This window comes from Bradyrhizobium sp. LjRoot220, from assembly GCF_964252915.1.
Classification (GTDB): domain Bacteria; phylum Pseudomonadota; class Alphaproteobacteria; order Rhizobiales; family Xanthobacteraceae; genus Bradyrhizobium.
This window is the reverse complement of sequence record NZ_CAXUPS020000001.1, coordinates 1,149,267-1,206,937: the sequence shown is the minus strand read 5'-3', so window position 1 is coordinate 1,206,937 and position 57,671 is coordinate 1,149,267. Positions and strand designations below refer to the sequence as shown.

General features: G+C 62.8%; 50 protein-coding genes (2 of these 50 cut by a window edge). 19 read left to right on the top strand and 31 right to left on the bottom strand.

Translation table 11 applies throughout. From position 1 onward, the window contains the following. The 8 genes from ACSQ84_RS05065 to ACSQ84_RS05030 all read right to left on the bottom strand — a co-directional run. Positions 1–375, bottom strand: the 5' end (the start) of a protein-coding gene (locus tag ACSQ84_RS05065; protein WP_436210519.1) for an NAD(P)/FAD-dependent oxidoreductase. Its footprint begins 858 nt before the window's first position; only the first 375 of its 1,233 coding nucleotides appear in the window; the start codon lies at positions 373–375; its stop codon lies off the left edge, out of view. A 151-nt stretch (positions 376–526) separates the two neighbouring features. Continuing rightward, complete coding sequence (locus tag ACSQ84_RS05060; protein WP_436210518.1) at positions 527–1,444, bottom strand: SDR family NAD(P)-dependent oxidoreductase; 918 nt, start codon at positions 1,442–1,444, stop codon at positions 527–529. A 126-nt stretch (positions 1,445–1,570) separates the two neighbouring features. Beyond that, on the bottom strand, positions 1,571–2,050 hold the full coding sequence (locus tag ACSQ84_RS05055; protein ID WP_436210517.1) for a MaoC family dehydratase: 480 nt from the start codon (positions 2,048–2,050) through the stop codon (positions 1,571–1,573). Between the two features lie 3 nt (positions 2,051–2,053). After that, complete coding sequence (locus tag ACSQ84_RS05050; RefSeq protein ID WP_436210516.1) at positions 2,054–3,787, bottom strand: AMP-binding protein; 1,734 nt, start codon at positions 3,785–3,787, stop codon at positions 2,054–2,056. A 135-nt stretch (positions 3,788–3,922) separates the two neighbouring features. After that, positions 3,923–4,813 carry a 3-hydroxyisobutyrate dehydrogenase gene (mmsB, locus tag ACSQ84_RS05045; RefSeq protein ID WP_436210515.1) on the bottom strand — a complete coding sequence of 297 codons (891 nt, stop codon included), beginning with the start codon at positions 4,811–4,813 and terminating at the stop codon, positions 3,923–3,925. Positions 4,814–4,846: 33 nt separating this feature from the next. Next, entirely contained in the window at positions 4,847–5,917 is a 1,071-nt protein-coding gene (locus ACSQ84_RS05040; RefSeq protein WP_436210514.1) for an enoyl-CoA hydratase/isomerase family protein, read from the bottom strand. Next, positions 5,917–7,059 (bottom strand): isobutyryl-CoA dehydrogenase, encoded by a 1,143-nt coding sequence (locus ACSQ84_RS05035; RefSeq protein ID WP_436210513.1) that lies wholly within the window; start codon positions 7,057–7,059, stop codon positions 5,917–5,919. Before ACSQ84_RS05035 ends, ACSQ84_RS05040 begins: the two co-directional genes overlap by 1 nt. Positions 7,060–7,276: 217 nt before the next feature. After that, complete coding sequence (locus ACSQ84_RS05030) at positions 7,277–8,773, bottom strand: CoA-acylating methylmalonate-semialdehyde dehydrogenase (RefSeq protein ID WP_436210512.1); 1,497 nt, start codon at positions 8,771–8,773, stop codon at positions 7,277–7,279. Between the two features lie 100 nt (positions 8,774–8,873). Here ACSQ84_RS05030 and ACSQ84_RS05025 point away from each other — a divergent pair, with 100 nt between their 5' ends. Next, positions 8,874–9,788 carry a LysR family transcriptional regulator gene (locus ACSQ84_RS05025; RefSeq protein ID WP_436210511.1) on the top strand — a complete coding sequence of 305 codons (915 nt, stop codon included), beginning with the start codon at positions 8,874–8,876 and terminating at the stop codon, positions 9,786–9,788. A gap of 144 nt (positions 9,789–9,932) precedes the next feature. Here ACSQ84_RS05025 and ACSQ84_RS05020 read toward each other — a convergent pair whose 3' ends face one another. Beyond that, positions 9,933–10,547: a TetR/AcrR family transcriptional regulator gene (locus tag ACSQ84_RS05020; RefSeq protein WP_436210510.1), complete on the bottom strand. Its 615-nt coding sequence runs from the start codon at positions 10,545–10,547 to the stop codon at positions 9,933–9,935. A 235-nt stretch (positions 10,548–10,782) separates the two neighbouring features. Between ACSQ84_RS05020 and ACSQ84_RS05015 the strand changes: the two genes are divergently transcribed. The 5 genes from ACSQ84_RS05015 to ACSQ84_RS04995 all read left to right on the top strand — a co-directional run bounded on the left by ACSQ84_RS05015 (position 10,783) and on the right by ACSQ84_RS04995 (position 16,417). Then, positions 10,783–11,553 carry an enoyl-CoA hydratase gene (locus ACSQ84_RS05015; protein ID WP_436210509.1) on the top strand — a complete coding sequence of 257 codons (771 nt, stop codon included), beginning with the start codon at positions 10,783–10,785 and terminating at the stop codon, positions 11,551–11,553. A 14-nt stretch (positions 11,554–11,567) separates the two neighbouring features. Next, positions 11,568–12,734 carry an N-methyl-L-tryptophan oxidase gene (gene solA, locus ACSQ84_RS05010; protein ID WP_436210508.1) on the top strand — a complete coding sequence of 389 codons (1,167 nt, stop codon included), beginning with the start codon at positions 11,568–11,570 and terminating at the stop codon, positions 12,732–12,734. Between the two features lie 219 nt (positions 12,735–12,953). Beyond that, positions 12,954–14,624: an FAD-dependent monooxygenase gene (locus ACSQ84_RS05005; protein WP_436210507.1), complete on the top strand. Its 1,671-nt coding sequence runs from the start codon at positions 12,954–12,956 to the stop codon at positions 14,622–14,624. Continuing rightward, on the top strand, positions 14,621–14,806 hold the full coding sequence (locus ACSQ84_RS05000; RefSeq protein ID WP_436210506.1) for a hypothetical protein: 186 nt from the start codon (positions 14,621–14,623) through the stop codon (positions 14,804–14,806). The genes ACSQ84_RS05005 and ACSQ84_RS05000 overlap by 4 nt, the downstream gene beginning before the upstream one ends. A gap of 318 nt (positions 14,807–15,124) precedes the next feature. Further along, positions 15,125–16,417, top strand: a complete 1,293-nt coding sequence (locus ACSQ84_RS04995) for an MFS transporter (protein WP_436210505.1) — start codon at positions 15,125–15,127, stop codon at positions 16,415–16,417. A 200-nt stretch (positions 16,418–16,617) separates the two neighbouring features. Here ACSQ84_RS04995 and ACSQ84_RS04990 read toward each other — a convergent pair whose 3' ends face one another. Beyond that, the gene (locus ACSQ84_RS04990; protein ID WP_436210504.1) at positions 16,618–18,177 is read right to left on the bottom strand and encodes an acyl-CoA carboxylase subunit beta; all 1,560 of its coding nucleotides are present in this window, start codon (positions 18,175–18,177) and stop codon (positions 16,618–16,620) included. Beyond that, positions 18,107–19,084 carry an IclR family transcriptional regulator gene (locus tag ACSQ84_RS04985; RefSeq protein WP_436210503.1) on the bottom strand — a complete coding sequence of 326 codons (978 nt, stop codon included), beginning with the start codon at positions 19,082–19,084 and terminating at the stop codon, positions 18,107–18,109. Before ACSQ84_RS04985 ends, ACSQ84_RS04990 begins: the two co-directional genes overlap by 71 nt. A gap of 130 nt (positions 19,085–19,214) precedes the next feature. On the opposite strand from ACSQ84_RS04985, the gene ACSQ84_RS04980 reads away from it, so the two are divergent. The 4 genes from ACSQ84_RS04980 (at position 19,215) to glsA (ending at position 24,750) form a co-directional block, all read left to right on the top strand. Next, positions 19,215–19,436 carry an acetyl-CoA carboxylase biotin carboxyl carrier protein subunit gene (locus tag ACSQ84_RS04980; protein ID WP_211994455.1) on the top strand — a complete coding sequence of 74 codons (222 nt, stop codon included), beginning with the start codon at positions 19,215–19,217 and terminating at the stop codon, positions 19,434–19,436. A gap of 158 nt (positions 19,437–19,594) precedes the next feature. Next, entirely contained in the window at positions 19,595–20,758 is a 1,164-nt protein-coding gene (locus ACSQ84_RS04975; protein ID WP_436210502.1) for a TAXI family TRAP transporter solute-binding subunit, read from the top strand. A gap of 46 nt (positions 20,759–20,804) precedes the next feature. After that, the gene (locus ACSQ84_RS04970) at positions 20,805–22,880 is read left to right on the top strand and encodes a TRAP transporter permease (protein ID WP_436210501.1); all 2,076 of its coding nucleotides are present in this window, start codon (positions 20,805–20,807) and stop codon (positions 22,878–22,880) included. Between the two features lie 22 nt (positions 22,881–22,902). After that, on the top strand, positions 22,903–24,750 hold the full coding sequence (glsA, locus tag ACSQ84_RS04965) for a glutaminase A (RefSeq protein ID WP_436210500.1): 1,848 nt from the start codon (positions 22,903–22,905) through the stop codon (positions 24,748–24,750). Here the strand turns inward: glsA and ACSQ84_RS04960 are convergent, their stop codons facing one another. Continuing rightward, complete coding sequence (locus ACSQ84_RS04960) at positions 24,751–27,084, bottom strand: Tex family protein (protein ID WP_436210499.1); 2,334 nt, start codon at positions 27,082–27,084, stop codon at positions 24,751–24,753. A 239-nt stretch (positions 27,085–27,323) separates the two neighbouring features. On the opposite strand from ACSQ84_RS04960, the gene ACSQ84_RS04955 reads away from it, so the two are divergent. Beyond that, entirely contained in the window at positions 27,324–28,580 is a 1,257-nt protein-coding gene (locus tag ACSQ84_RS04955; protein WP_436210498.1) for an Hsp70 family protein, read from the top strand. A gap of 2 nt (positions 28,581–28,582) precedes the next feature. Here the strand turns inward: ACSQ84_RS04955 and ACSQ84_RS04950 are convergent, their stop codons facing one another. The 16 genes from ACSQ84_RS04950 to ACSQ84_RS04875 form a co-directional block, all read right to left on the bottom strand. Beyond that, the gene (locus ACSQ84_RS04950) at positions 28,583–29,302 is read right to left on the bottom strand and encodes a class I SAM-dependent methyltransferase (RefSeq protein ID WP_436210497.1); all 720 of its coding nucleotides are present in this window, start codon (positions 29,300–29,302) and stop codon (positions 28,583–28,585) included. 61 nt (positions 29,303–29,363) lie between these two features. Beyond that, positions 29,364–29,891, bottom strand: a complete 528-nt coding sequence (locus ACSQ84_RS04945) for a carboxymuconolactone decarboxylase family protein (protein WP_436210496.1) — start codon at positions 29,889–29,891, stop codon at positions 29,364–29,366. 60 nt (positions 29,892–29,951) lie between these two features. After that, positions 29,952–30,125 (bottom strand): hypothetical protein, encoded by a 174-nt coding sequence (locus ACSQ84_RS04940; RefSeq protein WP_436210495.1) that lies wholly within the window; start codon positions 30,123–30,125, stop codon positions 29,952–29,954. 298 nt (positions 30,126–30,423) lie between these two features. Next, positions 30,424–30,774: a Zn-ribbon domain-containing OB-fold protein gene (locus ACSQ84_RS04935; protein ID WP_436210494.1), complete on the bottom strand. Its 351-nt coding sequence runs from the start codon at positions 30,772–30,774 to the stop codon at positions 30,424–30,426. Then, positions 30,771–31,907 carry a thiolase family protein gene (locus ACSQ84_RS04930; protein WP_436210493.1) on the bottom strand — a complete coding sequence of 379 codons (1,137 nt, stop codon included), beginning with the start codon at positions 31,905–31,907 and terminating at the stop codon, positions 30,771–30,773. The genes ACSQ84_RS04935 and ACSQ84_RS04930 overlap by 4 nt, the downstream gene beginning before the upstream one ends. Before the next feature lie 17 nt (positions 31,908–31,924). After that, the gene (locus tag ACSQ84_RS04925) at positions 31,925–33,091 is read right to left on the bottom strand and encodes an acyl-CoA dehydrogenase family protein (RefSeq protein ID WP_436210492.1); all 1,167 of its coding nucleotides are present in this window, start codon (positions 33,089–33,091) and stop codon (positions 31,925–31,927) included. Positions 33,092–33,101: 10 nt separating this feature from the next. Further along, positions 33,102–34,304 (bottom strand): CaiB/BaiF CoA transferase family protein, encoded by a 1,203-nt coding sequence (locus tag ACSQ84_RS04920; protein ID WP_436210491.1) that lies wholly within the window; start codon positions 34,302–34,304, stop codon positions 33,102–33,104. 125 nt (positions 34,305–34,429) lie between these two features. Continuing rightward, entirely contained in the window at positions 34,430–34,630 is a 201-nt protein-coding gene (locus ACSQ84_RS04915; RefSeq protein ID WP_436211184.1) for a hypothetical protein, read from the bottom strand. Between the two features lie 88 nt (positions 34,631–34,718). Then, positions 34,719–35,888 carry an acetyl-CoA acetyltransferase gene (locus tag ACSQ84_RS04910; protein ID WP_436210490.1) on the bottom strand — a complete coding sequence of 390 codons (1,170 nt, stop codon included), beginning with the start codon at positions 35,886–35,888 and terminating at the stop codon, positions 34,719–34,721. A gap of 55 nt (positions 35,889–35,943) precedes the next feature. Next, a complete protein-coding gene (eda, locus tag ACSQ84_RS04905) occupies positions 35,944–36,594 on the bottom strand; it encodes a bifunctional 4-hydroxy-2-oxoglutarate aldolase/2-dehydro-3-deoxy-phosphogluconate aldolase (protein ID WP_436211183.1) in 651 nt (216 codons plus the stop codon). A gap of 2 nt (positions 36,595–36,596) precedes the next feature. Next, positions 36,597–37,541, bottom strand: a complete 945-nt coding sequence (locus tag ACSQ84_RS04900) for a sugar kinase (RefSeq protein WP_436210489.1) — start codon at positions 37,539–37,541, stop codon at positions 36,597–36,599. A gap of 33 nt (positions 37,542–37,574) precedes the next feature. Then, positions 37,575–38,558 (bottom strand): D-erythronate dehydrogenase, encoded by a 984-nt coding sequence (gene denD / locus ACSQ84_RS04895; protein ID WP_436210488.1) that lies wholly within the window; start codon positions 38,556–38,558, stop codon positions 37,575–37,577. Between the two features lie 48 nt (positions 38,559–38,606). Beyond that, positions 38,607–39,542, bottom strand: coding sequence for a carbohydrate ABC transporter permease (locus tag ACSQ84_RS04890; protein WP_436210487.1), 936 nt, complete (start codon positions 39,540–39,542; stop codon positions 38,607–38,609). 84 nt (positions 39,543–39,626) lie between these two features. After that, a complete protein-coding gene (locus tag ACSQ84_RS04885) occupies positions 39,627–40,586 on the bottom strand; it encodes a carbohydrate ABC transporter permease (protein WP_436210486.1) in 960 nt (319 codons plus the stop codon). A gap of 105 nt (positions 40,587–40,691) precedes the next feature. Continuing rightward, a complete protein-coding gene (locus ACSQ84_RS04880; protein WP_436210485.1) occupies positions 40,692–42,011 on the bottom strand; it encodes an ABC transporter substrate-binding protein in 1,320 nt (439 codons plus the stop codon). Positions 42,012–42,052: 41 nt separating this feature from the next. Then, positions 42,053–43,120, bottom strand: coding sequence for an ABC transporter ATP-binding protein (locus tag ACSQ84_RS04875; protein WP_436210484.1), 1,068 nt, complete (start codon positions 43,118–43,120; stop codon positions 42,053–42,055). A gap of 198 nt (positions 43,121–43,318) precedes the next feature. Between ACSQ84_RS04875 and ACSQ84_RS04870 the strand changes: the two genes are divergently transcribed. From ACSQ84_RS04870 to ACSQ84_RS04845, 6 genes are all read left to right on the top strand, one after another. Then, positions 43,319–44,350 (top strand): LacI family DNA-binding transcriptional regulator, encoded by a 1,032-nt coding sequence (locus ACSQ84_RS04870; RefSeq protein WP_436210483.1) that lies wholly within the window; start codon positions 43,319–43,321, stop codon positions 44,348–44,350. A 184-nt stretch (positions 44,351–44,534) separates the two neighbouring features. Further along, positions 44,535–46,361 (top strand): IlvD/Edd family dehydratase, encoded by a 1,827-nt coding sequence (locus tag ACSQ84_RS04865; RefSeq protein WP_436210482.1) that lies wholly within the window; start codon positions 44,535–44,537, stop codon positions 46,359–46,361. 110 nt (positions 46,362–46,471) lie between these two features. Next, a complete protein-coding gene (locus ACSQ84_RS04860; RefSeq protein WP_436210481.1) occupies positions 46,472–47,203 on the top strand; it encodes an SDR family oxidoreductase in 732 nt (243 codons plus the stop codon). 27 nt (positions 47,204–47,230) lie between these two features. Continuing rightward, positions 47,231–47,977 carry an SDR family NAD(P)-dependent oxidoreductase gene (locus tag ACSQ84_RS04855; RefSeq protein WP_436210480.1) on the top strand — a complete coding sequence of 249 codons (747 nt, stop codon included), beginning with the start codon at positions 47,231–47,233 and terminating at the stop codon, positions 47,975–47,977. Positions 47,978–48,165: 188 nt separating this feature from the next. Further along, positions 48,166–48,846: a site-2 protease family protein gene (locus tag ACSQ84_RS04850; RefSeq protein WP_436210479.1), complete on the top strand. Its 681-nt coding sequence runs from the start codon at positions 48,166–48,168 to the stop codon at positions 48,844–48,846. 45 nt (positions 48,847–48,891) lie between these two features. Further along, positions 48,892–49,323 carry a hypothetical protein gene (locus tag ACSQ84_RS04845; RefSeq protein ID WP_436210478.1) on the top strand — a complete coding sequence of 144 codons (432 nt, stop codon included), beginning with the start codon at positions 48,892–48,894 and terminating at the stop codon, positions 49,321–49,323. A 1,810-nt stretch (positions 49,324–51,133) separates the two neighbouring features. On the opposite strand, the gene ACSQ84_RS04840 is transcribed toward ACSQ84_RS04845, so the two are convergent. Genes ACSQ84_RS04840 through exbB form a run of 3 tightly spaced genes read right to left on the bottom strand, consistent with a single transcriptional unit; the run spans position 51,134 to position 53,411 of the window. After that, a complete protein-coding gene (locus tag ACSQ84_RS04840; RefSeq protein WP_436210477.1) occupies positions 51,134–51,925 on the bottom strand; it encodes a cell envelope integrity protein TolA in 792 nt (263 codons plus the stop codon). A gap of 19 nt (positions 51,926–51,944) precedes the next feature. Continuing rightward, a complete protein-coding gene (exbD, locus tag ACSQ84_RS04835; protein ID WP_436210476.1) occupies positions 51,945–52,415 on the bottom strand; it encodes a TonB system transport protein ExbD in 471 nt (156 codons plus the stop codon). Between the two features lie 3 nt (positions 52,416–52,418). Next, complete coding sequence (gene exbB / locus ACSQ84_RS04830; RefSeq protein WP_436210475.1) at positions 52,419–53,411, bottom strand: tonB-system energizer ExbB; 993 nt, start codon at positions 53,409–53,411, stop codon at positions 52,419–52,421. 821 nt (positions 53,412–54,232) lie between these two features. Between exbB and ACSQ84_RS04825 the strand changes: the two genes are divergently transcribed. Both ACSQ84_RS04825 and ACSQ84_RS04820 read left to right on the top strand, forming a co-directional pair. Further along, on the top strand, positions 54,233–55,408 hold the full coding sequence (locus ACSQ84_RS04825; protein WP_436210474.1) for an efflux RND transporter periplasmic adaptor subunit: 1,176 nt from the start codon (positions 54,233–54,235) through the stop codon (positions 55,406–55,408). After that, positions 55,405–57,671 carry the 5' portion of a multidrug efflux RND transporter permease subunit gene (locus tag ACSQ84_RS04820; RefSeq protein ID WP_436210473.1) on the top strand. The gene runs 880 nt beyond the window's last position, so the window shows 2,267 of its 3,147 coding nt (coding positions 1–2,267); its start codon is at positions 55,405–55,407; its stop codon lies beyond the right edge, outside the window. The genes ACSQ84_RS04825 and ACSQ84_RS04820 overlap by 4 nt, the downstream gene beginning before the upstream one ends.

Sequence of the window (57,671 nt, the reverse complement as noted above, 5' to 3'; positions counted from 1 at the left end):
CCCGTTCAGCCGCCGCAGCCATGCCCGCAGCAGTGGTGAGGCCTTGAATGCTTTCGGAAAGACGCGGCCGCTGGAGCCGACGAAGGTCGGTTGCCCCAGCGCCTCGCTCCAGTCGCGCAGCGCTTGCGGCGGGAAGGCGTCGATCGCCGCATTCAGGTTCGGCATTGCTTCGGCGTATCGTGCGAGAAACGCCGGCAGCGGTTCGCTGTGCGTCAGATTGAGTCCGCCCCGCCCGGCCATCAGCAACTTGCGGCCGGCGGATGGCATCGCGTCATAGACGGTGACGGCAGCACCGCCTTGCGCGAGTACTTCCGCGGCCATCAGGCCGGCGGGGCCGGCGCCGATGATGGCGACGTGGGTGTGAGTCGAAGACATTTCGCAATGTAGGCCGGATCACGCACCACAAGAACAGCCGTCATGCCCGGGCTTGTCCCGGGCATCCACGACTTGCTTTCGATGTGGTCCTAAAGACGTGGATGGCCGGGTCAAGCCCGGCCATGACGGAACTAGATGTGATGCGCGACGACTACAGCTTGATCCCCGCCCGCGCCGCGGCCTGCCCCACATACTTCTGCGTTTGCTCGAACGCCCCCTGCAGCGCCTTGGCGGTCGACATGTCGCCGATCGCGGCAAAGTTTGCCGCGATCGCGTCCGGCGTCCAGTCGGACTGCGGCAGGTTGATGCCTTCGGTTTCCACGACCTTGATCACCGCGAACGAGCCGGCGCCGGCTCCCATGATGGTGCGCGTCGGGGCGTCCTCGCTGAGCAAGAATTCCACCGCCGGCGTAATCGCCTCGGGGCGCATCAGCGCCAGCGCCTGCGGCGGCAGCAGTTCTTCGGTCATCCGCGTCGCCGCGGTTGGCGAGATGGTGTTGACGCGAATGTTGTTCTTGCGGCCCTCCTCGGCCAGCACGTTCATCAGGCCGATCATACCGGCTTTGGCCGCGCCATAATTGGCCTGGCCGAAATTGCCGAACAGGCCCGACGACGAGGTGGTCAGCACGATGCGCCCATAGTTGCGCTCGCGCATGCCATCCCACACCGCCTTGCAGCAGTAGAACGTACCGACGAGATGGACATCGAGTACTTTGGCAAAGTCGGCGACGTCCATTTTTGCGAACGACTTGTCGCGAAGAATGCCGGCATTGGCGCACAGCAGATCGACGCTGCCCCACTCTTTCGTTGCCCGCTCGACCATCGCCGTGACTTGTCCGAACTTCGAGACGTCGGCGCCATCGGCCATCGCGGTGCCGCCAGCTTTGCGGATTTCCTCGACCACAGCTTCGGCCGGCGTCAGCGAACCACCGGTGCCGTCGCGCGCGCCGCCGAAATCATTGACCACCACCTTGGCGCCGCGGCTGGCCAGCCCCAGCGCATGTGCCCGTCCCAGCCCATTGCCCGCGCCGGTGACGATAGCGATGCGTCCGTCAAACCTGATTGTCATGCGTAAGATTCCCGGATGTGAGTTTTCTCGTCATGCCCGGCCTTGTGCCGGGCATCCACGTCTTGTTCGCTGCTGCATAGCAAGACGTGGATGGCCGGGACAAGCCCGGCCATGACGACGGAGGTATTAAGCGAAATAGATCAAGCCGAGCCAGTTGGCGACCAAGGCGGGCTTTGCTTCACCCTCGATCTCGACCGTGACATTCGTGCGCGACTGCAGTTCCTTCGGTTTGCGCAAAATTGCCTCCAGCAGCGTGAAACGGCCGCGGACGCGCGAGCCCGCGCGCACCGGCGACATGAAACGGAGCCGGTCGAACCCGTAATTCACGCCCATCGTGGTGCCCTCGATGACCGGCATCACCTCATAGGACATGATCGACAGCAGCGACATCGTCAGAAAGCCGTGCGCCACGGTGGTGCCGAACGCGGTTTCCTTCTTGGCGCGCTCGGGATCGACATGGATGAACTGGTGGTCCTCGATCACATCGGCATAGACGTTGATGCGGTTCTGATCGACCAGATGCCATGATGACACGCCGATCTCCTTGCCGACCATCGCCTGGTAGGCCTCGAACGACACCGGCGGTTTCTTCCAGACTTCATTCATTCGCTAACTCTCCGATCCGGCGGTCCGCACCTTCTGCAGTTCCGGAAACTGTTCTTCGCGGAATTCCGTTCCGCGCAGCGCATCGCTGCGATTATTGTCGTGCTCCAGCCGGCGCAACTGCACGCGGCGGATTTTTCCCGAGATGGTTTTCGGTAGTTCGGTGACGAGCTCGATGCGGCGGATGCGCTTGAACGGCGCGAGCCGGGTGTGCAGATGGTTGAAGATCGACAATGCGGTTTCCGGCGAGCGCTCGACGCCCGCGACCAGCAACACATAGGCCTTCGGAATCGCGAGCCTGATTGGATCAGGACTGGGAACCACGGCGGCTTCGGCCACCGATTCATGCTCCAGCAGCACACTCTCCAGCTCGAACGGGCTGATGCGATAGTCGGACGATTTGAACACGTCGTCGGATCGGCCGACGAACGTAAGGTATCCCTCGTCATCGGCGAACACGACGTCGCCGCTGCGATAGAGATCGCCGTCGGCGCCGCTCAGTTTGCCGTCTTCGCCCTGATAACCCTGCATCAGGCCCGCCGGCCGGTCGGCGCCAAGCACCAGCGTGACCTCGCCCTCCTTGGTGACGTGGCCGTCACTGTCGGTGATCTGCACGCGATAGCCAGGCAGCGGCCGGCCCATCGATCCGATTTTGACTTTCTGGCCCGGCGAATTGCCGGCGAGCGCGGTGGTCTCGGTCTGGCCGTAGCCGTCGCGGATGGTCAGGCCCCAAGCGGCGCGGACCTGATCGATCACTTCGGGGTTGAGCGGCTCGCCGGCGCCGCAGACTTCGCGCAAGGAGACCTTGAAGTCCGCGAGCTTCTCCTGGATGAACAGCCGCCACACAGTCGGCGGCGCGCACAACGTCGTCACGCCGCAGCGCCCGATGGTCGCCAGCAGCGCCTTGGCGTCGAAGCGTGGCTGGTTGACCACGAACACGGTGGCGCCGGCATTCCAGGGCGCGAACAGGCAGCTCCAGGCGTGCTTGGCCCAGCCCGGCGAGGAAATATTCAGGTGCACGTCGCCGGGCTGCAGCCCGAGCCAGAACATCGTCGACAACGCGCCGACGGGATAACTGCGCTGGCTGTGCCGCACCAATTTTGGCTTTGCCGTGGTGCCCGAGGTGAAATACAGCAGCATCGGATCGTCGGCGTTGGTCGGACCGTCCGGGGCAAAGGCTTCCGACGCACTCGCCGCCTCTTCGAACGGCAGCCAGCCCTCATGCTCCGCGGTTGCACCGACCACGATCCGCACCAAACCCCCAGCACCAAGGCTTGCGAATTTCGCAACCTGATCCTGCGAGGCCACCACCACCTTGGCGCGGCCGCGGTCGAGCCGGTCGCGCAACTCATCGGGCGTGAGCAGCGTGGTCGCGGGAATCACGATGACGCCGAGTTTCATCGCCGCCAGCATGGTCTCCCATAGCGGCACGACATTGCCGAGCAGCAGCAGCAAATGATCGCCGCGCTTCAGCCCCTGCGCGCGCAGGAAGTTGGCGACCTGGTTGGAACGGCGCGACAGTGCGGCAAAGGAGAGCTTTGTCTCCTTGTCGCTGCCGGCATCGACGATCCACAGCGCCGCGCGGTCTTTGCTGTCGGCATTGCCGGCGAGTTCGGCGTCGAACCAGTCCAGCGCCCAGTTAAAGGGAATCGGGTCCGGCCAGCGGAATCCTTTTACGGCGGCGTCGTAGTCGGTGCGGTGCTTGAGCAGAAAGGCTCGCGCGTCCTGGAAACTCGTCATGTTAAGCCTTACGGTCTAGCAACACCCACAACCGTCATCCTGAGGTGCCGCGCTTGCGCGGCCTCGAAGGATGGGCCGCAAGCACTGCACCAGTCATCCTTCGAGGCTCGCAAGGGCTCGCACCTCAGGATGACGCTATGATTTGCCAGTCAATCCACGAACGTGCTGGATAATCCCGGAAAAATCCACCCCGCCGTGGCCGGCGGCGTCGAACGCCTTGTAGATCTCCTGCGCGTGCTTGCCCAGAGGCGTCACGGCCCCCGCGGCATTGGCGGCATCCTGCGCCAGGGTGAGATCTTTCACCATCAGGTTGGAGGCAAAACCCGGCTTGTAGCCGTTATTGGCCGGCGAGGTCGGAACCGGGCCCGGCACCGGACAATAGGAGGTCAGCGCCCAGCATTGCCCTGATGAGGTCGAGGCGACGTCGAACAGCGCCTGATGGGACAGACCGAGCTTTTCGGCCAGCGCAAACGCCTCGCCGACCCCGATCATGGAAATGCCCAAGATCATGTTGTTGCAGATCTTGGCCGCCTGCCCCGCGCCGGCGCCGCCGCAGTGCACGATCTTCTTGCCCATGTTTTCCAGCACGGGTTTCGCCGCGGCGAACGCCTTGTCCTCGCCGCCGCACATGAAGGTGAGCGTCGCGCCCTTGGCGCCGCCGGTGCCGCCGGACACCGGCGCATCCACCGAGGCCATGCCGTGCTTGGCCGCCAGCGCATGCGCTGCCTTGGCGCTTTCGACGTCGATGGTGGAGCAGTCGATGATCAGTGCGCCCTTGGCCATCGCCGGAACCACATCGGTCCAGACTGAAATCACGTGCTTGCCGGCGGGCAGCATGGTGATGACGGTGTCGGCGCCCTTGACCGCAGCGGCCGCACTCTCGGCGATCGTGGCGCCGTCGCTCCTGGCCTGGTTCTTCGACGCCTCGACCAGATCAAAGGCGATGACCTTGTGGCCGGCCTTGACCAGATTGGCTGCCATCGGCCCACCCATATTGCCGAGGCCAATGAATGCGATATTTGCCATCTCGAATCCTCCGCGTAAGTCGTTCTTGTTTGTTCAGTTAAACTTGAGTTCGTCGGCGCCGATTTCGGCGAAGTAAGGCGCCAGCATCGCCGGCGTCACGTCCTCGATCCGCGGCGGCGACCATTTTGGACTTCTGTCTTTGTCGATCACGGCGGCGCGCACGCCCTCGCGGAAATCGTCGCTGGCAAACACCTCCAGCGCGGCGCGATATTCCCGGACCAGGCACTCCTCCAGCGAGGACGATTCCCGCGCCAGCCGCAACAGCTTCAGCGTGACCACCATGCCGCGCGGCGATTTTTCGTTCAGTGTCTTCAACGTTGCCAGCGCGACTTCCGACCCGTCGCGCTGCAGGCTGGCGACGATGTCTTCCATTCGGTCGTGCGCGAACCAGTTATCGATCTTTTCCTGCATCGCGGCGACGGGCCCTGCGGTCTCGCCGGTCGCAAAGCCCTCGATCAAGGTTTTGATCTCGGCCGAGGTCGCGCCCGCGCCAACCTTGGTCAGCGCCTCGCGCAGCGCTGCCAGTTTGCCAGACGGCACCACCGCATCCGCAAAGCGCGCATGGATCGCGTCAGGACCATTCATGGTCTGGCCGGTCAATCCAAAATAGGTGCCGATCTCGCCTGGCGCATGCGACAGCAGCCAGGTGCCGCCGACGTCCGGAAAGAAGCCGAGCCCGACTTCGGGCATCGCGAGTTTTGTACGTTCGGTTACCACGCGATGGCTGCTGTGCGCGGACAGCCCGACGCCGCCACCCATCACGATGCCGTCCATGAAGGCGACATAGGGTTTTGGGAATTTCTTGATGCGGGCGTTGAGGATGTATTCCTCCCGCCACAGGATTTTGCCGAGATCGCCGCGGACTTTTGAGCTCTCCCAGAGCGCGCGGATATCGCCGCCAGCGCACAGGCCGCGCTCGCCCGCGCCCTCCAGCAGGATCACGGCAACGTCGGGATCAGCCTCAAACTGATCGAGCGCCTTGTCGACGTCGCGAAACATCTCCAGCGTCACGGCATTGATCGCCTTGGGCCGGTTGAGGCGGATCACGCCGCAAGAACCCTCGCGCCGTGCAATCAGGTCGCCCTCGGAATCCGCCGATGTCATCACGCGCCCTCGATCAGTTTTCGCGACACGATCAGCCGCATGATCTCGTTGGTCCCTTCGAGGATCTGGTGCACGCGCAGATCGCGCACGATCTTTTCGATGCCGTATTCGCTGAGATAGCCGTAGCCGCCATGCAGTTGGAGCGCCTGGTTGGCGACCTCGAAACCGACATCGGTGCCAAAGCGCTTGGCCATCGCGCACAGCATGGTCGCATCCGCGTCCTTGCGGTCGAGCGCGGCGGCGGCGCGCCAGACAAACGTCCGCGCCGCCTCCAGTTCGGTCGCCATGTCAGCAAGGCGAAACTGCAGCGCCTGGAATTCATCGAGGCGCTTGCCGAAGGCTTTGCGCTCCTTCATGTAGGCGAGCGATTTATCCAGCGCGTTCTGCGCGCCACCGAGCGAGCACGCCGCGATGTTGATGCGGCCGCCGTCGAGCCCGGCCATCGCGATCTTGAAGCCGATGCCCTCGTCGCCGAGGCGATTTTCAATGGGCACGCGGGCGTTTTCAAAGATCACGGCGCGGGTCGGCTGCGCGTTCCAGCCCATCTTGCGTTCATTAGCGCCGAACGAGAGGCCCGGCGTATCGCCCTCGATCACCAGCGTCGAGATGCCGCCGGGGCCATCGCCGCCGGTGCGCACCATCACCACATAGAGATCGCCCTTGCCGGCGCCTGAAATGAACTGCTTCTGGCCGTTGAGCACATAAAAATCGCCGTCGCGCACCGCGCGGGTGCGCAGCGCGGCTGCGTCCGATCCGGAGCCCGGCTCGGTCAGGCAATAACTCGCCAACAGCTCCATGGTGCAAAGCTTCGGCAGCCATTTCTGGCGCTGGGTGTCGTTGCCATAGGCATCGATCATCCAGGACGCCATGTTGTGGATCGAGATGAACGCCGACACAGTGGGGCAGCCCTGCGCCAGCGCTTCGAAGATCAAGGCGGCGTCAAACCGCGTCAGCGCCGAGCCGCCGACGTCGTCGCGAATATAGACCCCGCCGATGCCGAGCGTCGCCGCCTCGCGCATCACGTCGACGGGAAAATGCTTTTCCTCGTCCCAGCGGATCGCATGCGGCGCGATTTTTTCCGCGGCGAATTCCCGCGCCATCTCGCGAACCGCAATCTGGTCCTCGTTGAGAGCGAAATGCATCAGGGTTCAGTGCCTACCGAGTGCAGCGTTTCCATCGTTTCGCATCATATCGATACCATTTCTCAACCTCATCCTGAGGAGCATCGCGTAGCGATGCGTCTCGAAGGATGGCCCCGGGGAACGACCACGCAAGCCGCCATCCTTCGAGACGCGCGCAAGAGCGCACTCCTCAGGATGAGGTCTGTGGGTGGAATCGATCCATTTGAGACCATGTGCGTCAGTTCATCGTCGGAATCGAGAACTCCGCGCCCTCCTTCACACCCGACGGCCAGCGCGAGGTGACGGTCTTGGTCTTGGTATAGAAGCGGATCGAATCCGGGCCGTGCTGGTTGAGGTCGCCGAAGCCGGACTTCTTCCAGCCGCCGAAAGTGTAATAGGCGATCGGCACCGGGATCGGCACGTTGATGCCGACCATGCCGACATTGACCTTGGCGGCGAAATCGCGCGCGGCGTCGCCGTCGCGGGTGAAGATCGCAACGCCGTTGCCGTAATCATGGTCCGACGGCAGCGCCAGCGCCTCCTTGTAATCGTGGGCGCGCACCACCGACAGCACCGGGCCAAAAATCTCTTCCTTGTAGATCCGCATGTCCTTGGTGACGTTGTCGAACAGCGAACCGCCGAGATAGAATCCGTTCTCGTAGCCCTGCATCTTGAAGCCACGGCCGTCGACCGCGAGCGTCGCGCCTTCCTTGACGCCGATATCGATGTAGCTCTTCACCTTCTCGACCGCTTCGCGCGTCACCAGCGGGCCGAAATCGGCGGACGGATCGACCGAGGTGCCGATCTTGAGCGACTCCACGCGCGGGATCAGCTTTTCCATCAGGCGGTCGGCGGCGGTCTTGCCGACCGGCACCGCGACCGAAATCGCCATGCAGCGCTCGCCCGCCGAGCCGTAGCCGGCGCCGATCAGCGCGTCGACGGTCTGGTCCATGTCGGCGTCCGGCATGACGATGGCGTGGTTCTTGGCGCCGCCAAAACACTGGCAACGCTTGCCGGTCTGCGCGGCGCGCTCGTAGATGTACTGCGCAATCGGCGTCGAGCCGACAAAGCCGATCGCCTTGATATCGGGATCGTCGAGGATGGCGTCGACCGCTTCCTTGTCACCGTTGACGACGTTGAGCACGCCGGGCGGAAGTCCCGCCTCGATCATCAGGGCGGCCAGCATCATCGGCACACCGGGATCGCGCTCCGAGGGCTTCAGGATGAATGCGTTGCCGCAGGCGATCGCGGGGGCGAACTTCCACATCGGGATCATCGCCGGGAAATTGAACGGCGTGATGCCGGCGACCACTCCCAGGGGTTGCCGCATCGAGTAGATGTCGATGCCGGGGCCGGCGCCTTCGGTGTATTCGCCCTTCATCAGATGCGGAACGCCGCAAGCGAATTCGGCGACTTCGAGTCCGCGCTGGATATCGCCCTTGGCGTCGGGAACGGTTTTGCCATGCTCACGCGCAAGGCAATCAGCGAGTTTGTCGTAATCACGCTGAACCAGTTCGACGAACTTCATCATCACGCGCGCGCGGCGCTGCGGATTGGTGTTGGCCCATTCGACCTGCGCCGCGATGGCGTTCTCGACGGCGGCGCGAACCTCGGCCCTGGAGGCCAGCGCCACTTTGGCCTGGACGTCGCCGGTCATCGGCTCGAATACGTCGGCCGTCCGGCCCGACGTGCCCTTGACCTCTTTGCCGCCGATGAAATGTCCGATGGAACGCATGAATCTTCTCCCTTGGGGGCCGGTTGGATCGCTTTGAGACCTTTTTGACCCGCATTTCCTAGGATACAAGTCCGATAAAATGCACCATAGATGTGCGGAAATGCTGGATCAAGGCGGCAGTACGATCGATTGGGATGACTTCCGTTTTCTGCTGGCCATCGCGCGCGGCGGAACGGTATCCGCTGCCGCAAAACAGCTTGGCGTCGATCATGCCACAGTGATCCGGCGTGTCGACCGGCTGGAGCGGCAACTGTCCGCAAAACTGTTTGATCGCCGCAAGACCGGCTATTTGCTCACCGAGGCCGGCCGGCGCGTCGCCGACAGTGCCGAGGCGATGGAATCCACGATTGTCGCCAACCAGGAGGCGGTCGGCGGCTCCCGCGCCCATCTGACCGGTACGGTGCGGATCGGGGCCCCCGACGGGTTCGGCAGCCACTTCCTGGCCTCGCGGCTGGTGAAATTCGTCGAGCGCTATCCCGACCTCGATCTGCAGCTGGTCGCCACCGCGCGGCTGTTCAGCCTGTCGAAGCGCGAGGCCGATATCGCGATCAGCCTGACCATGCCGAAGGAAGGCCGGGTGTTCGGGCGCAAGCTGCTCGACTACAGCCTCGGGCTGTATGCCGCCCCCGCCTATCTCGACCGCGCACCCAAAATCGCCGGACGCGGCGACCTGCCTGCACATCGCTTCGTCGGCTACATCGAGGAACTGCTGTTCACGCCGGAGCTGGATTATCTGCCGCAGGTTAGCCCAAAAATCTCCGCGAAATTCCGCAGCGCCAATCTGATCGCGCAGCTCAACGCCACCATCGCCGGGTTCGGCATCGCGGTGCTGCCGCACTTCATGGCGACGGCGCATCCGGAGCTTCGCCCGGTGCTGCCGGACGAGGTCACGATCTCGCGGACGTTCTGGCTTCTGATGCACGCCGACAGCAAGGACCTGGCCCGGATCCGCGCGGTGGCGGATTATATTTATGAGACGGTGGAGAACGAGCGCGCGCTGTTCAGTGGGCGGTGAGCATACCTCGTCGTCCCTGCGAACGCAGGGACCCATACGCCGGGCCCCCAATTTGGCGGAAGGTGGCGGTGACCTTCCGTCATCGATAGCGCAACGCGGTATGGGTCCCGGGTCAAGCCCGGGACGACGGCGGTGGGTGTCGCTCTAATTCGCCTTCGTCTTCGCCACGGCCTTCTTCGCCGCCGCCGCGCGGCCGACCACGGCCTCGCGCCCGGTGGCAAGAATCTCGTCGGAAAACTCGCCATTGCCGGCGATCCGCGACAGCACCAGCGTTCCCATCATGGTCGCCAGCGCCGCGACCGCCTGCTTGCGCGCCGACTTGCGCGGCACATCGAGAATCTGATCGGCCATGACGTCGATCATCGCTTCCAGTTTGGCCGCAAAGGCTTTCCGCGTCTTCGCGCTCTCGCGGGCGATTTCGGCGCCGAGCGCCGGCACCGCGCAGCCATGCCCGGGATCGTCGCGATGCAGCGGGCTCAGGTAGCTGTCGACGACGGTCGTCAGACGCTTCTCCGGCTGGGTCTCCTCGGCGATCTTTCGCCAGCGCTCGGTCGAGCGGTCCATCGCATAGGCAAAGGCCTCGATCACCAGCGCCTCGCGGGAATCAAAATGCGCGTAGAAGCCGCCATGGGTCAGGCCCGCTTCCTTCATCAGGTCGGCGACGCCGATGCCATGGGCGCCCCTCTCGCGCAGCCGCACGGACGCCTTCTTCACGATCCGCGCGTGGGTTTCCTGCTTGTGCTCCTTGGAATAGCGCATGGTAATCCCGTAACCATTAGATGTTTGCAGTCATATAATAGCAGCCGGGCGCGAAAAAAGCTGCATCTATTTCGCTTTCGGCCCCCTCGTCCAATCATCGAGAAGGTGGTGGTCGCGTGCACCGCAAGATTGCCGGCGCCTCCCTCGGGCCACTTGACAATTCAGCACATTGCCCGGGAACTGGGGTGAACCGTGGCACTGAATCCAAAAACAAAGACCAACAGAGAAAAATCAGATGGAAATGCTCAATCCCCATTGCGGCATCGACCGCGATTCCCGCGGCGTGGTGCGCCTGTCGATCTGCAACGCCGGCTCGCTGAATATTTTGAGTTCGGCCGTCACCAATGGCGTGCGCGAGGGCTTTGAGAAACTCGCTGCCGACCGGACCATCCGCGCGATGATCCTGGCCGGCCAAAGCGAGAAGAGCATGATCGGCGGCGCCGACATCAAGGAAATGGCAAAACTCGACCAGAAATCCGCCGAAGCCTTCATCACCCGGCTGCGCGACCTTTGCGAAGCCGTGCGGCACTTTCCGGCGCCCGTGATCGCACGCTTGCCGGGCTGGTGCCTCGGCGGCGGGCTCGAGGTCGCCGCCGCCTGCGATTTCCGGATTGCGGCGCACGACGCCCACTTCGGCATGCCGGAGGTCAAGGTCGGCATCCCCTCCGTGATCCATGCCGCGCTGTTGCCGCGGCTGATCGGCTGGGGCCGCGCCCGCTGGCTGGTCATGACCGCGGAAAATATCGACGCGCCGACCGCGCTGGCGTGGGGCCTCATCGACAAGGTCGCGCCGGCCGGCGGCCTCGATGACGCCGTCGAGCACACGGTCAAGGCCCTGCTCGAATGCGGGCCCGAGGCGCTGCGTTCGCAGAAGGCGCTCTTGCGTCAATGGGAAGAACTGCCGCTGACGGAATCCGTCAATCTGAGCGTCGGCGTGTTCGGGCAATCCTTCCTGAGCGGCGAGCCGCAGCGGATGATGGAGGGCTTCCTCGACCGGAAGCGATAGGCGCAGGAGCGGAAATGGAACGGTCGTTCGACGCAATCGTACTTGGCCTGGGAGCAATGGGCTCCGCCGCGACTTACCAGCTGGCCAGCCGAGGCGCCTCTGTTCTCGGTATTGATCAGCTCAAGCCGCCGCATGAGCTGGGTTCGACGCACGGCGATACGCGAATTACGCGCATCGCCTGCGGTGAGGGTCCCGAGTACTCGCCATTTGCCAAGCGGTCGCACGAGATATGGCGCGACATCGAGAGCCGGACCGGTCGGGAGCTTTTCACCCAAAACGGACTGCTGGTGATCTCCGGCAAGGGTCAGCGTGCTGCCGAACACGAAAATCCGGAGTTCCTCAAATCCACGGTGGCAGCCGCCGACCAGGCCAAGGTTCCCTACGAGATGCTGGATGGCAAAGCGATCCGGAATCGTTTTCCTGCCTTCAATGTAAACGACGACGACGAAGCCTATTTCGACGAGGCCAGTGGCTTCGTTCGACCTGAGTCATGCGTGGAGGCACAGCTTCAGCTCGCGGCCACCTCGGGCGCCATGCTGCGCTTTTACGAGAAGGTGCTGAAATTCGAACCGGATGGCGACGGCATGCAGGTAACGACAGGCGTCAGCACCTATCGCGCCAGGAAACTCATCGTAACCGCGGGTCCATGGATCAACCAGGTATTACGCCTGGATCGACAATTCAGCATCACAAGGCAGGTGCTTTACTGGTTTGGCCTGAAAAGCCAGCATCAATGTCAGGAATTTCTCCCGCAGCGCTTTCCGGTATACATCTGGCAAATTCCGGCACCCCAGAGCATCTACGGCTTTCCATTGATTGGCCACCCCGAACAAGGGGTGAAGATCGCCACCGAGCAGTACGACGATACGACGACGCCCGACACTGTTCGCCGGAGCGTTTCTCCGGACGAAATTACCGAGATGTTCAGAACCTATGTCGGGCCGTTCTTCCCTGGCCTCGACGAAAAGTGCGTGAAGGCGAAGGTGTGCCTTTACACCTGTGTGAAGGACGCCCGGTTTATCATTGATCATCACCCCGACATGAAGAACGTCATCATAGCCTCGCCGTGCTCGGGGCACGGGTTCAAACATTCGGCCGCCGTTGGAGAAACCCTTGCGCAGATGGCGCTAGGCCAATCACATCTGGACGTAAGCAAGTTCTCGTTTGCAGGCGCAATCTGAGATCTGGCGCCGTTCGTCGCAAAAAGGCAGCCGCCGAACTTTGAGGAGTCCTGCCACCCCGCCTCCGATTGCGTCGTCGACCTGGTATGGACTTCTTTCGTGGCGGTGGGCGCGGATCGCGTTCCGATGCATGCTGCCTTGCCATCCCGCTTCTTTCAAGCTGTAGTCGACGCGAACAAGGAACCGGACAAACCACCGGATGAGCAAAGCGGGAAACGCATGAGACCTGCCGGCAAGGGTCCGCTGGATTCGCTTTATTTCAACTATCCGATCTTTCCGGCGCGGCGCGTGCCCGAACTGGACGGCGTGGCCGTTCGCCATCCCGTCGCGATCGTCGGCGCCGGCCCGATCGGCATGACCGCGGCCTTGGTGCTGGCGCGCTACGGCGTCCGCAGCGTGCTGGTCGATCGCAAGGACACCTTTAACGACGGCAGCCGGGCGCTGTGCATCGCGCGGCCGAGCATGCATATCCTGGAACGGATCGGGGCGGTCGCGCCTTTCCTCGACAAGGCACTCGGCTGGCGCTACGGCCGCAGCTATTACCGCGGTGAGCAGATTTTCCGGCTCGAAATGCCGCATCCGGCGAATGAAAAATATCTGCCGATGTACAATCTGCAGCAACAGTATATCGAGCAATACCTGCATGACGCGGTGACCACCTGCGACCTCATCGACATGCGCTGGCGGAGCGAGCTTTCCGACATCAGGCCCGGCACGGACGGCGTCTCGATCGGCATCACCTCACCTATTGGCAATTACCGCCTCGACGCTGACTATGTGCTGGCCGCCGACGGCGCGCGTTCGCCGATCCGAACGCTGCTCGGATTGCGGATGAAGGGCGACAATTACGAAGGCCGCTACGTGATCGCGGATATCCGCATGGATCATGACTTTCCGACCGAACGGCGCGCCTTCTTTGAACCGAGCGGCAACCCCGGCGGCACGGTGCTGATCCACAAGCAACCGGAAAGTATCTGGCGCGTCGACTACCAGCTCCGCGAAGGCGAGAGTGAACAGGACGCGATGCGCGAGGAGAACATCCGCGACCGGGTCGGCGCCATCCTCGGCGATGTCGGCCACGACAAGCCGTGGGAGCTGGAATGGTGGAGCGTCTATTCCGCCAATACGCTGTGCCTCGACGATTACCGGCACGGCCGGGTGTTCTTCATCGGCGATGCCGCGCATATCGTGCCGATTTTTGGCGTGCGCGGCCTCAACAATGGCTTGGCGGATTCCGAAAATCTCGGCTGGAAGCTAGCGCTCGTCCTCAACGGCGAGGCGGATGAGCGCCTACTCGACAGCTATTCGCCGGAGCGGCGCGGCGCCACGCTCGACGTGTTCGCCAACGCCACCAAGAGCACGCGCTTCATGACGCCGCCGACGCGCGGCTGGCGGCTGGCGCGCGAGGCCGCGCTGTCGTTGAGCCTGAAGCACGAATTTCCGCGCGGGCTCGCCAATCCCAGGCAGATGCAGCCCTATACTTATTCCGAGAGCCCGCTGACGCCCTATGCCGGCCGCGATGCCGAGTTTACGGGTGGCCCCGTCAGCGGCAGCGTCGCACCGAACGCCAAGCTTGTTGATGGCAGCCATTTGCTTGACAAGGCCGGGATCGGCATGACGGCGATTTTGTTCTGCGAGGGATTACCCACCGCAGAACAGGCAGCGCTGCTCGACCAACTCCGTAAAATGGACCAACGTTTTACCGCGCTGCTGGTCGGAACAAACGCGATTGCCGACGCCGACGACGAAATAGCCCGCTTGTTCGCCGCCGCGCCAGGCACGCTCTATCTGTTGCGGCCGGACCTGCACATCGCCGGACGATGGAAGACCATCGCGGCAAGCGAAATCCTGCGAACCGCCAGCCTGTGCCTGGGGAGAGACACGCCATGAACCCGATGCCGGCGAGCGATTTCGAGACCGCCTACGAGACGCTCGCGACCGCAATCGATTCGGCGGGACCCGAGCGTGAGGCGCTATTCCTGACCCGGCTGGCGCTGGTGCTCGGCCACGAACTCGGTGACATCGACGCGTTCCAGAACGCGGTCAAGACGGCGCTCGACGGGCTGGAATAGCGCGATGCCGCCTCGGCGGCGGCCTGCCCGGCGAGCGGATCAATTCACCTCATCCGAGCGCGATATTTTCTCATGGAATGATTCAACTATTTGCAATTTTTGCAACGCATAATATTATGTTCATAATCTTATATGCGCGACACACTCGGAATACTGCTATGGCCGATGCCGTCGTCATCCTTTCCGCCGGCCGTACGCCGCTTGTCGGGATGTCCGAAAACGAGGGAAGTTCGACATTTATGTCACCGAGCGAATATGCCAGGATGTACCGCTCAGGCACATCCCGCAAACCTTCCAAATGAATTCTCCAGAGGCGCAATGATTTCGAACTGGCTGTCTGCCGCCCTCGCCCGCCGCAACATTCATTATGGCTGGGCGATGGTCGCCGTGACGTTCTTTACCGCACTGGTCTCAGCCGGTACCGTTGGCGCGCCCGGCGTGTTCATCGCGCCGCTGCAAAAGGAATTCGGCTGGAGCACGGCCGAAATTTCCTCGGCGCTGTCGATCCGCCTCATCCTGTTCGGAGTAATGGCGCCGTTCGCCGCCGCGCTGCTGAACCGCTACGGCCTGCGCAATATGTCGCTGTTGTCGCTGCTGACCGTGGCCGCCGCGCTGGTCGCATCGCTGTTCATGACGCAGGTCTGGCACCTGATGCTGCTGTGGGGCATCGTGATCGGTCTCGGCACCGGCATGACAGCGCTGGTGCTGGGCGCCACGATTTCGGCACGCTGGTTCGTGGCGCGACGCGGCCTGGTGGTCGGCATCCTCACCGCGAGCGTGGCGACCGGCCAACTCGTCTTCCTGCCGCTGCTGGCCATGTTGACGGACCATTATGGCTGGCGGAACGCGCTGGCGTTGATCTGCGTGATGCTGGGCGTCGCGGCCTTTGCCGTTCTGATGATCATGCGCGACCGCCCGAGCGACCTTGGCCTCCGGCCATACGGCGACGAAGGCACCGGGCCGATCGTGGCACCGCCGCCGAACAACGCACCAATCATGGCGGCGGCGCTCGGCACGTTGCGCGACGCCTCGAAGTCGAAAGTGTTCTGGATCCTGTTCGGCACCTTCTTCATCTGCGGCGCCAGCACCAACGGATTGATCCAGGTGCACCTGATCCCGATGTGCCTCGATTTCGGCATTCCGCAGGTCCAGGCCGCAAGCCTGCTCGCTGCCATGGGCATCTTCGATTTCGTCGGCACCATCGCCTCCGGCTGGCTGTCCGACCGCTATGACAATCGCTGGCTGCTGTTCTGGTACTACGGCCTGCGCGGTCTGTCGCTGCTGTTGCTCCCCTTCACGGATTTCTCGTTCTACGGCCTGTCGGTGTTCGCGATGTTTTACGGGCTGGACTGGATCGCCACGATTCCGCCGACGGTGCGGCTGACCGCGCAGCGGTTCGGCCCGGAACGCGCCAATCTGGTGTTCGGCTGGATCTTTGCCGGCCATCAATTGGGCGCCGGAATTGCTGCGTTTGGTGCGGGGCTATCGCGGACGATCTATGCCACCTACCTGCCCGCCTTTTTTGTTGCCGGCACGCTCTGCATCGTCGCGGCGCTGATCACGCTGGTGATCGCGCGGCCGGCGTCGAAGCCGGCGGTGGTGGCGGCCTAGGGGCCGCTGTTCTATCTTTGCATGGGGTTGTTTGCACGGGCACTCCTCATCCCCGCGTGAGCCTAAGCTCATCGCTGGAGGAGCGGCCGCTTGGCCGCGTCTCGAAGGATGGCGGCACAATCGGGGGCCTCATGGTTCGCCCGGCGATGTAATCGTCCGGAACCGGCGCAAGAGCGCCTCCTCACCATGAGGGCGAGCACCTACGGCCTGATCGCCATATTCGTCGCCGGGCCCGTCGTCCTGATCGGTTCGGCCAGCCGCGCGAATTCGCACAGTAGCCCGCGCGTCTTGCGGGGATCGATCACCTCCTCGACCCAGAATTTTTCGGCCGAGCGGAACGGCGAACGCAGCTTGTTGAGACGATCCTCGATCTCCTTGAGCTTTGCGGCCGGGTCTTCCGCAGCGTCGATGTCGGCACGATAGGCCGCCTCGATGCCGCCTTCGAGCGGCAGCGAGCCCCAATAGGCCGACGGCCAGGCGTATCGCATCGAATAGCGGTTGGCCGGCTGATGCACGACGCCGGCGACGCCGAAGGCGTTGCGCACGATGATGGTGCACCAGGGTACGGTGCTCTGGTTGACGGCGGCCATCGCGCGCACGCCATGCCGGATGGTCGCCGACTTCTCGGCCTCGAGCCCGATCATGAAGCCCGGGCAGTCCATCAGATAGACCACCGGCAGATGAAAGGTTTCGGCGAAGTCGACCCAGCGCACCACCTTCTGGCAGGCCTCTGCCGTCCACGATCCCCCGTAGTGGAAGGGATCGCTGGCGAGCAGCAGCACGGCACGGCCTTCGAGGCGCGCCAGGCCCGCAATCATCGGACGGCCGAAATTGGCGTTGACCTCGAAGAACGACCCTTTGTCGACGACGGCGTCGATGATCGGGCGCATCTTGTAGACTTGGCGGCGATTGCGCGGCACCGCTTTCATCAGCGATTCCTCGGCGCGCTCCGGATCGTCGGTGCAGGGTACGGTCGGCGGCAATTCGTAGACCGATGACGGCAGATAGGACAGGAAGCGCCTGGCGCACTCAAACGCCTCTTCCTCGGTATCGACGGCGTCATCGACGCCGCCAGCGCGGGTCTGGATATCGGCGCCGCCGAGTTCCTGTTTTGTCAGGTCCTGGCCGAGACGCTTCACCACCGGCGGACCTGCGACGAACATCGCCGAATTCCTGGTCATGATCGAATAGTGCGTGGCCGCCAGCCGCGCGGCCCCCAAGCCTGCAACCGAGCCCAGGCCGAGCCCCACCACCGGCACCCGCGCCATGTTCGCCGTCGTCAGAAAGTACGCGCGCGTACCGCCGACGCCGCCGGGCAGATTGGCGGCGCCTCTTGTTTCGATGGTTTTCACCGAGCCGCCGCCGCCGGAGCCTTCGATGACGCGGATGATGGGCAGGCGAAAATCATGGGCCATCTCCTCGGCCATCAGCGGCTTGGCGGAGATCGATGCGTCAGCCGAACCGCCGCGCACCGTAAAGTCGTCGCCGACCACCACGACTGTGCGGCCGTCGATCCTGCCGCGGCCGAACACACAGTTGGCGGGCGTCAGATGCTTGAGTTCGCTGTTTTCGTCATATTCGCCGACGCCGGAAATCGCGCCGATTTCGTGGAAGGATTTTTCATCTACCAGTTTGTCGATGCGCTCCCGAACGGTAAGCCGGCCCTGGTCATGCTGACGCTTGACCTTGTCAACGCCTCCCATCTCCCGCGCGAACGCTTCGCGCCGGGCGAGGTCGTCGAGCTCCGGCTTCCAGTTCATTCGTATCCTCCGCCTTGATGATTTTATTGTTGTTATGCGCTGAGACCGGAAGCGGCTTTCTTTCGAGCCGGTTGGTGAAGATGTCGCCGTCGGCGCCCTCGAGCAGACCGCCGAGCGCAGCGCCCAGTTCGACCATCGCGGGCGCCACGTCGCGGTGCAGCCGCTTCTCATCAAACATCGCCGACAGCAGACCGATCGTCGCGACGACGTAGGTTTGATACTGCGGGGACCACAGCGGTACCGCGAGCCCGTTGATATGCGGGCTCCAGGTGCCGCAAGCCACGACGTAGCGGTGTTCGCGCAGATGACTGCGATTGCCCTCGATGCGCGCCTTCAACAGCCGGGCGCTCTCCGGCATCTCACGCTCCATCTCGCCGATCAACGCGTCGCCGACGTCGACGTCGAGCGCCGCGGTGTAGGCGTATCCGGCCGCCGTGCTCGCCATCGAAATGCGGCTGCCGGTGGTCTCGTGCAGGCCGAGCGCATTCGCGGCGCGGGCGAATTCGAGATAAACCAGTTGAAAGCGATCGGGGATCACGAAACCGACGGTGCCCGGCAATTGCTCGGCGACATCCTGCAGCCGCAACCGGATCAGATTGCGCAGCTGCAATCCCTTCATCATCGAAGTGCTCATCGCCACCGCGCTCGGACCGATGCGGTACTTCTGGTCGCGCGGCAGATAGACCAGCTGGCCCATCCGCGTCAGCGTGTGCGTGAGCCGAGACACGGTCGATCGCGGCAGGCCGCAGCGATTGGAAATTTCGAGATTGCCGAGTCGGGCTTCGTGACCCTCGAAGCAGCGCAGGACATCGAACGCCCGCGACACCACCTGAATCACATCGCCCTCGCCCGCCAGATCGCTGGCAAGCCTGCCCTGTTTGCTAAGCCGTTCCGAGCGTCTTCCCATATAAAGGCTCCATTCCGCTCTGCGGAATAAAATTCCACTTGCAGATCAAGCTACCTCAGGCAATCTGCCGCCACAACAAAAAGCCGTTCGCGGGACGAAATAGTCACGTCACACGGTCCCAGGGGGTGGCATGCCAGAGATCAAGATTGTGACTGAAGTCGCCGGGCGCGTGTGCGCGCTTGCGGCGGAAGCTGGAGCGAGTATCGGTGACGGCGATGAGATTGCATTCGTCGAAGCGATGAAAATGGAAATCCCGGTGACATCGACAATAACCGGGAAAATCAAGGCAATTCTGGTCAAACTCGACGACGTGATCGCCGAAGGACAAGTGGTCGCGATCGTCGAAGCTTAGGCCTTTCGCGCTCATTCTTTTGATGCGTGACGATCTGTCCGCCAGCGCGACTGGCATAATGGCGGTCGTGAACGTGCTCGGACGTTGCCATCGCAATGCTGCGATGACATGATCTCAATCAGAAAAAGTTTCATCTAGCGAAACAAATTGGGGGAAACATGAACCGTCGACTGATGAATTTTGCGCCTGTCGCGCTCGCCGGCATCTCGCTCATGGCGTCTGCGCCGGCGCTGGCCCAGGACGTCAAGCTGCCGCCGACCATGACGTTCACCGCCTATGACACCGGTACCGCCGGATTCAACATTGCGGTCGCCGTCGGCAAGATGATGAAGGACAGATACGGCACCGACCTGCGGGTGCTTCCTGCGGGCAACGATGTCGCGCGCCTTGCCCCCTTGCGCGCCGGCCGCGCGGCGGCGTCAGCGATGGGATCGGGCAGCTACTTCGCGCAGGAAGGCGTGTTCGAATTCGGCGCCAAGGAATGGGGGCCGCAGGCCTTGCAAGTGGTGCTGTCGTCGGTCGACTGCAACGGCGCTTCGCTCGGCGTGGCAAAGGACACCGGGGTGAAAGAGGTCAAGGACCTCAAGGGCAAGCGCGTCGGGTTTGTCGTCGGCTCGCCTGCGCTCAACCAGAACTCACTTGCGATCCTCGCGTTCGGCGACCTCAAGCAGAGCGACGTCAAGGTGGTGGAATTCTCCGGCTACGGCGCGATGTGGAAGGGCCTGATCAACAACGACGTCGACGCCGCTTTCGCCACCACCATCACCGCACCGGCCAAGGAAGCCGAGACGTCGCCGCGCGGCATCGTCTGGCCCCCACTCGCCCACAATGACAAAGCTGGATGGGAACGGGTCAAGAAGGTCGGTTCGTTCTTCTTCCCGCATGTCGCCACCTGCGGCGCCGGCATTTCGAAGGAAAAGCCGATCGAACTCGGAAATTATCCGTACCCGATTTTCGTCGCCTACGGATCGCAGCCGGCCGATCAGGTCTACGCCGTGACCAAGGCCATGATATCAGGCTATGACGTCTACAAGGATGCCGCCGCAGGCGCCGCCGGACTCGCGGCCGACCGCCAGACCAAGAACTGGGTGGTCCCCGTTCATCCCGGCGCGGTGAAGGCGCTCAAGGAAGCCGGCCAATGGACCGACGATCAGGAGACGCATAACAATGCGCTGTTGAAGCGGCAGGCCGTTCTGGCCGCAGCGTGGGCGGACTACGGCAAGTCCAGCCCGCCTTCGGATGAGAAGGCTTTCCTTGACGGCTGGATGAAGGCGCGCGCCGCCGCGCTTGCCAAGGCCGGCATGCCGAACGGTTTCGAATAACCACCGTATTTCCGATTGAAGGCGAACACCATACCGGGGATCAATGATGTCACCTTCTGCAGCCAATGGGGCAGCTGTCGCTGCGCCCGCCAGGATCGAATTCGACGATCCCCATGCCGGCATCGGCAATTTGCAAGAGGCCGAAGTCTCGCGCGTGCGTACGCTGCGCGGGGCTTGGCGCTGGGCGCTGATCGTCGCCACTGCGGTGACGATCCTGCTGTGCATCAACCAGCAATTCACGCTGCGGTTTTTCATCGGATACACCCAGCTCAACACCGAATATTTCTATCTGCTGATTGCGTTGATGCTGCCGTTCACGTTCCTGATCTTTCCGAGCTCGGAACGCTCTCCGCTCGAACGTATCCCGTGGTACGATGTCCTGCTCTTCATCCTGACGTTTGCCGCCTCCATCGTGTTGATGCGCAGTGTCCGGAAGGCGGCTGAAGCCGGTTGGGAGTTCGGCGGCGCACCGACCGTCGTGATCGTTGCGGGACTGGTGATGTGGGTCATGCTGATGGAGGCCTTGCGCCGCACCGGCGGCTGGAGCCTTCTGCTGAGCGTATTGCCGTTCACAGTCTATCCACTGTTCGCGGACGCCAAATGGCTCGGGCCGTTCAGGGGCACGCAGTCGACGCTCGAACAGGCGACATCCTACCACGTGCTTTCAGGTGAAAGCCTGCTCGGGATTCCGATTCAGGCGTTCGCCGATACGGTGATCGGCTTTTTGGTGTTCGGCACCGCGCTGATGATGACCGGCGCCGGAAAGTTCTTCATCAATCTGTCGTTTGCAATGTGCGGCACCTTTCGCGGCGGCGCCGCCAAGGTCTGTATCTTCGCCAGTGGCCTGCTCGGCATGATGTCCGGCTCGATCATTTCCAACGTGCTCACCGCCGGCACCATGACCATCCCGGTGATGAAGAAAAGCGGCTTCCGCGCCTCCTACGCCGCCGCGATCGAGGCCTGCGCCTCGACCGGAGCGGTGCTGGCGCCGCCGGTGATGGGCGCGACCGCCTTCGTGATCGCGCAGTTCCTCAACGTCAGCTATGCCGATGTCGCCATCGCCGCGATTATTCCGGCCGTTCTCTACTATGCCGGCCTGTTCATGCAGGTGGATTCCTATGCTGCCCGCCACGGCCTCAAGGGCATTCCACGCTCGGAATTACCCAAGGTCATGGATACGATCAAGGACGGTTGGTACTACATCTTCGTTATCGCGCTGCTGATCGTGATGCTGTTGTATTTCAAGCGCGAGAGCCACGCGCCGTTCTATGCGACCGCGCTGCTGCTGATTCTGAACCAGCTGTTCTCCAAGGACACGCGCTGGACACTCACGACGATCAACAAATTTCTCGAGGTCAACGGACGCACCTTTGTCGAACTGGTCGGCATTCTCGCCGGCTGCGGGCTCCTGATAGGCGCCTTCTCGATGACCGGCGTGGTCTCGAGCCTGGCCAACGACCTGCTGCGGATCGCCGGTGACAATGCCTTCCTGCTGCTCGGCATGTGCGCCTTCACCAGCCTCGTTCTCGGGCTCGGGCTGACGACTACGGCCTGCTACATCTTCCTTGCCATTCTGGTGGCGCCGGCGCTGGAGAAGGTCGGCCTCAACCGCATGGCCGTGCACATGTTCATCTTCTATTGGGGCATGCTGTCATCGATCACGCCGCCGGTGGCCATCGCCTCCTTTGCCGCAGCCGGCATCGCCGGTTCACCGGCGATGAAGACGGGCTGGGAATCGATGTGGGTCGGCAGCATCATCTATTTCATTCCGTTCTTCTTTGTGTTGAACCCCGCGCTGGTGTTGCAGGGTGCGAATCCGTATCTCGAAGGGCTCGGGCTGATGGCGCTGGCTGGATTCGGCACGCTGTTCATCTGCGGCGGCATTCAGGGTTATCAGGCCTTCGTCGGCGACCTCAGGCGCGCCGGTGCCCTGGAATGGCCGTTGCGGGTGCTGCTGGTGATCGGCGGCTTTGTGATCGCGACGCCCGGCGGCGGTATTAATCCGCTGTCGCAAATCCAGATCACTTCGCTCGGCCTCGCTATCCTGGCGCCGACGGTCCTGGCGGCGCTGTTCCTGATCCGCCGCCAAACTCTGGCGCCGAACCAGTTGCGCGCCCCGTGATTGCGCGGCAAAACGGTAGGCGATGAAAGTATCGCCCACCGGCGCCCCGGCCTGGACCAGTTCGAAACCGCCATTGCTGCGGTTTCTCGACGGCTGTCACGCCGAATACCTCTCCGAGACCAGCGGGACGGTCGCCGACTACATCCCTGAACTCGGCAAGGCCGACCCTGCCCATTTTGGCATCAGCCTCGCGACCCTCGACGGCCATGTCTACGAGGTCGGCGACACGCAGGTGCCCTTCACCATCCAGTCGATGTCAAAGCCCTTCGTGTTCGCGCTGGCGCTGGACACGCTGGGCGCCGCACGCGTAGAGAGCGTGATCGGCGTCGAGCCCTCGGGCGATCCCTTCAACTCGATCCGCCTCAACGCCGAGAACCACCCGTTCAATCCGATGGTGAACGCAGGCGCCATCGCGTGCTCCGGGCTAATTTACGAGGCCAAGGGCGACGGCGCGTTCGAATACATCAGGCAAGCGCTCGGGCGATTCGCCGGGCGTGAGCTTGATGTCGACGATGCCGTCTATTCGTCCGAGAGCCTGACCGGCGACCGCAACCGGGCGATCGGCTATCTCCTGCGCACCAACGCCGTCATCAGGGACAATGTCAGCTCGGTGCTGGAGGTTTATTTCCGGCAATGCGCGATCCTGGTCAACGCGCGCGACATCGCGGTGATGGCGGCGACACTGGCCAATCGCGGCATCAATCCCGTCACCGACGAACAGGTGATGACGCCGTACGCGATTTCGCGGACGCTGTCGGTCATGACCAGCTCCGGCATGTATGATTACGCCGGCGAATGGATCTACCGCGTCGGCATTCCAGCGAAAAGCGGCGTCGGCGGCGGCATCCTCGCCGCATTGCCGGCGCGGATCGGGCTCGGCAACTATTCACCCAAACTCGACAAGCACGGCAACAGCGTGCGCGGCATCAAGGTCTGCGAGGCGCTGTCGGCGCATTACGACCTGCACATGCTCAACCGCAGCGACAACGCGCGCAACGCCATCATTGCCGATTACGATATCGGTGAAAATCCGTCACGGCGCAGCCGCCGCCCGCACGAGCAAACGATACTCGCCGCGCATTATCAGGACGTCCGCGTCATCGAGCTGATGGGGACGCTTTCGCTGTCGAACGTCGACTATATCGCGCGCCGGCTCGTGGCCAAGCCGCGGCCGCAATTCGTCATCTTTGATTTTCGCCGGGTTACCTCGATGACCCTCGCCGGCGCCCGCCTGCTGGCCGAGGAGTTCCGCGAACTGGCGGCCTATCAGGTCACCGTGATCGTGTCCGGCATCAAGCGGGCCGCTGCGGAATGGACGCCGATCGCGGAGCGAACCGCGAGCCTGCCGAACCTGCGCTACTATTTCCTGCTCGATGCCGCGATCGAATGGGCGGAAGACCAGGTGGTGTTTCGCCACGGCGGCTCGATCGATTTTTTCGAGACGACGGAACTGTCCGAACAGCCGCTGCTGGCAGGCTTGACCGACGAGGAACTGGCCGATCTGGCGTCTCTCGGCGCGATCCGGACCTATCAGCCCGGCGAAAAGATCATCACGTCAGGCGATCCTGCCAGCTCGCTGTTTTTCCTGCGCAGCGGCGTGGTGCACGTCACCCTGCCCGACGGCATCCGGCTGGCGACGCTGACGGCGGGAATGCCGTTCGGCGAGATGGCGCTGCTGGAGCCGCGCCGCTCCGCCGACGTGCTGGCCGATATGGCCGCGACCGCTTACGAGGTACCGCTGCGCCATTTCGAACGTTTTCGTGAGCAGCATCCCCGCGCCGGCGAGCGGATCATGCGCAACCTCGCGAAACTGCTCGCCGACCGCCTGATTCTCGCCAATGCGAAGGTGAATTTGCTGACGTCGAATTAGCTAAGCCTTCCCCCGCCCGCTTTTCTCCGCGGCACGCTTCAAGGCTTCGGCGAGCGCGCCGCCGCCGGAATCCTGCGGCTTGCGCGGCGCCTGGGAGGTCATCGATGCCTTCGAGTATTCGCGCATTTTGGTGTCCGACAGCTTGGGGCCCTTGTCGCCGACCTCGTCATCGAGACGCAGCGTCAGCGCGATGCGCTTGCGGGCGACCTCGATCTCCAGCACCTTGACCTTGACGATGTCGCCCGGCTTCACCACCTCGCGCGGATCCTTGATGAAGGTCTTCGACATCGCCGAGATGTGGACCAGCCCGTCCTGGTGCACGCCGATATCGACGAAGGCACCGAATGCCGCGACGTTGGTCACCGTGCCCTCTAGGATCATGCCGCGCTTGAGATCCTTGATCTCCTCGACGCCTTCCTTGAACACCGCCGCCTTGAACGCCGGGCGCGGATCGCGGCCGGGTTTTTCCAGTTCGCGCAGAATGTCGGTCACCGTCGGCAAACCGAACGTGTCGTCGACGAAATTCTGCGGCTTCAACTGGCGCACAATCTCGGCATTGCCGATCAGCGCCTTGATGTCGCTCTTGGTCGCGGTCAGAATCTTGCGCACCACCGGATAGGCTTCCGGATGCACCCCGGAGGCGTCGAGCGGATCCTCGCCGCCCTGGATGCGCAGAAAGCCGGCACATTGCTCGAACGCCTTCGGCCCGAGCCGCGGCACTTCCTTCAGCCCCTTGCGCGACTTGAACGGACCGTTGGCGTCGCGATGCTGCACGATGCTTTGCGCCAGACCCGCGCCAATGCCCGACACCCGCGCCAGCAGCGGCGCGGACGCGGTGTTGGCATCGACACCGACCGCGTTGACGCAGTCTTCGACCACCGCATCGAGCGAACGTGCCAGCTTGGATTCGCCGAGATCATGCTGGTATTGCCCGACACCGATCGCCTTGGGATCGATCTTCACCAGTTCGGCCAGCGGGTCCTGCAGCCGCCGCGCGATCGAGACCGCCCCGCGCAGGGTGACGTCGAGTTCCGGCAATTCCTCGGACGCAAAGGCCGAGGCCGAATAGACGGATGCGCCGGCTTCCGACACCACGATCTTCGACATCTTGAGGTCCGGCAGCAGCTTGACGAGTTCGGTCGCAAGCTTGTCGGTCTCGCGCGACGCCGTGCCGTTGCCGATCGCGATCAGATCGACGCGGTGCGCGACCGCGAGCTTGCCGAGCGTCGCCAGCGCCGCGTCCCACTGCTTCTGCGGTTCATGCGGATAGACGGCCGTGGTCGCCACCACCTTGCCGGTGGCATCGACGACGGCGACCTTGACGCCGGAGCGGAAGCCGGGGTCGAGCCCCATGGTGACGCGCGCGCCAGCGGGCGCCGCCAGCAACAAATCGCGCAAATTAGAGGCAAACACCCGCACGCCTTCGGTTTCGGCATGGGTCCACAGCCGCATCCGCAGGTCGATATTGAGATGCACCTGGATCTTGGTGCGCCACGCCCACCGCGCGGTCTCGACCAGCCAGCGGTCGCCGGGGCGGCCCTGATCGGAAATCAGAAAGCGCTGCATGATCTTCAGTTCATACGGGCTCGGAACGTTGGCCACCGGAATCTGCGCGTCCGGCAATATCTGCAGTTCGAGAATTTCTTCCTTCTCGCCGCGGAACAATGCGAGAATGCGGTGCGACGGCAGTTTGTGGAGCGCCCCGTTGTATTCGAAATAGTCCTTGAACTTCTCGCCTTCGGTCTTCTTGCCCTTTCGCACGGTCGAAACCATCACCCCGTTCGACCACATTTCCTCGCGCAGCTTGCCGATCAGGTCGGCGTCCTCGGCAAAGCGCTCGACCAAAATCGCGCGGGCGCCTTCGAGCGCCGCGGCCACGTCCGCCACCTGCTTTTCGGCATCGACGTAGCTCGCGGCCACCACCTGCGGATCGTTCTGCGGCTGCGTCAGCAGCAGCTCGGATAGCGGCTCAAGGCCGGCTTCCCTGGCAATCTCCGCCTTGGTGCGGCGCTTTGGCTTGAACGGCAGATAGATGTCTTCCAGCCGCCCCTTGCTGTCAGCGGCCATGATCGCGGCCTCCAGCGCGGCATCGAGCTTGCCTTGCTCGCGGACCGAATTGAGGATCGCAACACGCCGCTCTTCGAGTTCGCGCAGATAGGTCAGGCGCTCTTCCAACGTACGCAATTGCGCGTCATCGAGCCCGCCAGTGATTTCCTTGCGGTAGCGTGCCACGAACGGGACCGTGGCGCCGCCGTCAAGCAACGTGACCGTCGCCTCGATCTGCTGCTCGCGAACGCCAAGTTCTTCCGCGATCTGTCGATTGATGTTTGCCACGCCAAACCTTCCCAAGGTAGCCGCTTTCCGAACTGGCCGCGGCGGAATGATGGCCGCGGGACGCCGCTTATGGACTAGCACGGATCGATTCATCAACCCGGCCAAGCAAAGAAATTGATCTGTGGATCAGCGTGGCCGGATGGCCGAAATCGTCCGGTCGGGCCGGCATTTCGGGCCAATATTAAGGGTGGATCGATGGCGCGGTAATGTGTAGACGGACGCTTCCTGTGGGAGCGCTCATGTCAATCTGTGGCCTTGATTTTGGAACGTCGAATACGACGCTCGGCACCATCGAAGGCCATGCGCCGGTCCTGGCGGAGCTGGAAGCCGGCGAGACCACGATTCCGAGCGCAATCTTCTATGAGGTGGACGGCGCGGTTCTGATCGGCCGCAAGGCCATCGCCGCCTATGTCGACGGCGCCCCCGGCCGCCTGATGCGCAGCCTCAAATCGGTGCTCGGGACCTCGCTGATTGACGAAACCACACGATTGGGACGTCAGCGGACCGGATTTCGCGATGTGATCGCCTACTATCTCGGCGCCGTGAAGCGGCGCGCGGAACAGGCCACTGGCCTGGAACTGCGCGACGTCGTCCATGGCCGCCCCGTGCATTTCGTCGACAATGCACCGGACTCCGATCGCAAGGCGGAAGAAACGCTGCGCCAGATCGCGCGCGAGGTCGGGTTCGACGATGTCACCTTCCAGTTCGAGCCGATCGCTGCGGCGCTGGATTATGAGCGCCAGATCGCAAGCGAAGAAGTCGCCCTGATCGCCGATATCGGCGGTGGCACGTCGGATTTTTCGATCGTGCGGCTGGGACCCGAGCGCCACGCCAAGGCCAACCGCTCAAGCGACATTCTCGCCAATGACGGCGTTCGGATCGGTGGCACCGACTTCGACCGCCAGCTCAGCCTCGGCGTGGTCATGCCGTTGTTCGGCTTCGGCAGCGCCATGAATCGCGCCGGGCTCGATGTGCCCTCCAGCTATTTCCACGACTTCGCGACGTGGTCGAGCATCAACCGGATGTATGAGCCGCGGGTGCTCGCGGACATCCGCCAGGTTCGGCGCGAGGCCAGCGAGCCGGAATTGCTGGACAGACTGGTGCGCGTGGTCGAGGAGCAGCGCGGCCACACCCTGTTGATGGAGGTCGAGGAGGCCAAGATCGCCCTGTCGGACAAGCGCCAGGCCGATATCCCGCTGGAATGGGTGATGCCGGGCCTCAACGCGGCGATCAGCCGTCCCGACCTGGTCAGCCATACCGGGCAATTGGCCGAGCGTATCGCCGCCCGTATCAAGAACTGCCTCACACAGGCCGGGCTTGGGCCTGAGGATATCGACGCTGTGTTCCTGACCGGCGGCTCGGTGCAGCTCGCCCATGTCCGCAACGCGATCAAGAAGGCGATGCCCTCAGCCCGCCTCGTCGAAGGCGACACTTTTGGTGCAGTCGGCAAGGGCCTGACGCTGGAGGCGCTGCGGCGATACGGGCCGCGGGCCTGAGTTCATCCGACCGGAGGCCGCCGCCACTCCATCACGACGAACCAGGGCACCCGTCGAAACCGCTCCTGATGTGCGGCGTCGCCGGATACCGGTCCAGGTTCAGCGAAAAACGTCAGCTGCAGTCCGCTTTCGAGCAAGGCCGCCATGTAGGCGGCAAGCGGCCGGTGCCAGTTCTGGATCCGTATTCCCTCCCATTCGAACCAGAATGGAAACTCGTCGAGATAACGATCGACCGGAAAGTGGAGGTGGCGCCCCTCGTCGTCCCTGACCCAGCCCCGGTCGGCGCCGGCCGAGGTGAACCCGGTGAGATTTGCGATCAGCAGCGAGCCACCCGGTCTCAGCACCCTGGCCATCTCGCTGATCGCTTTTTTGAAGTCGACGATATCGATCAGCGTGAGATAGCTGACGACGAGATCGAAGCTGGCCGCCGCGAATTCAAGCTGCTCGGCATTGCCGGGCCGGTAATCACCCGAGGGATCGCGTTGCTGTGCCACCTCGAGCAACGGACCGGTCGGATCGATCCCCGTCGCGCTCATGCCGGCGGCCTTCAGCATTCGGCAGAAGCGGCCCTCGCCGCAGCCCACATCCAGGGCACGCTCGAACCGGCCTGCTCTGATGCGGCCAAGCATCACGGGATCGAGCACGTGCTCTCGCGCCCAATCTCCGCGCTCGCCCATGGAGTCGATCCAGGCTTGCGCAGAGAGTTCCCATCCGTTGCTCATGAGCGTACATCCACGCAAATGCTGCTGTTGTTGAATGGGAGCTGACGGCAACCCGATCGATTTACGCCACTACTTCCGTAACCGGCTGCATGTCGATCGCGAACGTCTCGAGGAATTTCGACGTCATGATGTAGAAACCGACGGAAAGCTGCAGCTCGACCAGCGCGGCCGGGGTCAGCTTCGAGGCAATCGCGTTGAAGGTCGCATCGGTCGGCTTGTGCAGCTTGACGATTTCATCGGCGAACGCGAGTGCTGCGCGCTGCACTTCGTTGAAGCATGTGGCCGACTGCCAGTTCTCCAGCGCCGCGTTCTGCTCGTCGGTGACGCCGACGTTCTTGCCGATCCGCTTGTGGGCGACGATCTCGTAAGGCGCCTCGCACAGGATGCCGGTGCGGGTGATGGCGAGTTCGCGCACGATCGGATCGAGTTCTCCCTTGTGCCGGATTGCACCGCCCAGCCGGCAATATTGTTCGAAATAGCTCGGCGAATGCGCCATCATCCTGAAAATATTGGCATTGCGGTTTTTGTCGAGGATTTCTCGGGTGCGATCGCTGGCTTTCGCGGGATCGCTGTATTGGATACGGGCCATTTCTCACCTTGGTTTTCTTTGATTTTTGACGGCGGATCATGCCTTGCGGTTCCGGTCGGATCAACCGCCGCTGTGCTCTGAAATCGCCACCACCCGCGCTAAATCCGGCTGCGGGTGAGCCAAAATGCCGCCGCATTGCTGTTCGAACTTGGCACGGTCGATATTCGCTGAGTGGGGACTCAATCGAAGCGAATGATCGTCGCGGGGTGTTCCGAGTAAAAATAATTGAGACATCAGGCCTTTGCAGGCGATGATGACTCATGCCCAAGTCTAGGGAGAAAGCATGAAGGAAGCCACCAAAAGGGCGGCCTCGGAGGCGTTTGCGCAAATGCTGGCGGTGACGGCAATGCTCGTCATCGCCGGCGTTATCTTCTATTCGCGGTGAAACCGCGGTTTGTGAGTGAAAGCGTTACGAAGCAATCCAGATTTCATCCGTTCCGCGTCGCTCTGGATTGCTTCGGAGCTTTGCATTTTGTTTTGACGCGTTTTCTTGACGCGAACCGGTGTCCACTTCGCTCGAAAACGCTATGCTTCACTTCGCTTTTGCGAAATATGGAACCAGCCGCCCCGCAAATGGCTGGTATCGCACGCTGACCTGATCGCCGATGGCGAGATCGTGGTCACCATGGGCCATCATGCGGAACCCCTCGGACGTGTCGACCAGCAAAATATTGTAGGGAACGTGCGCGCGGGTCTCCGGCGTGGCGGCCCGGCAAACCAGCGACGTCGCATAGACCGTCCCTGCACCGCTGGCGGCTTTTTCCACCGGTTCCGGCGCACCGCAGGCCGCGCAAAAGTTGCGGTGGAAATATTGCGCGTTCCCGCAGGCGCCGCAGGATTGGTAGACGATGCCCTCGCCGCCCCTGGTCCAATCCGCGTTCATCGCACCCGCTCCAGGAACATGCTGACATGCGACGACAGCACGCCGCCGTCGCCGTGCAGCAGCGCGATCGACGCGTCGCGGACCTGACGATTTTCAGCGCGTCCCGTCATCTGCAGATGGGTTTCCACCAGATGCGCCATCGCACCGCCGACGCCGCAATGGCCATAACTCAAGAGACCACCATGGGTATTGAGCGGCATTTCGCCATCGCGGCCGAAGTACCCCGCCCGCACCCGCGCGGCCGCCTCCCCACGCTTGGCCAATCCGAGGTCCTCCAGCAGCATCGCCAGCGTGATCGTAAAACTGTCGTAGACGGCGGCATAACGCACGTCGGAGATCGCAAGGCCGGATGCAGCTTTGGCCTTGGCGATCGAAATTTCCGCGCCGAGTTCGCTCAAGGCCGGTGCGGCGGTGACGTGCTGATGGGTGTGCGCCTGCGCGCAACCACGGACGCGTATGCCGGTTGCACCGGTAGTCTCGCGGCTGATCACGAACGCTGCGCCGCCATCGGACACCGGGCAGCAATCCAGTAGTTTGAGCGGCATCGCCACCGGCTTCGACGCCATCACGTCGGCGACCGTGATCGCGTCGTGGAACTGGGCGCCGGGATGCGTCAGCGCGTGGGCGCGCATCAGCACCGCGAACTCGGCAAGGTCCTGCTGGGTGACGCCGTATTCGTGCATGTAGCGCGATGCGACGAGGCCGTAATAGGCCGGGATGGTCGGCCCCAGCGTCACTTCGTAATCGAGATGCCCGACCTGCGCCAGCGCCTGGATCGAGGCATCACGGCTCTGCCCGGTCAGCCGGTTTTCGCCGCCGACCACCAGCACATGTTTTACGATTCCCGCATCGACCAGATGATGCGCCAGCATGGTCATCGCGAGCCCGGTGGCGCCGCCGACCTGCACGGCGTGGGCGTAGGACGGCCGGATGCCGAAATGCTCGGCGAACACGGTTGCCAGCATGATGTGCGGTGAGACCGTGCTGTAGCCGCAAAGAATGCCGTCGATTTCGGAGCGCTTCAGCCCAGCATCAGCAATCGCCAACTCGGCCGCCTTGCTCATCAGATCGAGCGAGGAGAAACCTTCGTGTTTGCCAAAGGATGTCAGTCCGACGCCGGTGATGAAGCTCATCTCAACACGACTTCATGTCAGTAGGATTTCGGCAGCCCCAGCACCTTCTCGGCAACGAAACTGAGAATGAGCTGCGGGCTGATCGGCGCGATGCGCGGGATCAGGGATTCCCGCAAGTAACGCTCGACATGGTATTCCTTGGCATAGCCGAAACCGCCATGGGTCATCACCGCCTGCTCGCAGGCGTGGAAGCCGGCTTCGGCGGCGAGGTATTTGGCGGCATTGGCGGCCGGACCGCATGGCACGCCCTGGTCATATTGCCAGCCGGCGGAGAGCACCATCAGCCACGCGGCTTCCAGCTCCATCCAGTTTTTGGCGAGCGGATGCTGGATGCCCTGGTTCATGCCGATCGGGCGGTTGAACACGATGCGGTTCTTCGCATAGGCAGAGGCCCGCGCCAGCGCGACCTGGCCGAGCCCGACCGCTTCGGCCGCGATCAAGATGCGCTCCGGATTCATGCCGTGGAGGATGTATTCGAAACCGCGGCCTTCCTCACCGAGGCGGTCCTCGGCCGGAATCTCGAAATTCTCGAAAAATAGTTCGTTGGAATCTACGGGCTTGCGGCCCATTTTCTCGATCTCGTGCACGGCGACGCGCTGCTTGTCGAAATCCGTGTAGAACAGGCTCAGGCCCTGCGTCGGGGTCTTCACCTCTTCCAGCGGCGTGGTGCGCGCCAGCAGCAGGATCTTGTTGGCGACCTGTGCAGTCGAAATCCAGACCTTCTGGCCGTTGACGATGTACTTGTCGCCCTTGCGCACCGCGCGCGTCTTGAGCTGCGTGGTATTGAGCCCGGTATTGGGCTCGGTCACCGCAAAGCAGGATTTGTCGCGCCCGTCGATGATCGGCGGCAGCATGCGCGTGCACTGCTCCCTGGTGCCGAACACCACTACCGGATTGAGCCCGAACACGTTCATGTGCACTGCCGAGGCGCCCGACATGCCGGCGCCGGATTCCGCGATCGTGCGCATCATGATCGCGGCGTCGGTGATGCCGAGGCCTGAGCCGCCATATTCTTCGGGGATACAGATGCCGAGCCAGCCGGCATCGGCGAGCGCGCGGTGGAAGTCGGCGGGATAACCGCCCTCCTTGTCCTTCTTCAGCCAATAGGCGTCGTCAAAGCGCGAACAGATTTTTCCGATCGCATCGCGGATCGATTCCTGGTTGGCCGACAGCGCAAAATCCATATGTTCTGTCCTATGTGCTTGGCGCGGCCTTGGTGACGCCGTCGCGAATCAGAGCGGCAATCTCATCCGCCGAGAATCCCGCTTCCAGCAAAATCTCGGTGCTGTGCTCGCTCAGGCGCGGCGCCAGCCGCGTCATTTCCACCGGCGTCTCCGACCACCGCGCCGAGGGTCGCATGTTGCGGATCCGGCCCTCGGTCGGGTGATCGATCACCGGGGCGAAATCGGTCGCGACGATGTGCGGATCCTGCAGCAGGCTCTCGAGATCGTGCATCGGCATGACCGGCACATCGGCCTTTTCCAGAATAGCAGTCCATTCCGCAGTGGATTTGGTTTCGAGGATTCGCGCCAGTTCGGCATAGACAGTGTCGATGCTGGCGGCACGGCCGGCAAAGCTTGCGAATTTGGGGTTGCTGCGCAGATCATCGCGGCCGGTGGCGTGGAAGAAATTTTCCCACTGCTTGTCGTTGTAGACGATCACGCAGACATAGCCGTCGGAGGTCTTGTAGGGCCGCCGGTCCGGCGACAAATGCCGGGCATAGCCGCCCTTGTCGAGCGGCGGCTCATAGGTGAGACCGCCCATGTGGTCGCCCATCACAAAGCTCGCCATGGTCTCGAACATGGGGATATCGACGCGCTGGCCGCGGCCGGTACGGTCGCGATCGACCAGGCTGGCGCAGATCGCGCCGACCGCAGTGAGCCCGACGATGCGGTCGACCAGCGCATTGGGAACATAACGCGGCACGCCGTCAGCGGTCTGCGCCATCAGCGCCGGCAACGCGGTGGCGCCCTGGATCAGATCGTCATAAGCAGGTTTGGCGGCATAGGGTCCGTCCTGGCCGAACCCGAACACACCGGCGTAGATCAGCCGCGGGTTGATGTCAGACACAACGTCATAGCCGAGCTGCAGCCGCGCCATCGCCTGCGGGCGCACATTGTAGACCAGCACGTCGGCGCCAGCGATCAGCCGCAGCACGGCGTCGCGGCCGGCCGGCTTCTTCAGGTCGAGGCAGATGCTGCGCTTGTTGCGGTTGGTGTTGAGGAACACCGGCCCCATGCCGGGATGCCGCGTCGGCCCGATCTGCCGCGTCACGTCGCCATCGTGCGATTCCACCTTGATGATATCGGCGCCGTAATCGCCGAGCGTCTGGGTGGCAAAGGGCCCCATCAGCACGGACGTCATGTCGACGACCTTGATGCCTTTTAATGGTCCCATGGCCCAATTCGCTCCCGGATGTCGTTGTTGCGACCTAGTAACGGGAGGTTTTCCGGAAGATCAAGGCCGCCGGGCGTATGGGCGTATGCGCGGGCGCCGGTCGACGCGGCGTATCGATCCAGGAGCTATTTGCTGATCAGGGCGTCACGTGCCTTGATCAGCTTTTCCAGTGCCTCGTTCTGCCGTTCGAGGCGCTCGGATATCCGTTCTTCGTTCTCCGCTCCCGAAGCGCCAGCGGCCTGCTCGACCAGTTGCCTGATGTTGTCCCGAAGGATTGCGATCCGGTCGTTCAGCTCCGACAACGACAAGGTACTTTCATTGCCCATATGCGTCTCCGGATGGCAGGCTTTCCATGGCAATCTGGCGCTCGCAAGCATTTGAGATTCCCTGAGGCATGGGAGCCGACTTGACCACTTACTTCGCCGGCTCCAGCACCGAGACGTAGTTCGCCACCGCGGCGCCGCCCATGTTGAAGATGCCCGCGAGTTTTGGATTCTTCAGCTGCATGCCCTCGGGCGCCTGGCCGACCAGCTGCATCGCGCTCATCACATGCATGGAGACGCCGGTGGCACCGATCGGATGGCCCTTGGCCTTGAGGCCGCCGGACGGATTGACCGGCAGCTTGCCGTCTTTCTGCGTCCAGCCTTCCTTGATGGCACGAGCGCCCTGCCCGCGCGGCGTCAGGCCCATCGCTTCATATTCGATCAGCTCGGCAACGGTGAAGCAGTCATGGGTTTCAACGAACGACAAATCCGAAAGGCTGACGCCGGCCTGCTGCAGCGCGCGCTGCCAGGCCACCGTGCAACCTTCGAACTGCAGAATGTCGCGCTTGGACATCGGCAGGAAATCCTGCGCGTGGGCAGTAGCGCGGAAATTCACCGCCTTGCCCATGGTTTTTGCGGTTTCCGAATCCGTCAGCACCAATGCGGCTGCGCCATCCGAAACCAGCGAGCAGTCGGTGCGCTTCAAAGGTCCTGCGACGAACGGGTTCTTCTCGCTCTCGGCACGGCAGAACTCATAGCCAAAGTCCTTGCGCATCTGCGCGTAGGGATTGGCGACGCCGTTCTTGTGGTTCTTTGCTGCGATCATCGCCAGCGCGTCGGACTGGTCGCCATATTTCTGGAAATAGCTCTGCGCGATCTTGCCGAACACGCCGGCGAAACCGCCGACGGTGTCGCCATCCTCGGGCAGATAGGACGCCTTGAGCAGATACTTGCCGATCTCCGGGCCCGGCGTGCGTGTCATCTGCTCGACACCGACCACCAGCACGATCCTGGCGGCCCCCGCGGCGATCGCCCGGATGCCCTGATGCACGGCGGCCGAACCGGTGGCGCAGGCATTCTCGACCCGCGTGGTCGGCTTGAAACGCAACTTGGGGTCGGCCTGCAGCACCAGCGACGCGGTGAAATCCTGCGGCGAGAAGCCGGCGTTGAAATGCCCGAGCACGATTTCGTCGACATCTTCAGCGGAAATGCCGGCATCTGCCAGCGCTTCGGTCGCCACCTTCACCACCAGGCTTTCAACGGTTTCCGCGTCGAGCTTGCCGAATGGCGTGTGCGCCCATCCCACGATGCTGGCTGTCATGGTCGTTCTCCCTGTTCAGGTTCCGAGGGTTTTGTACCCCATCGGAAAAAATACTTCACGCCGGTTTCAGCGATTTTATCACCCGGGCGCACATAGCTGAAATGCCGGCCCAGTTGCCGGACCTTATGTCCGCCGCCGGGCACAGCCAGGAACCACCCACGGCCAGCACATTCGGCTCAGCCAACCAGGCCGCCGCATTGGCCTCGCCAATGCCGCCGGTCGGGCAAACCCTGATGTTCGGAAACGGCCCGGCCAGCGCGCGCAGTGCCTTGATACCACCAGACTGTTCCGCCGGGAAGAATTTGACGAGGTCGAACCCGTGCGCCAGCGCCTGCATCAGTTCGGACGCGGTCGCGATCCCCGGTGCGAACGGCAGGTCGCTCGCGGCGGCGGCTTTCAATAGCTCAGGCGTCGCCCCCGGGCTGATGCCGAACCTGGCGCCAAGCGCCTCGGTTCGCTTGAGATCGTCCGGGTTCAGGATGGTGCCGATCCCGACGATGGCCTCCGGCACCTCTGATATCATCGCCTTGGCGGCCTCGATCGCCACCGGCGTGCGCAGCGTGACTTCCAAGACCCGCACCCCGCCCGCGACCAGCGCCCGGGCCAGCGGCACCGCGTGCTCCAGCCGTTCGATGGTGAGCACCGGGATCACAGTTGCGGACTTCACGAGGTCCGCCAGTTTTTCCTGCCTTGATGCTACGTTCACGCTCATGGGGTCGCCTTGCCAGAAGTTGCCGGTGTGCCGATGATATTCGTCGGCATCGCCGTGCGCGGAATGATCGCGCCGGGATGACATACCACAACGCCGGCGAGCGCATGTCCGGCACGAGCGGCATTCACCGGGTCCACGCCGGCCAGACGGGCGGCAAGATAGGCCGCCGCAAAGCTGTCGCCGGCCGCCGTGGTATCGACGACGGGTTTCGTCAGCGGCTCGGCCCTGGTCTGATGCAGGGCGCCGTCGAGACGAAGGATGCTCGCGGGTTCCGAAAGTTTTAGCACGACCTCGCCGCCCGGGACGCGCGCCGGCAAATCCTCGTTGCTTGCACCGGGATAGAGCGGCAGCAAATCCTCGGTCGAGGCCAATACGATATCGGCGAGATCGAAAGCATCCTGATAAACGGCGCGGGCCACGCTCAGATCGGGCCAGCCCCGGGCACGAAAATTGGTGTCAAAGGCAAACCGCGCCCCGCTTTCCCGCGCGCGCCTGATCCCGGCGAACAGCCGCGCCCGGCCACCGTCACTGTAAAGCGACAGTGTGATCGCCGAGAGATAGACGATGTCGTAGCTCGCCAGCGACTCCAGGATGGCCGATGTCTGCGGCAAATCCATCAGCAAGCGCGCGGCGGCACTCTCACGCCAGTGAAAGAACCGGCGCTCGCCTCTGTCATCGGTCTGGATCATGTAGAGGCCCGGCAACTTGCCCGGCAAGCGCAGCACCTTCGCGGTGCCGACGCCCTCGGCCGCCCAGCCGGCGATCATCTCATCGCTGAGCGTGTCGTCGCCGAGCGCGGTGATGTAGTCCGTGCCGGCACCAAGGCGTGCCAGATAGACGGCGGTATTGAGCGTGTCGCCGCCATAGCCGCGCGAAAACAGGCCGTGCTCGGCCTGCTTCAGCTCCACCATGCACTCGCCGATGCAGGCAACTCTCGTCATGACCGCATCCGTGCGGCAACGCTCATAGCCACGTCAGGCCGCGAATTTACCGCCGAGTTCATCCTCGATGTGAATGCGGATGATATCGTCAAACGTCTTCTCGGCTGTGGTGAAGCCGAGTTTGAGCGCGCGGTCGGTAACGAAATCGCGCGGCCAGCCGCTGACAATGCCGATGATGGTCGGATCGGGCACCCGTTTGATGCGCGCGGTGACGTTCTTGCCGGCGACGCGATCGAGCGCCGCGATTTGTTCGCCGACAGTCACTGACATCCCGGGCATGCTGAGATTGCGCCGCGCCCCCATCGCATTGAGGTCCATGGTGCCGGCGTGCACGAGAAAGCCGACCGCCGATTTCGGCGAGGCGTGCCAATGCCGCACGTCTTCGGTAACCGGCAGCACCGCCTCCTCGCCCGCCAGCGGCTCGCGGATGATGTTGGAGAAAAAGCCGGACGCCGCCTTGTTCGGCTTGCCCGGCCGCACGCAGATCGTCGGCAGGCGGATGCTGATGCCGTCAAGCAGGCCCTTGCGGGTGTAGTCGTTGATCAGCAGCTCGCAGATCGACTTCTGGGTGCCGTAGCTCGTCAGCGGCGTATGGAAGAACTCGTCGCCGATCTTTTCCGGGAACGGCGCGCCGAACACCGCGATCGAGGACGTGAACACCAGCCTCGGCTTGTAGCCGCCGCCGATCGCGCGGATCGCGTCGATCAGGTAGCGCGTGCCGTCGAGGTTGATGCGGTAGCCCTTGTCGAATTCGGCTTCCGCCTCCCCCGACACGATCGCGGCGAGATGGAAAATCACGTCCGGCCGCTCGGCGATCAGCGGCGCGGCGGCGCCAGCATCGGCAAAATCGGAGGCGACGACGTTGACCGGGATCGAGCTGGCCGGCTTGGTGGGAGCCACCACGTCCTGCAGCGTCATGCGGGTGATGTCCTGCTTGCCAAGGCGGCCGTCGCGCAGCAGTTGCTCGGTCAGCTTGCGGCCGACCATGCCGGCGGCACCCAGAATAAGAATGTGCAAGGCCCGTCTCCTTCTTTATTCGCTCATATTAGATACGGGCCTGCGCGCTCACTCTTTCACGGCTCCCGTCATGGCCGACACATAATGCTCGACGAAGAAGGCGTAAAGGATAACCAGCGGCAATGAGCCCGCCAGTGCCCCCGCCATCAGCGATCCCCAGCGATAGACGTCGCCATCGACGAATTCGTTGACGATCGCGACCGGCACCGTCTTGTTCTGCACCGAGGTCAGGAAGGTGAGTGCGTAGATGAACTCGTTCCAGCATAGCGTGAAGCAGAAAATGAAGGCCGAGATCAATCCCGGGATCGCCAGCGGCAGCACGATCTTGGTCAGGATCTGCCAGCGGCTGGCGCCGTCGATCAGCGCGCACTCCTCCAGCTCGAACGGGATGGTCTTGAAATAACCCATCAACAGCCAGGTCGAGAACGGGATCAGGATGGTCGGATAGGTCAGGATCAGCGCGAACGGCGTGTCGAACAGCCCGTACTGGAACACCACGGTGGCGAGCGGAATGAACAGGATCGAGGGCGGCACCAGATAGGACAGGAAGATCAGCCCGCCGACCCATTGCGCGCCGCGGTAGCGCAGCCGTACGATGGCATAGGCCGCCAGCACGCTGGCAAAGATCGACAGCACGGTCGCGCAGACCGCGACATACATCGTGTTCCACAGCCACAGCGGATAATAGCTTTCGAACAGCAGCTTGTGGATGTGCTTGAACGTCGGATTCCAGGTCCAGAACGGATTATAGGTGTTGAGATCAAGCAACTGATCGTCCGGTTTGATGGCGGTAAGCGCCATCCAGTAGAACGGGAACAGCAGCACGACGACGATGATCCCCAGCGGCAGATAAAGCGTGACCAGGCGCCGCGGCAGCGACTCCAGATAGCTCATGCCGACGGTGTGATCGTCGACAGCCGCCGTTCGTGACGATCCCGACAACACCCCTTTGAGGTCGAGCCGCTGTGTGGGCAGATCAGTCATTGTTCTCTCCCTGCTGCCATTTGCGGCAGCGCGCGCGGGGTTTGCCCCGTTCGCGCAGACAAAATAACGCAGCGTCGGAGTTCTTCAGTCATTGTTTTCACCCTGCTGCCATTTACGGCGCTGCAGTCCAAACCAGGAGACCATGATCGCCGCCAGCAGGAACGGAATCATCGCATTCGAAATCGCAGCACCCTCACCGAGAACGCCGCCGATGATCGCACGCTGATACGACAGCGTCGCCATCAGATGGGTGGCATTGACCGGACCGCCGCGCGTCATCGCCCAGATCAACTGGAAATCGGTGAACGTGAACAGCACCGAGAAGGTCATCACCACGGCGATGATGGGCGTCAGCAGCGGATAGGTGATGAACCGGAACCGCTGCCAGCTGGTCGCGCCATCGAGCGTCGCGGCTTCGTAGAGCGATGGCGACACCGTCTGCAGGCCGGCCAACAGCGTGATCGCAACGAAGGGAACGCCGCGCCAGATATTGGCGAAAATCACGCAGATCCGCGCCCAGGTCACATCGCCGAGAAAATTGATGTTGTCGGTGATCACGCCCATCTGTTTCAACGACCAGGAAATGATCGAGAACTGCGAATCGAAGATCCACCAGAACGCCAGCGCCGACAGCACCGTCGGCACGATGAAGGGGATCAGCACCAATGCCCGCAGCATTGCCTTGAACGGCATGTTCTCATTCAACAGCAGCGCGAGATAAAGGCCGATCGCAAATTTGATGACGCTGGCGACGGACGTGTAGAGCAGCGTGTTGAACACCGACAGCCAGAAGATCGAGTCGCCCCACAGCCACTCATAGTTTTCCAGCCCGACGAACGCGCCGGGCCTGCCGATCCGCGCGTCGGTGAAGGAAATCCAGACTCCGAGCCCCAGCGGATAAGCCAGGAACAGAACCAGGAACACCATCGCGGGCAGCATGAACCAGAAGCCGAGATAGTTGCGGTTGGCCTTGATCAGGTCCCACCGGGTGGCCTCGCGAATCGGCCGTCTGGCAGTCCGGGGTTGGAGGGCGATGTCAGCCATTGGCAAAATCCCGCAAGTGTAACGGCCGTGGTGCCGTCTCGTCCTCGATAGCGAAGCGTCCTGCAGATACGGGCGGCAATTGCTTGCCGCCCGCATCTGTTGTCATCAGCGATAGATGCGCTTCAGCTGCCGCTCGGCAATCGAAATCGCGCCGGCGGCGGTCTCACGGCCGGTGCAGTAGTTCGCGAACATGTCGACCACCAGGAAGTCGGCGATCGCGGTCGCGGCCTTCTCGCCGGGCGTACCGATGCCGGAAGCGGGAAGCGCGCGTTTGCTGGCCTGGCTGAACACCTGGTTCTTCGGATCCGCGGTCCACACCGGTGAAGAGTCGTAGGCGTTGAGCGTGTGCGTGAGGTAGCCGCGCGCGCCGGTCAGCCACTTGTCGTAGTTTTCCTTCTCCAGCATGAAGGCGATAAAGGCCTTCGCGGCATTCGGGTATTTGGTGAACTTGAACGCCAGGATCGGAACCGTGAGTTGCAGTTCGGTCGGCTTGCCGATCGGACCGACCGGATAGAGCGCGTGATAGGTATCCTCGGTGAGCTCTTTCTTGGTCGGGTCGTCCTTGGCGGCGACATAGATCGAGATGCCGTTGGCGGTGCAATAAAGTTCGCCCGACAGGAACGCCTTGTTGTTGGAGCCGTCGTTCCACGACGCCACGCCGGGAATGAAGGTGTCGGTAAGCGCCTTGGTGTATTCGAGCGCCTTCAACGTCTCCGGCGAATTGATGATGACCTTGTCGTTCTTGTCGACGGTATAGGCGCCGTGGCCCCACAGCATCCAGTGCAACCAACCGTTGGCATCGCCCGAGGCGTGACCGAGCGCCATGCCGGCCGGCGTGTTGTTCTTCTTGAGCGCCGTGCACAATGCAAGAAGCCCCGGAAAGTCGGTCGGGAATTCCTTGAAGCCGGCCTTCTCGATCGCCGACTTCCTATACGTCATGTAACCACCGATGGTGGCGACGGGAATGCCGAGCCAGTTGTTGCCCTGCTTGACGGTGATGGCGGCCGCATCGGTCCATCCGCCGTATTTCTTGCCGAGGTAATCGGCAACGTCGTTCATCGGCAGTACCTGAGTCGGGAACAACTGCGGCAGCGTGTGCAGGCCCCAGACGACATCGAGCCCTGAACCGGTGTTCGCAGCGACGGAAGCCTTTGGCTGCACGTCCTCGAAGGACTCGCTGAAGACGTTCATCTCGACGCCGGTCGCGGTCTTGAAGGCGGCGACCATCGCGTTGAACGCGTCGTCTTCCGCCGGCACGAAGCGCTTCCAGCGCATCACGGTGAGCTTGGCGCCAGGCTCGGCTTTCCAGGGCGAGGCTTGCGCCCACGCCTTGGCGAAATCCAGCAGTGCAGGTCCGGTCAGCGCGCCAGCCGCGGCCAGCGCAGTGCCGCCTTGAAGCAGCGAACGGCGAGTAAAATCGTTCATCGTAGGTCCTCCCTTTTGAATTTGATTTTGATTATATTTTTTTAGGCGTTCAGTCGCTTCCCCGTCGTTTCGTCAAACAAATGAACGAGCGCCGGATCCGGCTTCAACCGGATCTTGTCGCCCGGATTGAATTGATGTCGCTCGCGGAACACCGCGACGACCTGTTCGCCGCCGAGTTTGGCGAAGACCTGGGTTTCCGAGCCGGTCGGCTCGACCACGACGATCTCGGCTTCGGCACCGTCATCGGCGATGGTGAAATGTTCGGGCCGCACGCCGTAGACGGCCGGCTGGCCCTCTGAATTGGCGGGCGCGGTCGCCAGCGGCAGCTTGACGCCGTTCGGACCTTCGAAGCTGGCGCTGCCGTTCGACTTCACTTTGCCCTTGAGGAAGTTCATCGCCGGCGAACCGATAAAGCCCGCCACGAACTGATTGGCCGGCGTATCGTAGAGTTCGAGCGGCGTGCCCATCTGCTCGACGATGCCGTCGTGCATCACCACGATCTTGTCGGCCATGGTCATGGCTTCGATCTGGTCATGGGTGACGTAGACCGTCGTGGTGCGCAGGCGCTGGTGCAGTTCCTTGATTTCAGTGCGCATCGCAACCCGCAGCTTGGCGTCGAGGTTGGACAGCGGCTCGTCGAACAGGAACACTTGGGGATCGCGCACAATCGCGCGGCCCATGGCGACGCGCTGGCGCTGTCCGCCCGACAATTGCCGGGGGTAACGTTCGAGCAGCGGGGTCAACGCCAGGATTTCAGCGGCACGCTTGACGCCGTTGGAGATTTCCTCTTGCTTGGCCCCGCGCAGCTTGAGCGAGAAGCCCATATTGTCGGCGACCGTCATATGCGGATAGAGCGCATAGTTCTGGAACACCATCGCAATATCGCGTTCTTTCGGCTGGACATTGTTGACCACTTTGTCGCCGATCGAAATCGTGCCTGACGTGATGTTTTCCAGCCCTGCGAGCATCCGCAGCAGCGTCGACTTGCCGCAACCGGAGGGGCCGACCAGCACGACGAACTCGCCGTCCTCGATCGGAATCGAAACGCCGTGCAAAACCTCAAAATTACCGAACGACTTTCGCACGTCGCGAATCTGTACCGACGACATCGGACTTATCTCCCCTCATTTTCTGTTTTCTGACGCCATCGGACGAACGCCGGCGCCACGCTGTCTTGTTCGACTCTAATGCCATCCAGCCGAATTCAGCCAAGCATTATCATCCGCAGTTTGGCGGTTTTTAGCAATGCGATGGTAGCGCTGTCAATAATTGTTCATTTGTCTAGTTCATTGTGATATGAGCGCAGAATGGCACGAAAACCGACGAAGTCTGGCAAAATCCGCCTCACCGAGGTCGCCAAGCTTGCTGGCGTGTCGCCGATTACCGCATCCCGCTTCTTCAGAAACCCGGACGCGCTGTCGCTCGCGAAGCGCGAACGCGTCGACAGCGCCGTGAAGGAACTGGGCTACGTGCCCAATCTGGCGGCGCGCGCGCTGGCCTCGCATCGCACCGAAGTCATCGGCGTCGTGATTCCGTCTTTGACCAATAACGTGTTCGCCGACGTGTTGCGCGGCATCTACGATTCGTCCGAGCAGAGCCGCTACAGCATCCAGTTGACCAATACGCGCTACAGCATCCTGCAGGAAGAGAAGATGCTGCGGCTGTTCCGGGCGCAGAAGCCGGCCGGATTGATCGTGACCGGTATCAACCAGACCGCGGAATCGCGTTCGATCCTGGAGACCATGGATTGCCCGGTCGTGCAGATCATGGAGATCGGCGACAGCCCGGTCGACATGATGGTGGGCTTTTCGCATTACGACGCCGGTTTTGCCGCTATTTCGCATATTCTCGAGCAAGGGCACCGGCGCATCGGATTTCTTGGGGCGCGCATGGATCCGCGCGTCCAGCGGCGGTTCGACGGTTACCGCGACGCCATGAAGGCGGCCTCGCTGTTCGATGCAAACCTCGTCGTCACGACGTCGGTGCCGACCACCGTGACGCTTGGCGGAACGCTGTTCGCCGATCTCCTGGCGCAGACGCCGGACATCGACGCGGTGTTCTGCGTCAATGACGACCTCGCGCTCGGCGTGCTGTTCGAATGCCAGCGCCGCCAGATCTCGGTTCCCGGCGAGATGGCGATCGTCGGCTTCAACGACCTGGAGTTCATGGCTTCCGCCGTCCCCTCGCTCACGAGCGTGCGGACCAACCGCTATGAGATGGGCCGTCATGCCATCACCATGGTGATCGATGCGATCGAGGGCCGCCGACCGCGGGAACCGGTGCTCGACCTCGGTTTCCAGCTCATGATCCGCGAAAGTTCGACGCTGCCAATGGCGTGAAGACCTTGCGTCAGGGAGCTCATGCAGGGTTGCATAGAAAATGGTAGCGCTGTCTTTTAGCCCGAACTAGGATCGACAGAGCGTCAGTGCGCGGCTGCGTTTGCAGCGGATGAAATTTTGAGCATGGTGGAAGCCGTTGCCGTGATTGGCGGCTTCCAAGCAGTTTGCAGTGCGGGAGGAACCAATGAAAAAAAGTGACGACAATGGCGCCGGCAATGGCAAGGGCAAAGGGCGCAGGCTTCGCTCCCTCGAGTGGTTTAACAACCCGCATAATCCGGGGATGACCGCGCTCTATCTGGAGCGCTACCTCAATTACGGCCTGACCCGCGAGGAATTGCAATCCGGCAAGCCGATCATCGGCATTGCGCAGACCGGCAATGATCTGTCGCCGTGCAATCGCCACCATCTCGAATTGGCACACCGGGTCCGCGAGGGCATCCGCATGGCCGGTGGCATTGCGATGGAATTCCCGGTGCATCCGATCCAGGAGACCGGAAAGCGCCCGACCGCGGCGCTCGACCGCAACCTCGCCTATCTCGGCCTCGTCGAGATCCTGTTCGGCTATCCGCTGGACGGCGTGGTGCTGACCACCGGCTGCGACAAGACCACCCCGGCCTGCCTGATGGCAGCGGCAACCGTCAATCTGCCCGCCATCGTGCTGTCGGGCGGCCCGATGCTGAACGGCTGGCATCAGGGCAAGCGCACCGGTTCGGGCACCGTGGTCTGGAAGGCGCGCGAGGAACTGGCCGCCGGCGAGATCGACTACGAGCAGTTCATGAATATCGTGGCCTCCTCGGCCCCGTCAGTCGGCCATTGCAACACCATGGGCACAGCCTCGACCATGAATTCGCTGGCGGAAGCGCTCGGCATGTCGCTGCCGGGCTGTGCAGCGATCCCGGCGCCCTACCGCGAGCGCGGCCAGATCGCCTATGAAACCGGCAAGCGCATCGTCGAGATGGTCTGGGAGGATTTGAAACCCTCGGACATCCTGACCCGCAAGGCGTTCGAGAACTGCATCGTGGTCAATTCGGCGATCGGCGGCTCGACCAACGCGCCGATCCATATCAATGCGCTGGCGCGCCATATCGGCGTCGAACTCTCGATCGACGACTGGCAGAAGCACGGCCACGACGTTCCCTTGATGGTCAACATGCAGCCGGCCGGGTTCTATCTCGGCGAGGAATACCACCGCGCCGGCGGCCTGCCCGCCGTGGTGCGCGAATTGATGGCGCACAAGCGCATTCACGAGGACGCCAGGACCGTCAATGGCCGCACCATGGGCGAAAATTGCCGCGAAGCGGCCAAGCCCGATGGCGACGTGATCTGGAGCTACGACAAGCCGCTGGTAAAGGACGCCGGCTTCCTGGTGCTGCGCGGCAATCTGTTCGATTCCGCGATCATGAAGACCAGCGTGATCTCCAAGGAATTCCGCGACCGCTATCTGATCAACCCCAAGGATCCCAACGCGTTCGAAGGCCGCGCCATCGTGTTCGAGGGTCCGGAGGACTATCACCACCGGATCGACGATCCCTCGCTCAACATCGACGAGCACTGCGTCCTGTTCGTGCGCGGTACCGGACCGATCGGCTATCCCGGCGGCGCCGAGGTCGTGAACATGCAGCCGCCGACGGCGCTGATCAAACGCGGCATCCTGTCCCTGCCCTGCATCGGCGACGGCCGGCAGTCCGGCACCTCAGGCTCGCCGTCGATCCTCAACGCAACGCCGGAGGCCGCCGCCAATGGCGGGCTTGCGGTGCTCAGGACCGGCGACAAGGTGCGCATCGACCTCAACAAGGGCAGCGCCAATATCCTGATCCCGGACACCGAGCTGAAGCAGCGCCATGCCGATCTCAAGGCCAATGGCGGCTTCAAATATCCGGCGAACCAGACGCCGTGGCAGGAACTCTATCGCTCGACCGTCGGCCAGCAGGCCACCGGCGCCTGCATGGAGTTCGCGACGCGCTATCAGGACATTGCGGGTCAGGTCGGCGTGGCGCGGGATAATCATTAGCCATCAACACCGTCATTCCGGGATGGTCCGAAGGACCAGACCCGGAATCTCGAGATTCCGGGGTCGCTTCGCGCCCCGGAATGACGAACAAAAATCAGGAGCAACCACCAATGTCTGATCGACTGAAGGGAAAGCGCGCTGTCGTCACCGCCGCGGCGGCGGGCATCGGGCGTGCTTGCGCAATCGCATTCGCGCGCGAAGGCGCCACTGTCATCGCCACCGACATCAATGAGAGCGGCATCGCCACCCTCGGCAAGGAAGGCGTCGCCGAGACGGCCCGGCTCGACGTTCGAAGCACCGCCGACGTCGACGGCTTCGCCAAGCGTGTGGGCAAGATCGACATCCTGCTCAATGCGGCGGGCTTCGTGCACCACGGCACCATCCTGGAGTGCTCGGAAGAAGACTGGGATTTCTCGTTCGACCTCAACGTCAAATCCATGCACCGGACCATCAAGGCGTTTCTGCCAGCCATGATGGCGGGCGGAGGCGGCAGCATCGTCAACATCTCGTCCTGCGCGGCGCTGCGGCCACCGGCCAACCGTTATGTCTATAGTGCGTCCAAGGCGGCGGTTTCGCTGCTGACGCGTGCGGTGGCGCTCGACTTCATCAATCAGGGCATCCGCTGCAACAGCATCTGCCCCGGCACCGTGGAGACGCCTTCGATGCTCGAGCGCGCAGCCGCCGCCGGCCCCGATGGACGCGAGAAGTTCGTCAGCCGCCAGAAGATGGGCCGGCTGGGTACCGCGGAGGAAATCGCGGCCATGGCGATCTATCTTGGGAGCGACGAAAGCGCGTTCACCACCGGCGTCGACCTCGTCGTCGACGGCGGCTACATGCTCTGACGTCCACGCGATCGAGGGATTCTGCAAATGAACAAGATCGATCTGAACGGCCGCTGCGCCGTCGTCACCGGTGGTGCACAGGGATTTGGTCGCGCGATCGCCGAACGTTTTGTGGCTTCCGGTGCCAATGTCGCGATCTGGGATCATGACCTGCCGTTTGCGGAAAGGACCGCGAGGGAAATCGGCGAGAATGTCAGCGCGTTCAAGGTCGACGTTTCCGATCTGGCCGCGGTCGAGGGCGCCCGCGACGCGACGCTGAAGGCGTTCGGCAAGATCGACATCCTGGTCAACAATGCCGGCATCGCCGGTATCAACAAGACGGTGTGGGAGACCGACCTCGACGAATGGCGCAAGGTGCTGCGCATCAATCTCGACGGGCCCTTCATCTGCTGCAAGGCCGTGGTGCCGGCGATGCTGGCCAATAAATACGGCCGCATCGTCAACATCGCCTCGATCGCCGGCAAGGAAGGCAATCCGAACGCCGCACATTATTCGGCGTCCAAGGCCGGCCTGATCGCGCTGACGAAATCGCTCGGCAAGGAACTGGCGCAGCATGATATCCTGGTCAACGCCGTGACGCCGGCGGCGGCGAAAACCGCGATTTTCGACCAGCTGACGCAGCAGCATATCGACTTCATGCTGTCGAAAATCCCGAAGGGGCGCTTCGTGCTGGTGGAGGAGCTCGCGGCGATGGTGGCGTGGCTCGCCTCGGAGGACTGCGCGTTTTCGACCGGAGCGGTGTTCGACATCTCCGGCGGCCGCGCAACCTATTGAGACGGCAATCGGCGAAGATCGATCGGGCAGGCCTCGACGACGGCCTGCCGCAAGGTCAGCAGACGGTTCCCCAGTTACCGGCCTGCCAGGGCTTTTTTGCTTTGACGCGCTTTCTTGACGCGAACCGGTATCCACTTCGCTCGAAAACGCTATTGTGTCGCTCAAGCGCGTGAATCGGGGCCGATCGATTGAATATCTCATTGTACGCCATATCGGTCTGGGTGTTGCCGCTCCTGATCGCCATCACTTTCCATGAAGCCGCCCACGCCTTCGTCGCTTACCGGCTCGGCGATAACACCGCCTGGCAACTCGGCCGGGTCAGCTTCAATCCCTTCAAGCATATCGACCCGTTCGGGACCGTGATTCTCCCCGGATTGCTGCTGCTGGCGCATTCGCCGTTCCTGTTCGGCTACGCCAAGCCGGTGCCGGTGAACTTCCGCAATTTGAAGCATCCCCGGCTCGACATGGTCTGGGTGGCGCTGGCCGGCCCGGCCACCAACATCCTTCTCGCCGTGCTGGTGGCGCTTTGCTTCCATATCATGTCCTTGGTACCCGCCGATGCCGCGCAATGGACCGCCGACAACCTCAAAAATGCGTTCCTGATCAATATCGTGCTGGCGATCTTCAACATGCTGCCGATCCCGCCGCTGGACGGCGGGCGGGTCGCCGTGGGGCTGCTGCCGCGGGTGCTGGCTTACCCGCTGTCCCGGCTGGAACCCTATGGCATGCTGATCCTGATCGGCCTGCTGATCCTGCTGCCGATCATCGGCAGCCAGCTCGGCCTAAATCTTGATGTTATTTCGGCGATACTGCGGACACTGACCGGCTATGTGATCCGCGCGCTTCTCTTTATCACGGGCAACGCTTAAACCTAAGATAGAGAAAGACAGACAGGGAAGAGTAAGCTTGGGGCCATGGTGATCAAAGCTGCCGATATGCTCATCGCGCGACGCGCCGACACCCGCGCGAGGGCGGATTTCGCCACCTGGAAAATGCTCGCCAAGCTCAACGGCGCATCCGCCCTGCCCGCCGAGGCGCAAGGCTTTCTCGTCAGCTACAGGCAATTGCTCGAGAAGATGACCGATGCGGATGCGTCCGAGGCCACCATCCAGCTGATGTACAAGAGCTACTATGCGGAAATGGGCGGCGCCGGAACCGCGCCGGAAATCCCCGCGCGATCCGGCGATCCCGCCGCCGACACCGGCAACGTCACGGCCTTTCGCCGGCCGCCTGCCCGGCCAACGGCCGCCGCAACCGGCCCCCAGGCAAAACGGCCGCTGCCGGTGGCGCTGATCTTCGCGTGCCTCGTCGTCGTCTATGTCGGCATCCGATATTTCTGGCGCTGACAGCGCTCGCGATACATCGCCGCGGCCTATCGATTCAACCATTGGCGTCTCTGGAATACTGGATCGTTCGCCCCCCGTGCGCAATTGCGCACTCGGGCGGACGATGACAACTGAATACTAATTCGCGATCTCGCGACGCGAAGCGCCGCCCGATGACAGTCTCCGCGAAGCAATCCATCTTTCGTTGCGTGGCGGCATGGATTGCTTCGCTTCGCTCGCAATGACAGCGATAGAGCTGCTCCGCATACTACTGTCGTCACCCGCCACCGGGTCGCGCGAATGCGCGCAGGCTCCGGCGGGTGATCCAGTACGCTGCGGCCTATCGATTCAACCATTGGCGTCTCTGGAATACTGGATCGTCCGCCCCCCGTGCGCAATTGCGCACTCGGGCGGACGATGACAACTGAATTCGCGATCTCGCGACGCGAAGCGCCGCCCGATGACAGGCTCCGCGAAGCAATCCATTTCATTGCGTACAGAAAGAATGGATTGCGTCGCTTCGCTCGCAATGACGGCGCTGGAGCCGCTTGGCACGCGACTGTCGTCACCCGCCGCAGGGTTGACCCTACTGTGACGCCCGTCACGAACCAGAACCCAACCAGCCTGTACACCAAGCCCCGTTGGGGAACACCAGTGCCCCTCCGCAAATCACGCCGCCTATTCGGAATGCCTCACATGACAATGCTACCTCCTCCCCTGACAACGCCACCGCCTCATCTGCGACTTCTGGCTTTCTACAAGTCGTCCTTTTGCATGAGCGGGACCCTCGACCCCACGGCATACGCCATCCACTTTGTTGCCGCGTACGCCTTCTTCTTCGGCTTTGCCATTCTCGGTTTTAGTCTGGGTGCAGTCGTGCTTGGCGCAATGATCGCCTTCCACGCGCCTGTTTGGGTGCTCAACCTTGTGGTCCTGGTCTGGTTACCATTCGGGGCTCTAGCCTTCTGCTCCTGGACCGGCATCCTAATCGCGTCGACGATACGATTTGTCCGCCACTTGATGGTCGTTAATGGGTCACGCTAGGTTGAGTACCCGAAGCGATATCCATCAATCCCGACGGGCCATGATGGGTTTCGCAAGGGCTCCCATCCTACGAACTATGCATCCGTCATTGCGAGCCAACGGGTCGCGCGAATGCGCGCCCGATGACAGGCTCCGCGAAGCAACCCATCGCACCGCAAATCAAGTAAGAATGGATCGCTTCGTCGCAAGCGCTCCTCGCAATGACGGTAGATATGTGTCCGCATTCTCGCGGCGCATTGCGCCCGAGCTTTGCCAGAAATCTCCTTGCCCTCGATATAGAGGGCGCAGGGAAGACCGGGTGCGCGCTGCACCCGCGGTCCCGTGTGCGGTTGGTAGATAGAAAGCTGCACACGAGCATACAGGGCAGCGGAGAACACCCGGCCTTCCCTGCGCAATGGCTTTACGGCTTATAACGTGCTCTCCCCGGAGAACGGCTCTTTTGCCTCCGTAGCGCCCTGGAAGCTATTGCCTCAAGGTGCATTGACGCCAGCACCGCGACGTCAGGACCACACGTCTTCGCCGTACGCTATCCGCCACGATCGTCTTCGTGACTTCAGCGTCCACCGCATCCCGCCCAACGCCCGTGACGACGGCCGACGCCCTTCTGAGTAGGACGGGATGGCCAACCTGTACACTTGATTTGGCTTCTGCAAAAGCGAAATATTTTTTATTTCGGGGCTTGACACCACTTACGTAAATCGGAACTGATTTGCCCGTCGGGTTGATTTGTCGCACCCAGCCATCACTGCGATCCCGCCGGGCATCAGGACAAGAGGGAAACTGCCGCTCAGCCCTTACCCTTGTTGACCCGGAAAATGAACGGCACCGTAAAGCTCAGCCCCTCATCCGCGATCAGCGGCGGCGGCGCGGGCACCGGATCGGAACGCCGCACCGCGGCCAGTGCGGCCTCGTCGAACACGCTGTCACCCGAGCTCTTTTCGATGCTGGCTGAAAGCACGCGTCCCATCCGGTCCAGTGTGAATCGAACAGCTATTTCGGCAGTCTTTTGCGCGCCCTTCGGATATTTCTTGTGCTTGTCGAGATGAGCGCTCAGTTCTTTCTGCCACGTCGCACGCACACGGCGCGCGGTCTCGCCGGTGCCGATCGCGGGTGCGATCGAACGCGGTCCTTCCGGGATCGCCTCGGAACTGGGCGTGGCGGTTGCCTCTGATGCGACGGATTCCGTCGAGGCCGTGGTCTGCACCGCCGCGATCTTCGGATCGTCTTCCTTGGGCTTGTTCGACTCGGTTTCCGTCACCACCCGGTCCGCTTCTTCGGGTTCGGTGGGCTTGTCCTGCGGCAGTTCAGTTTCCTTGACCTCGGCCTTCTGCTCGGCGAGCTGTGGCGACGCGGTCGACGCGTCGGTATCGGGACCCGGCGGCAGGTCGGTCACTTCGCGATGGACCGAGGCCATTTCGAGCCCGATCTCGATCGCGGTCGCGCCGAGCGCATCGTCAGCCTCTTCGGTCTGCAAATGCGAGATCGCCAGCGCCGCGCCGCCGATGTGGAGTGCAAGCGCGCAGACGCCTGCGAAAATCCAGAGCCGCCGGGACGTTTTTTGTTCGTCGAGGTCAGTCATCAGAAATCAGCCGTCCAATTCAAGGCTTCGCTTCGGGCGGCGCCGCCTGCACGGCCGCCGAATCCGGAACGCCTTCGAGCGCCACCAGCTTGAGCTTCGAATAACCGCCGGTGCGCAGGATCTCCAGCAAGTCCATCAACTCACCGTAAGGCACTGCGCGGTCGGCGCGCAGGAAGATATATTTGTCCTTGCTCATATCCGGCATCGCGTCGAGCGAGCGCACCAGATCGACCCGCTTGACCAGGTTCTCGCCGATCGCGACCGCCAGATCCGGCTTGATGCTGACGTAGGTCGGCTTGTCCGGTTTCTTCTGCGGGGTCGCCGTCGAGGTCGGCAAGTCGATCGGAAGATCGACGGTCGACAGCGGCGCTGCCACCATGAAGATGATCAGGAGGACGAGCATGACGTCGATGAACGGCGTGACATTGATCTCGTGCGATTCAGCAAAATCGCTGTCGTCGTCGTCACTGTCTGCGATTGAAGCGCCCATCGCCTACTCCGCTGCCGTGCGCGAATGCGAACCGCCGACATGGGTGCGGTCGAGATCGCGCGACAGCAGTCGTCCCGCGGCGCCCGACGCACGGCCGACCAGTTCCAGGTAGCCCTTGGTCACGCGCGAAAAGTGATTGTAGATGATGACGGCGGGGATCGCGGCGACGAGACCGATCGCGGTCGCCAGCAGGGCTTCGGCGATGCCCGGCGCCACCACGGCCAGATTGGTGGTCTGCGATTTCGAGATGCCGATGAAGCTGTTCATGATGCCCCAGACCGTGCCGAACAGTCCGACGAAGGGCGACGTTGCGCCGATGCTGGCGAGCAGGCCCATGCCGAGCCGGATCCGCCGCGCTTCGGCGCGCACGATCTCGGCAAAGCTCGAGGCCGCGCGCTCCTTGATACCGGCGTCGCTCGAGATGCCCGCCGACAACCGCGCTTCGCGCATCGCCGCCGCGAGCAACGACGACAGCACGTTGCCCTTGGCGCCCAGCGCGAATTGCGCTTCCGCAAGCGAGCGGGCGTCGCTGATCTTGCCCAGCGCATTACGCAGCTTGCGCTGAATGACGGTCATCTCGATCATCTTCGCAATGAAGATGGTCCAGGTCAGCAGCGAGGCAAAGGCAAGGCCGATCATGACTGCCTTGACCAGGACGTCGGCCGACTTGAACATCGACCATGGCGACAATTCGCGGAGTTCTGCAGCGGCAGCCTTCAACAGCCTGTCGCGCTCGGCCGGCGCCGCCGTCGCTTCCGCAGCCGGGGGCGAGGCAGTTGGTGCCGCCGCCGATGGCGCAGGACCTGATGGCGCTGGAGCCTGAGCGGCCGGAGCCTGTGCTGCCGGCGACTGCCCGGCCGCGGGCGCTTGCTGAACCGCGGGCGTGGACGGCGCTGCGGGCGCCATCTGCTGCTGGGCCGACGAGGGCACGGCCAACGAAAGCATCGCCAACGCGGCGACGGCAGCAACGGTGATGCGAACGATCATGGAATTCATACTTCGGCCCAGTAGCGAATAAGGTTGTGATAGATACCGTCAATTTGACCGTTTCAGGTCGTCCTGCCCAGGTCCTTCGACCAAGCCTCTCGAGCAACCATTGGATCGACGTATCGACATCAAAATCAGGCTTCGAGCTCAGCATCCCCGTACCATGCCCTGCTGCCGGACAAAAGACGCCACACGCATACCTTATGCGAGATGCAAACTAGAAGCACCGTAAACAACGCGGCCCCGGCCCCGAACCCGGCTTCAAAGGGGAACTATCGAGGGCTCGGCCGTCGGCTTTCAGCCGCCCGAGATTTGAAGAGTTCTAAATTTGCGACGTCAGCAGCGAAGGGACTCGTCGACCTTCGCCTGGCCTTTCGCGATCGCTTGATCTCGTCGTGGAAGACGAGGAGAAGCCGCAACGGATCGGGCGAGCTGTTGGCGACGCGCAATCAACCCGTGACCGTTTCGCAAGCCACCACAGCGTCCCTCGATTCTTCGACGATGCAATTTCGCTGTCGCAAAACTTCAAGCGCACGAAATGGACGGCATCCAATCGGGTTTCGTCCGGTTCGAAAAATGCGAACAACCCACCGACGCCGGGCGTGTCCGACGGAGACCATCGCCGTCCTCACGGGTCGCACAATCGGCAGGCACTGCCGAGTTCGGTTCCTGATCGGACCGTCCGCGCAACGACGATCTCAAACCTTTCCGATTGTTTAGGATCCTTCAAGTCTTAGTGTGTTTACACCTCAACGACGCGGCTATTACATCGGGCTTCTCGGGACCTGTTTCGAACAGTCTCCCGTTTTTTCTGAGCCCAAGAAGCCCGCATGTCCAAGTCGCGCACCATCCGTTGGGTATTGCTGATCGGTGCCATTGCCGGGCTCGGCTATTTCGGCTGGCAGCAATTTCATGGCGAGGAACGCGCAGCGCAGGCTGATAATTCCCAGCAGCGTGCGCCGGCGCGCCCCGCCGTCGCCGTCAAGACCGCAACGGTTGAGAAGGCCGACTTCCCGGTCTATCTGACCGGCCTTGGCACGGTGCAAGGCTTCAACACCGTCGTGGTGCGCAGCCGCGTCGACGGCCAGATCAACCGGATCGCCTTCCAGGAAGGCCAGCTCGTCAAGCAAGGCGATACGCTGGTCGAGATCGATCCGCGGCCGTTCCAGGCGACGCTCAATCAGGCCAAGGCCAAGAAAGCCCAGGACGAAGCCAATCTCGCCAACGCCACGCTCGATTTGCAGCGCTCCACCAGGCTCGGCGAATTTGCCACGCGGCAGCAAACCGATACCCAGCGCTCCACCGTCGCGCAGCTCACGGCGCTGGTCGAGGCCGACGCGGCGGCAATCTTCAATGCGCAAACCCAGCTCGACTACGCCACCGTCAAGGCGCCGATCTCCGGCGTTGCGGGCCTGCGCCAGGTCGACGTCGGCAACATCGTCAATGCCGCAACCCAGACCGGCATTGTGACCATCGCGCAGATCGAGCCGATCGCGGTGATCTTCACCGCGCCCGAGGATCAACTGCCCGATATCAAGGCCGCGCTTGCGGTGGCGCCCCCGCAAGCGATTGCGCTGGCGACTGACGGCAAGCGCGTGCTGTCGACGGGAACGCTGGCGCTGATCAACAATCAGGTCGACACCACCAGCGGCACGATCCGGCTCAAGGCGGTGTTCGACAACAAGGACCATGCACTGTGGCCGGGCCAGTCGGTTTCGACCCGGCTTTTGATTACGACGCTGAAGGACGCCGTCGTGGTGCCCGACGATGCGGTTAAGCACGGGACCGACGGCCTCTATGCCTTCACGGTCGACCACGACAGCAAGGCGGTGCTGCGCAAGATCAAGGTGACGCGATCGATCGACGGACGCTCGGTGGTCGATGAGGGATTGTCGCCCGGCGAGCAGGTGATCACGGCAGGCCAATACAAGGTTCTGCCGGGCACGCTGGTTTCGACCGCGGTCGCGAGTTCGGACCCGGCGCCGGCCAAGGTCAGCCGGAAATGAGCGGCGGAATCTCCGCGCCGTTCATTCGCTACCCGATCGGCACCTCGCTGATGATGGCCGGCATTATGTTCGTCGGTCTGGTCGCCTACCCGCTGCTGCCGGTGGCCCCGCTGCCGCAGGTCGATTTTCCGACCATCCAGGTCTCCGCCAGCCTGCCGGGCGGCAGTCCGGAGACTATGGCCTCGTCGGTGGCGCAGCCACTGGAGCGTCAGCTCGCGCAAATTCCCGGCATCGCGCAGATGACCTCGACCAGCTATCTCGGCACGACGGCGGTCAACATCCAGTTCGATCTCAACCGTTCGATCGATGCCGCCGCCAACGACGTGCAGGCCGCGATCAACGCCGCCGGCGGCCAATTGCCGAAGAACCTGCCCTCGCCGCCGACCTATCGCAAGGTCAACCCGGCGGACTCGCCGATCCTGCTGCTGTCGGCGACGTCGGACACGCTGCCGCTGACCACGGTGAGCGATTCCGTCGACACCCAGCTTGCGCAGCAGATCAGCCAGATTTCCGGCGTCGCGCAGGTCATCATTGGCGGCCAGCAGAAGCCCGCGATCCGGATCCAGATCGATCCCGCCAAGCTCGTCGCCAAAGGCTTGTCGATGGAAGACGTGCGCAGCCAGATTGCGATCACCACCGTCGACAGCCCGAAGGGCAGTATCGACGGCGATACCCGCGCCTACACCATCTACGCCAACGACCAGTTACCGGATTCGAAGGACTGGAACGACGTCATCATCGCCTATCGCAATGGCGGACCGCTGCGGGTTCGCGATATCGGCCAGGCCGTCACCGGCCCGGAAGACGCCAAGCAGGCGGCCTGGGCCAACGGCAAACGCGGCGTGTTCCTCATCGTGTTCAAGCAGCCCGGCGCCAACGTCATCGATACCGTCGACAAGATCAAGGCGACGCTGCCGCGGCTGGTCGCGGCGATCCCGCCGGCGGTCAAGATCGAGGTCATCAGCGATCGCACCCAGACCATTCGCGCGGCAGTCGAGGACGTGCAATTCACCTTGCTGCTGACCATCGCGCTGGTGGTTATGGTGATCTTCATCTTCCTGCGCAGCTTCTGGGCAACCGTGATCCCGACCGTCACGGTGCCGCTGGCGCTACTCGGCGCCTGCGCGCTGATGTGGGTGTTCGGCTATTCGCTCGACAATTTGTCGCTGATGGCCTTGACCATCGCCGTCGGCTTCGTCGTCGACGACGCCATCGTGATGCTGGAGAACATCACCCGCTACATCGAGGAAGGCGAAAAGCCGATGGCCGCCGCCTTCAAGGGCGCCCGAGAAATCGGCTTCACCATCGTCTCGATCTCGGTCTCGCTGGTCGCGGTGCTGATCCCGCTGCTGCTGATGGGCGGCATCATCGGCCGGCTGTTCCGCGAATTCGCGGTGACGCTGGCGATGACGATCCTGGTATCGATGATCGTGTCGCTGACACTGACGCCGATGATGGCCTCGCGCTTCCTGCGGGCGCATCAGGAGACCCGGCACGGCCGCTTCTATCAATGGAGCGAAAGCGCGTTCGACGCCATGCTTCGCGCCTATGAGCGCGGGCTCGATCTGGCGCTGCGCTGGAAGCTCACGACGCTGATGGTTTTCTTCGCGACGCTCGGACTGTCGGTCCATCTGTTCGTGATCATCCCGAAAGGCTTCTTCCCGCAGCAGGACGTCGGTCTGATCACCGCCACCTCCGAGGCCAGCCAGGACATTTCGTTCGCCGACATGAAGCGCCGTCAGGAAGAACTCGGCAAGATCGTGATGGCCGATCCCGATGTCGCAACCATCGCCATGAACATCGGCGGCAGCGGCAGGGCCGGCAACAACGGCAACATGTTCATCACGCTGAAGCCGCGCGACGAACGCAAGGCGTCCGCGCAGCAGATCATCGCCCGGCTGCGCCCCAAACTGGACAAGGTCGAAGGCGCCCGGCTCTATATGCAGGCCGCGCAGGACGTGCGGCTCGGCGGCCGGCCGACGCGAACCCAGTTCGAATTCACGCTGCAGGACGCCAATCTGGCCGAACTGAACGAATGGGCGCCAAAAATCCTGGCGAAGATGCAGACGCTGCCGGAGCTCCGCGACGTCGCGACCGACCAGCAGACCAACGGCACCACAGTGGAACTGAAGATCAATCGCGACACCGCCTCGCGCTACGGCATCCAGCCGCAACTGATCGACGACACGTTGTACGACGCTTTCGGCCAGCGCCAGGTGACGCAATATTTCACGCAGCTCAACACCTACAAGGTCATCCTCGA

Bases quoted from the DNA above. Each gene is read 5' to 3' on its own strand.
- ACSQ84_RS05060 (WP_436210518.1), bottom strand. From the start codon at position 1,444: ATGACAATCAGGTTTGACGGACGCATCGCTATCGTCACCGGCGCGGGC.
- ACSQ84_RS05055 (WP_436210517.1), bottom strand. From the start codon at position 2,050: ATGAATGAAGTCTGGAAGAAACCGCCGGTGTCGTTCGAGGCCTACCAG.
- ACSQ84_RS05050 (WP_436210516.1), bottom strand. From the start codon at position 3,787: ATGACGAGTTTCCAGGACGCGCGAGCCTTTCTGCTCAAGCACCGCACC.
- mmsB (WP_436210515.1), bottom strand. From the start codon at position 4,813: ATGGCAAATATCGCATTCATTGGCCTCGGCAATATGGGTGGGCCGATG.
- ACSQ84_RS05040 (WP_436210514.1), bottom strand. From the start codon at position 5,917: ATGACATCGGCGGATTCCGAGGGCGACCTGATTGCACGGCGCGAGGGT.
- ACSQ84_RS05035 (WP_436210513.1), bottom strand. From the start codon at position 7,059: ATGCATTTCGCTCTCAACGAGGACCAGATTGCGGTTCGCGAGATGGCG.
- ACSQ84_RS05030 (WP_436210512.1), bottom strand. From the start codon at position 8,773: ATGCGTTCCATCGGACATTTCATCGGCGGCAAAGAGGTCAAGGGCACG.
- ACSQ84_RS05025 (WP_436210511.1), top strand. From the start codon at position 8,874: ATGCTGGATCAAGGCGGCAGTACGATCGATTGGGATGACTTCCGTTTT.
- ACSQ84_RS05020 (WP_436210510.1), bottom strand. From the start codon at position 10,547: ATGCGCTATTCCAAGGAGCACAAGCAGGAAACCCACGCGCGGATCGTG.
- ACSQ84_RS05015 (WP_436210509.1), top strand. From the start codon at position 10,783: ATGGAAATGCTCAATCCCCATTGCGGCATCGACCGCGATTCCCGCGGC.
- solA (WP_436210508.1), top strand. From the start codon at position 11,568: ATGGAACGGTCGTTCGACGCAATCGTACTTGGCCTGGGAGCAATGGGC.
- ACSQ84_RS05005 (WP_436210507.1), top strand. From the start codon at position 12,954: ATGAGACCTGCCGGCAAGGGTCCGCTGGATTCGCTTTATTTCAACTAT.
- ACSQ84_RS05000 (WP_436210506.1), top strand. From the start codon at position 14,621: ATGAACCCGATGCCGGCGAGCGATTTCGAGACCGCCTACGAGACGCTC.
- ACSQ84_RS04995 (WP_436210505.1), top strand. From the start codon at position 15,125: ATGATTTCGAACTGGCTGTCTGCCGCCCTCGCCCGCCGCAACATTCAT.
- ACSQ84_RS04990 (WP_436210504.1), bottom strand. From the start codon at position 18,177: ATGAACTGGAAGCCGGAGCTCGACGACCTCGCCCGGCGCGAAGCGTTC.
- ACSQ84_RS04985 (WP_436210503.1), bottom strand. From the start codon at position 19,084: ATGGGAAGACGCTCGGAACGGCTTAGCAAACAGGGCAGGCTTGCCAGC.
- ACSQ84_RS04980 (WP_211994455.1), top strand. From the start codon at position 19,215: ATGCCAGAGATCAAGATTGTGACTGAAGTCGCCGGGCGCGTGTGCGCG.
- ACSQ84_RS04975 (WP_436210502.1), top strand. From the start codon at position 19,595: ATGAACCGTCGACTGATGAATTTTGCGCCTGTCGCGCTCGCCGGCATC.
- ACSQ84_RS04970 (WP_436210501.1), top strand. From the start codon at position 20,805: ATGTCACCTTCTGCAGCCAATGGGGCAGCTGTCGCTGCGCCCGCCAGG.
- glsA (WP_436210500.1), top strand. From the start codon at position 22,903: ATGAAAGTATCGCCCACCGGCGCCCCGGCCTGGACCAGTTCGAAACCG.
- ACSQ84_RS04955 (WP_436210498.1), top strand. From the start codon at position 27,324: ATGTCAATCTGTGGCCTTGATTTTGGAACGTCGAATACGACGCTCGGC.
- ACSQ84_RS04950 (WP_436210497.1), bottom strand. From the start codon at position 29,302: ATGAGCAACGGATGGGAACTCTCTGCGCAAGCCTGGATCGACTCCATG.
- ACSQ84_RS04945 (WP_436210496.1), bottom strand. From the start codon at position 29,891: ATGGCCCGTATCCAATACAGCGATCCCGCGAAAGCCAGCGATCGCACC.
- ACSQ84_RS04940 (WP_436210495.1), bottom strand. From the start codon at position 30,125: ATGTCTCAATTATTTTTACTCGGAACACCCCGCGACGATCATTCGCTT.
- ACSQ84_RS04935 (WP_436210494.1), bottom strand. From the start codon at position 30,774: ATGAACGCGGATTGGACCAGGGGCGGCGAGGGCATCGTCTACCAATCC.
- ACSQ84_RS04930 (WP_436210493.1), bottom strand. From the start codon at position 31,907: ATGAGCTTCATCACCGGCGTCGGACTGACATCCTTTGGCAAACACGAA.
- ACSQ84_RS04925 (WP_436210492.1), bottom strand. From the start codon at position 33,091: ATGGATTTTGCGCTGTCGGCCAACCAGGAATCGATCCGCGATGCGATC.
- ACSQ84_RS04920 (WP_436210491.1), bottom strand. From the start codon at position 34,304: ATGGGACCATTAAAAGGCATCAAGGTCGTCGACATGACGTCCGTGCTG.
- ACSQ84_RS04915 (WP_436211184.1), bottom strand. From the start codon at position 34,630: ATGGGCAATGAAAGTACCTTGTCGTTGTCGGAGCTGAACGACCGGATC.
- ACSQ84_RS04910 (WP_436210490.1), bottom strand. From the start codon at position 35,888: ATGACAGCCAGCATCGTGGGATGGGCGCACACGCCATTCGGCAAGCTC.
- ACSQ84_RS04900 (WP_436210489.1), bottom strand. From the start codon at position 37,541: ATGACGAGAGTTGCCTGCATCGGCGAGTGCATGGTGGAGCTGAAGCAG.
- ACSQ84_RS04890 (WP_436210487.1), bottom strand. From the start codon at position 39,542: ATGACTGATCTGCCCACACAGCGGCTCGACCTCAAAGGGGTGTTGTCG.
- ACSQ84_RS04885 (WP_436210486.1), bottom strand. From the start codon at position 40,586: ATGGCTGACATCGCCCTCCAACCCCGGACTGCCAGACGGCCGATTCGC.
- ACSQ84_RS04880 (WP_436210485.1), bottom strand. From the start codon at position 42,011: ATGAACGATTTTACTCGCCGTTCGCTGCTTCAAGGCGGCACTGCGCTG.
- ACSQ84_RS04875 (WP_436210484.1), bottom strand. From the start codon at position 43,120: ATGTCGTCGGTACAGATTCGCGACGTGCGAAAGTCGTTCGGTAATTTT.
- ACSQ84_RS04870 (WP_436210483.1), top strand. From the start codon at position 43,319: ATGGCACGAAAACCGACGAAGTCTGGCAAAATCCGCCTCACCGAGGTC.
- ACSQ84_RS04865 (WP_436210482.1), top strand. From the start codon at position 44,535: ATGAAAAAAAGTGACGACAATGGCGCCGGCAATGGCAAGGGCAAAGGG.
- ACSQ84_RS04860 (WP_436210481.1), top strand. From the start codon at position 46,472: ATGTCTGATCGACTGAAGGGAAAGCGCGCTGTCGTCACCGCCGCGGCG.
- ACSQ84_RS04855 (WP_436210480.1), top strand. From the start codon at position 47,231: ATGAACAAGATCGATCTGAACGGCCGCTGCGCCGTCGTCACCGGTGGT.
- ACSQ84_RS04845 (WP_436210478.1), top strand. From the start codon at position 48,892: ATGGTGATCAAAGCTGCCGATATGCTCATCGCGCGACGCGCCGACACC.
- ACSQ84_RS04840 (WP_436210477.1), bottom strand. From the start codon at position 51,925: ATGACTGACCTCGACGAACAAAAAACGTCCCGGCGGCTCTGGATTTTC.
- exbD (WP_436210476.1), bottom strand. From the start codon at position 52,415: ATGGGCGCTTCAATCGCAGACAGTGACGACGACGACAGCGATTTTGCT.
- exbB (WP_436210475.1), bottom strand. From the start codon at position 53,411: ATGAATTCCATGATCGTTCGCATCACCGTTGCTGCCGTCGCCGCGTTG.
- ACSQ84_RS04825 (WP_436210474.1), top strand. From the start codon at position 54,233: ATGTCCAAGTCGCGCACCATCCGTTGGGTATTGCTGATCGGTGCCATT.